The 56,342-nt window shown below is 69.9% G+C and carries 55 protein-coding genes; 31 read left to right on the top strand and 24 right to left on the bottom strand.

From position 1 onward, the window contains the following. Nucleotides 1–192: 192 nt before the first annotated feature. On the bottom strand, nt 193–1,167 hold the full coding sequence (locus ATM97_RS12575; RefSeq protein ID WP_218718177.1) for a YafY family protein: 975 nt from the start codon (nt 1,165–1,167) through the stop codon (nt 193–195). Between the two features lie 62 nt (nt 1,168–1,229). On the opposite strand from ATM97_RS12575, the gene ATM97_RS12570 reads away from it, so the two are divergent. Next, nucleotides 1,230–1,721 carry a pyridoxamine 5'-phosphate oxidase family protein gene (locus tag ATM97_RS12570; RefSeq protein WP_218718176.1) on the top strand — a complete coding sequence of 164 codons (492 nt, stop codon included), beginning with the start codon at nt 1,230–1,232 and terminating at the stop codon, nt 1,719–1,721. Nucleotides 1,722–1,726: 5 nt separating this feature from the next. Here ATM97_RS12570 and ATM97_RS34885 read toward each other — a convergent pair whose 3' ends face one another. Beyond that, nucleotides 1,727–3,508, bottom strand: coding sequence for an isocitrate lyase/phosphoenolpyruvate mutase family protein (locus ATM97_RS34885; RefSeq protein ID WP_308248459.1), 1,782 nt, complete (start codon nt 3,506–3,508; stop codon nt 1,727–1,729). Between the two features lie 65 nt (nt 3,509–3,573). Here ATM97_RS34885 and ATM97_RS12560 point away from each other — a divergent pair, with 65 nt between their 5' ends. Beyond that, entirely contained in the window at nt 3,574–4,281 is a 708-nt protein-coding gene (locus ATM97_RS12560) for a helix-turn-helix transcriptional regulator (RefSeq protein ID WP_255587637.1), read from the top strand. Between the two features lie 279 nt (nt 4,282–4,560). Here the strand turns inward: ATM97_RS12560 and ATM97_RS12555 are convergent, their stop codons facing one another. Both ATM97_RS12555 and ATM97_RS12550 read right to left on the bottom strand, forming a co-directional pair. Continuing rightward, nucleotides 4,561–5,760 (bottom strand): RNA polymerase sigma factor, encoded by a 1,200-nt coding sequence (locus ATM97_RS12555; RefSeq protein ID WP_218718174.1) that lies wholly within the window; start codon nt 5,758–5,760, stop codon nt 4,561–4,563. Next, entirely contained in the window at nt 5,761–6,099 is a 339-nt protein-coding gene (locus tag ATM97_RS12550) for a YciI family protein (RefSeq protein WP_218718173.1), read from the bottom strand. 142 nt (nt 6,100–6,241) lie between these two features. Here ATM97_RS12550 and ATM97_RS12545 point away from each other — a divergent pair, with 142 nt between their 5' ends. The 7 genes from ATM97_RS12545 to ATM97_RS12515 are packed head-to-tail and all read left to right on the top strand — an operon-like array spanning nt 6,242 to nt 13,321. Then, entirely contained in the window at nt 6,242–7,462 is a 1,221-nt protein-coding gene (locus ATM97_RS12545) for a cation:proton antiporter (RefSeq protein WP_218718172.1), read from the top strand. Nucleotides 7,463–7,489: 27 nt separating this feature from the next. Further along, nucleotides 7,490–8,548: an N-acetyl-gamma-glutamyl-phosphate reductase gene (gene argC / locus ATM97_RS12540; RefSeq protein ID WP_218718171.1), complete on the top strand. Its 1,059-nt coding sequence runs from the start codon at nt 7,490–7,492 to the stop codon at nt 8,546–8,548. Next, nucleotides 8,545–9,771, top strand: coding sequence for a bifunctional glutamate N-acetyltransferase/amino-acid acetyltransferase ArgJ (gene argJ, locus ATM97_RS12535; protein ID WP_308248458.1), 1,227 nt, complete (start codon nt 8,545–8,547; stop codon nt 9,769–9,771). The genes argC and argJ overlap by 4 nt, the downstream gene beginning before the upstream one ends. Beyond that, nucleotides 9,768–10,655, top strand: coding sequence for an acetylglutamate kinase (gene argB / locus ATM97_RS12530; RefSeq protein WP_218718170.1), 888 nt, complete (start codon nt 9,768–9,770; stop codon nt 10,653–10,655). Before argJ ends, argB begins: the two co-directional genes overlap by 4 nt. Continuing rightward, nucleotides 10,652–11,854, top strand: a complete 1,203-nt coding sequence (locus tag ATM97_RS12525) for an acetylornithine transaminase (protein ID WP_218718169.1) — start codon at nt 10,652–10,654, stop codon at nt 11,852–11,854. The genes argB and ATM97_RS12525 overlap by 4 nt, the downstream gene beginning before the upstream one ends. Continuing rightward, entirely contained in the window at nt 11,851–12,783 is a 933-nt protein-coding gene (gene argF / locus ATM97_RS12520; protein WP_218718168.1) for an ornithine carbamoyltransferase, read from the top strand. The genes ATM97_RS12525 and argF overlap by 4 nt, the downstream gene beginning before the upstream one ends. Before the next feature lie 34 nt (nt 12,784–12,817). After that, nucleotides 12,818–13,321, top strand: a complete 504-nt coding sequence (locus ATM97_RS12515; protein WP_218718167.1) for an arginine repressor — start codon at nt 12,818–12,820, stop codon at nt 13,319–13,321. 109 nt (nt 13,322–13,430) lie between these two features. Here the strand turns inward: ATM97_RS12515 and ATM97_RS12510 are convergent, their stop codons facing one another. Both ATM97_RS12510 and ATM97_RS12505 read right to left on the bottom strand, forming a co-directional pair. Beyond that, complete coding sequence (locus ATM97_RS12510) at nt 13,431–13,901, bottom strand: hypothetical protein (protein WP_218718166.1); 471 nt, start codon at nt 13,899–13,901, stop codon at nt 13,431–13,433. 4 nt (nt 13,902–13,905) lie between these two features. After that, entirely contained in the window at nt 13,906–14,481 is a 576-nt protein-coding gene (locus tag ATM97_RS12505; protein ID WP_308248457.1) for a helix-turn-helix domain-containing protein, read from the bottom strand. A 126-nt stretch (nt 14,482–14,607) separates the two neighbouring features. Here ATM97_RS12505 and ATM97_RS12500 point away from each other — a divergent pair, with 126 nt between their 5' ends. Beyond that, complete coding sequence (locus ATM97_RS12500) at nt 14,608–16,023, top strand: MFS transporter (protein ID WP_218718165.1); 1,416 nt, start codon at nt 14,608–14,610, stop codon at nt 16,021–16,023. Between the two features lie 200 nt (nt 16,024–16,223). Here ATM97_RS12500 and ATM97_RS12495 read toward each other — a convergent pair whose 3' ends face one another. Together ATM97_RS12495 and ATM97_RS12490 are read right to left on the bottom strand one after the other, a co-directional pair. Beyond that, nucleotides 16,224–17,018 (bottom strand): aldose 1-epimerase, encoded by a 795-nt coding sequence (locus tag ATM97_RS12495; protein ID WP_218718164.1) that lies wholly within the window; start codon nt 17,016–17,018, stop codon nt 16,224–16,226. Nucleotides 17,019–17,069: 51 nt separating this feature from the next. Next, entirely contained in the window at nt 17,070–17,225 is a 156-nt protein-coding gene (locus tag ATM97_RS12490; RefSeq protein WP_218718163.1) for a hypothetical protein, read from the bottom strand. Between the two features lie 82 nt (nt 17,226–17,307). On the opposite strand from ATM97_RS12490, the gene ATM97_RS12485 reads away from it, so the two are divergent. Next, a complete protein-coding gene (locus ATM97_RS12485) occupies nt 17,308–18,000 on the top strand; it encodes a GNAT family protein (RefSeq protein WP_308248456.1) in 693 nt (230 codons plus the stop codon). Between the two features lie 12 nt (nt 18,001–18,012). Here the strand turns inward: ATM97_RS12485 and ATM97_RS34345 are convergent, their stop codons facing one another. Further along, the gene (locus ATM97_RS34345) at nt 18,013–18,147 is read right to left on the bottom strand and encodes a hypothetical protein (protein ID WP_255587635.1); all 135 of its coding nucleotides are present in this window, start codon (nt 18,145–18,147) and stop codon (nt 18,013–18,015) included. Between the two features lie 29 nt (nt 18,148–18,176). After that, entirely contained in the window at nt 18,177–18,317 is a 141-nt protein-coding gene (locus tag ATM97_RS12480; protein WP_218718162.1) for a hypothetical protein, read from the bottom strand. A gap of 285 nt (nt 18,318–18,602) precedes the next feature. Here ATM97_RS12480 and ATM97_RS12475 point away from each other — a divergent pair, with 285 nt between their 5' ends. From ATM97_RS12475 to ATM97_RS12465, 3 genes are all read left to right on the top strand, one after another. Further along, on the top strand, nt 18,603–19,805 hold the full coding sequence (locus ATM97_RS12475; protein ID WP_218718161.1) for an argininosuccinate synthase: 1,203 nt from the start codon (nt 18,603–18,605) through the stop codon (nt 19,803–19,805). Nucleotides 19,806–19,904: 99 nt separating this feature from the next. After that, the gene (gene argH / locus ATM97_RS12470) at nt 19,905–21,323 is read left to right on the top strand and encodes an argininosuccinate lyase (protein WP_218718160.1); all 1,419 of its coding nucleotides are present in this window, start codon (nt 19,905–19,907) and stop codon (nt 21,321–21,323) included. Nucleotides 21,324–21,364: 41 nt separating this feature from the next. Further along, nucleotides 21,365–21,688 (top strand): multidrug efflux SMR transporter, encoded by a 324-nt coding sequence (locus tag ATM97_RS12465; RefSeq protein ID WP_218718159.1) that lies wholly within the window; start codon nt 21,365–21,367, stop codon nt 21,686–21,688. Between the two features lie 10 nt (nt 21,689–21,698). Here the strand turns inward: ATM97_RS12465 and ilvA are convergent, their stop codons facing one another. Then, a complete protein-coding gene (gene ilvA, locus ATM97_RS12460) occupies nt 21,699–22,916 on the bottom strand; it encodes a threonine ammonia-lyase (protein WP_218718158.1) in 1,218 nt (405 codons plus the stop codon). A 68-nt stretch (nt 22,917–22,984) separates the two neighbouring features. Next, nucleotides 22,985–24,154 (bottom strand): serine hydrolase domain-containing protein, encoded by a 1,170-nt coding sequence (locus ATM97_RS12455; RefSeq protein ID WP_218718157.1) that lies wholly within the window; start codon nt 24,152–24,154, stop codon nt 22,985–22,987. Nucleotides 24,155–24,260: 106 nt separating this feature from the next. Here ATM97_RS12455 and ATM97_RS12450 point away from each other — a divergent pair, with 106 nt between their 5' ends. From ATM97_RS12450 to ATM97_RS12440, 3 genes are all read left to right on the top strand, one after another. Beyond that, nucleotides 24,261–24,983, top strand: coding sequence for a GntR family transcriptional regulator (locus tag ATM97_RS12450; protein ID WP_218718156.1), 723 nt, complete (start codon nt 24,261–24,263; stop codon nt 24,981–24,983). An 83-nt stretch (nt 24,984–25,066) separates the two neighbouring features. Then, the gene (locus tag ATM97_RS12445; RefSeq protein ID WP_218718155.1) at nt 25,067–26,557 is read left to right on the top strand and encodes an NCS1 family nucleobase:cation symporter-1; all 1,491 of its coding nucleotides are present in this window, start codon (nt 25,067–25,069) and stop codon (nt 26,555–26,557) included. Next, nucleotides 26,557–27,285: an aspartate/glutamate racemase family protein gene (locus tag ATM97_RS12440; protein WP_218718154.1), complete on the top strand. Its 729-nt coding sequence runs from the start codon at nt 26,557–26,559 to the stop codon at nt 27,283–27,285. The genes ATM97_RS12445 and ATM97_RS12440 overlap by 1 nt, the downstream gene beginning before the upstream one ends. An 8-nt stretch (nt 27,286–27,293) precedes the next feature. Here the strand turns inward: ATM97_RS12440 and ATM97_RS12435 are convergent, their stop codons facing one another. The 5 genes from ATM97_RS12435 to ATM97_RS12415 all read right to left on the bottom strand — a co-directional run bounded on the left by ATM97_RS12435 (nt 27,294) and on the right by ATM97_RS12415 (nt 31,958). Then, on the bottom strand, nt 27,294–27,647 hold the full coding sequence (locus tag ATM97_RS12435) for a hypothetical protein (protein WP_218718153.1): 354 nt from the start codon (nt 27,645–27,647) through the stop codon (nt 27,294–27,296). A 191-nt stretch (nt 27,648–27,838) separates the two neighbouring features. Beyond that, entirely contained in the window at nt 27,839–28,408 is a 570-nt protein-coding gene (gene idi, locus ATM97_RS12430) for an isopentenyl-diphosphate Delta-isomerase (RefSeq protein ID WP_218718152.1), read from the bottom strand. Next, nucleotides 28,405–29,280 (bottom strand): geranyl diphosphate 2-C-methyltransferase, encoded by an 876-nt coding sequence (locus ATM97_RS12425; RefSeq protein ID WP_218718151.1) that lies wholly within the window; start codon nt 29,278–29,280, stop codon nt 28,405–28,407. Before ATM97_RS12425 ends, idi begins: the two co-directional genes overlap by 4 nt. Further along, a complete protein-coding gene (locus ATM97_RS12420) occupies nt 29,277–30,539 on the bottom strand; it encodes a family 2 encapsulin nanocompartment cargo protein terpene cyclase (RefSeq protein WP_218718150.1) in 1,263 nt (420 codons plus the stop codon). Before ATM97_RS12420 ends, ATM97_RS12425 begins: the two co-directional genes overlap by 4 nt. Before the next feature lie 12 nt (nt 30,540–30,551). Next, nucleotides 30,552–31,958: a family 2B encapsulin nanocompartment shell protein gene (locus ATM97_RS12415; RefSeq protein WP_218718149.1), complete on the bottom strand. Its 1,407-nt coding sequence runs from the start codon at nt 31,956–31,958 to the stop codon at nt 30,552–30,554. 338 nt (nt 31,959–32,296) lie between these two features. Between ATM97_RS12415 and ATM97_RS12410 the strand changes: the two genes are divergently transcribed. The 3 genes from ATM97_RS12410 (at nt 32,297) to ATM97_RS12400 (ending at nt 37,503) form a co-directional block, all read left to right on the top strand. After that, nucleotides 32,297–33,082 carry a DUF4239 domain-containing protein gene (locus tag ATM97_RS12410; protein ID WP_218718148.1) on the top strand — a complete coding sequence of 262 codons (786 nt, stop codon included), beginning with the start codon at nt 32,297–32,299 and terminating at the stop codon, nt 33,080–33,082. Nucleotides 33,083–33,224: 142 nt separating this feature from the next. Next, nucleotides 33,225–36,182 (top strand): AMP-binding protein, encoded by a 2,958-nt coding sequence (locus tag ATM97_RS12405; RefSeq protein WP_218718147.1) that lies wholly within the window; start codon nt 33,225–33,227, stop codon nt 36,180–36,182. Between the two features lie 97 nt (nt 36,183–36,279). After that, on the top strand, nt 36,280–37,503 hold the full coding sequence (locus tag ATM97_RS12400; protein WP_218718146.1) for a S9 family peptidase: 1,224 nt from the start codon (nt 36,280–36,282) through the stop codon (nt 37,501–37,503). 21 nt (nt 37,504–37,524) lie between these two features. On the opposite strand, the gene rffA is transcribed toward ATM97_RS12400, so the two are convergent. Further along, on the bottom strand, nt 37,525–38,661 hold the full coding sequence (rffA, locus tag ATM97_RS12395) for a dTDP-4-amino-4,6-dideoxygalactose transaminase (RefSeq protein ID WP_218718145.1): 1,137 nt from the start codon (nt 38,659–38,661) through the stop codon (nt 37,525–37,527). Further along, nucleotides 38,658–39,698: a glycosyltransferase gene (locus ATM97_RS12390; RefSeq protein WP_218718196.1), complete on the bottom strand. Its 1,041-nt coding sequence runs from the start codon at nt 39,696–39,698 to the stop codon at nt 38,658–38,660. Before ATM97_RS12390 ends, rffA begins: the two co-directional genes overlap by 4 nt. A gap of 294 nt (nt 39,699–39,992) precedes the next feature. On the opposite strand from ATM97_RS12390, the gene ATM97_RS12385 reads away from it, so the two are divergent. Genes ATM97_RS12385 through ATM97_RS12375 form a run of 3 tightly spaced genes read left to right on the top strand, consistent with a single transcriptional unit; the run spans nt 39,993 to nt 42,874 of the window. Beyond that, complete coding sequence (locus tag ATM97_RS12385) at nt 39,993–42,200, top strand: hypothetical protein (protein WP_218718144.1); 2,208 nt, start codon at nt 39,993–39,995, stop codon at nt 42,198–42,200. Beyond that, the gene (locus tag ATM97_RS12380) at nt 42,197–42,640 is read left to right on the top strand and encodes a GtrA family protein (protein WP_218718143.1); all 444 of its coding nucleotides are present in this window, start codon (nt 42,197–42,199) and stop codon (nt 42,638–42,640) included. The genes ATM97_RS12385 and ATM97_RS12380 overlap by 4 nt, the downstream gene beginning before the upstream one ends. Before the next feature lie 9 nt (nt 42,641–42,649). Then, nucleotides 42,650–42,874, top strand: coding sequence for a Trm112 family protein (locus ATM97_RS12375; protein ID WP_218718142.1), 225 nt, complete (start codon nt 42,650–42,652; stop codon nt 42,872–42,874). On the opposite strand, the gene ATM97_RS12370 is transcribed toward ATM97_RS12375, so the two are convergent. Further along, nucleotides 42,858–44,075 carry an MFS transporter gene (locus tag ATM97_RS12370; protein WP_218718141.1) on the bottom strand — a complete coding sequence of 406 codons (1,218 nt, stop codon included), beginning with the start codon at nt 44,073–44,075 and terminating at the stop codon, nt 42,858–42,860. The two genes, ATM97_RS12375 and ATM97_RS12370, sit on opposite strands and share 17 nt — an antisense overlap. Nucleotides 44,076–44,185: 110 nt before the next feature. Between ATM97_RS12370 and ATM97_RS12365 the strand changes: the two genes are divergently transcribed. Further along, nucleotides 44,186–45,136, top strand: coding sequence for a LysR family transcriptional regulator (locus ATM97_RS12365; RefSeq protein WP_218718140.1), 951 nt, complete (start codon nt 44,186–44,188; stop codon nt 45,134–45,136). On the opposite strand, the gene ATM97_RS12360 is transcribed toward ATM97_RS12365, so the two are convergent. The 4 genes from ATM97_RS12360 to ATM97_RS12345 all read right to left on the bottom strand — a co-directional run bounded on the left by ATM97_RS12360 (nt 45,112) and on the right by ATM97_RS12345 (nt 48,846). Further along, entirely contained in the window at nt 45,112–45,735 is a 624-nt protein-coding gene (locus ATM97_RS12360) for a TetR family transcriptional regulator (protein WP_218718139.1), read from the bottom strand. The two genes, ATM97_RS12365 and ATM97_RS12360, sit on opposite strands and share 25 nt — an antisense overlap. Nucleotides 45,736–45,756: 21 nt before the next feature. Further along, complete coding sequence (locus ATM97_RS12355; RefSeq protein WP_218718138.1) at nt 45,757–46,521, bottom strand: ABC transporter permease; 765 nt, start codon at nt 46,519–46,521, stop codon at nt 45,757–45,759. After that, a complete protein-coding gene (locus ATM97_RS12350; protein WP_218718137.1) occupies nt 46,518–47,252 on the bottom strand; it encodes an ABC transporter ATP-binding protein in 735 nt (244 codons plus the stop codon). The genes ATM97_RS12355 and ATM97_RS12350 overlap by 4 nt, the downstream gene beginning before the upstream one ends. A gap of 73 nt (nt 47,253–47,325) precedes the next feature. Beyond that, nucleotides 47,326–48,846: a multicopper oxidase family protein gene (locus ATM97_RS12345; protein ID WP_218718136.1), complete on the bottom strand. Its 1,521-nt coding sequence runs from the start codon at nt 48,844–48,846 to the stop codon at nt 47,326–47,328. A 212-nt stretch (nt 48,847–49,058) separates the two neighbouring features. Between ATM97_RS12345 and ATM97_RS12340 the strand changes: the two genes are divergently transcribed. From ATM97_RS12340 to tyrS, 7 genes are all read left to right on the top strand, one after another. Beyond that, nucleotides 49,059–50,237: an NAD(P)/FAD-dependent oxidoreductase gene (locus ATM97_RS12340; protein WP_218718135.1), complete on the top strand. Its 1,179-nt coding sequence runs from the start codon at nt 49,059–49,061 to the stop codon at nt 50,235–50,237. A 32-nt stretch (nt 50,238–50,269) separates the two neighbouring features. Further along, entirely contained in the window at nt 50,270–51,148 is an 879-nt protein-coding gene (locus tag ATM97_RS12335) for an RNA polymerase sigma-70 factor (protein ID WP_218718134.1), read from the top strand. Nucleotides 51,149–51,202: 54 nt separating this feature from the next. Further along, the gene (locus tag ATM97_RS12330; protein ID WP_218718133.1) at nt 51,203–52,351 is read left to right on the top strand and encodes a low temperature requirement protein A; all 1,149 of its coding nucleotides are present in this window, start codon (nt 51,203–51,205) and stop codon (nt 52,349–52,351) included. Nucleotides 52,352–52,385: 34 nt separating this feature from the next. After that, nucleotides 52,386–53,018: a DNA-3-methyladenine glycosylase gene (locus tag ATM97_RS12325; RefSeq protein ID WP_218718132.1), complete on the top strand. Its 633-nt coding sequence runs from the start codon at nt 52,386–52,388 to the stop codon at nt 53,016–53,018. 73 nt (nt 53,019–53,091) lie between these two features. After that, nucleotides 53,092–53,517, top strand: coding sequence for a DoxX family protein (locus ATM97_RS12320; protein WP_218718131.1), 426 nt, complete (start codon nt 53,092–53,094; stop codon nt 53,515–53,517). Nucleotides 53,518–53,676: 159 nt separating this feature from the next. Next, nucleotides 53,677–54,552, top strand: coding sequence for an alpha/beta fold hydrolase (locus ATM97_RS12315; protein ID WP_255587627.1), 876 nt, complete (start codon nt 53,677–53,679; stop codon nt 54,550–54,552). A gap of 70 nt (nt 54,553–54,622) precedes the next feature. Further along, on the top strand, nt 54,623–55,909 hold the full coding sequence (tyrS, locus tag ATM97_RS12310) for a tyrosine--tRNA ligase (protein WP_218718130.1): 1,287 nt from the start codon (nt 54,623–54,625) through the stop codon (nt 55,907–55,909). Nucleotides 55,910–56,342: the final 433 nt, after the last annotated feature.

The following is a 56,342-nucleotide window of genomic DNA, read 5'->3' as shown; positions in this document are numbered from 1 at the left end:
CGGCCCGACCACCCGTGATCGGCCGCACGGCCGTCGGCCGATCGAGTTCGGACGGCGCTACGTGGACAGCGGGGCGTCGACTGCGCTCGGTCTCGGCGGGCGGCGCGCCATGTCGTCGCGCGCACGCTCCTTCTTCGCTCGGGTGCTTCGCGTCAGCGCGATTCGGTGGCCGATGCGGGGGCGACGAGGGTCTCAGATCGATGCTTGGTAGCGCGCGTGCATGGCGGCCGCCGTGGTGGCCAGCGCGGTGCGGAGTTCGGGTGGGGCGAGGACTTCGAGGTGTTCGCCGAGGGGGAGGAGGGCGTGGGCGAGGATGTCGTAGGACTCGCCAGGGATAATGATGTCGACCCAGCCGGTGTCGTCCGGCGGGCTCGCCGACGCCAGTGCGTCGCGGACTGCGGCCGCGTCGTTCATCAAGCGCAGCAGGCTCAGATGGTCGGCCGAGACGCGGCACCGCGCATGAACGCGCAGGATGGAGCGGGCGAACTCGTCCGCCGCCGCCGCCCAGTGCGCGGTGAGATCGAAATCCGCAGGGCGGGTGAAGGATTCGCCGGTAGGCGTGGCCGAGACGATGCGGCTCGCGCGGTAGGAGCGGATGTCGGTGTCCTCGCGGGCGACCAGGTACCAGGTGCCCGCCTTCATGACCAGGCCGAGCGGATCGACCGTGCGCTCGACGATCTTGTCGCGGCGCCGGTAGCTGATCGCCAGGCGGCGGTCGTGCCACAGCGCGTCCGCGACGTCCGCCAGCGCGGGGGTGTCGTCCGGGCGGTGGAACCAGCCGGGCATGTCGATGTGGACGCGCTCGGCGATGCGGGTGGCGCGACCGCGCAGTTCGGGCGGCAGCGCGGCCAGCATCTTGAGCTGGGCGGTGGCCAGCACGGTGCCGAGACCGAGGTCGGCGGCGGCGCCGGGCAGTCCGGCCAGCAGGACGGCGTCGGCCTCGTCGGAGGTGAGGCCGGTGAGCCGGGTCCGGTATCCGTCGACCAGCCGCACTCCGCCGCCGCGGCCCGGCTCGCTGTACACCGGCACCCCGGCCGCCGAGAGCGCCTCGACATCGCGGTACACGGTGCGCACCGACACCTCCAGCTCCCGCGCCAGCTCGGTCGCGGTCGCCCCGCCCTTGGCCTGCAACAGGAGCAGTAGCTGCACCAACCTGCTCGCTCGCATGTTCTCGACACTAGCCGCAAACCTTGACACAGGATGTCAAGGTTGCGTCGTACTGTTCGACTATGACCACATGGAGCCAGTTCACCGAGGAAGCACCGCGAATCTCCGCCCTGTTCCTGCGCAGGCACCAGGCGACCGGCAATCTGTGCATGCTCGGCACCGTGCGCGCCGACGGGTCGCCCCGGATCAGCCCGATCGAGCCGACCATCTTCGAGGGCATGCTGGTGCTGGCCGGCATGCCCCACACCAGGAAGTTCGACGACCTCGCCCGCGACCCGCGCTTCTGTCTGCACACCGCCACCGTCGACACCAAGGTCACCGACGGTGACGCCAAACTGTTCGGCACGGTCACCGACATCACCGACGAATCCGTGCACGCCCGCTTCGCCCAGAAACTGTTCGACGACAGCGGTTTCGACATCCGCGGCGAGAAGTTCGACCACTTCTTCGTCGCCGACCTCACCGGAGCCTCCACCGTCGAGGTCGACGACGACCACCTCGACATCACCGTGTGGAAGCCCGGCGCGGGCGAACAGGTGGTCCGCAAACACTGACCGCGCTAGTCGGTGTTCGCCGCCGCGAGCAGGGCCTGGATGCGTCGGTAGTCGGGTGGGGCCGACGGTTCACTGAGGTCGCCCCTGACCGTGCGGGCCAGCCCGACCGCTGCGCCGAGGGCGGCCCGGTACAGGGCCGACCCGGTGCTGATCCGGCGGACACCCAGTGCCCCGAGGGTATCGATATCGGGGCCGGTCGGTGCGTACAACGTGTTCAGCGGGAGCGTCGTCGCGGCGACGAGCGTGCGCAGCGTGGTCGGGTCGGTGACACCCGGAACGAACAATCCGTCGGCGCCCGCCGCCGCATACAGCCGTGCCCGATGGACCGTCGAGTCCTCGTCGATGCCGAACCAGTACGTGTCGACCCGGGCGTTGACGAACAGGTGTGGTGTCCGGTCCTTGATGATGGTGATGAGGTCGGCGTGCTGGTGCGGCGCGGCCAGCCGGGTGTTGTCGCGCCCGTCCTCGATATTGATTCCGGCGACACCGAGGTCGGCCAGCCGGGCGACATAGTCGGCCACCTCCGCGGGATCCTCGGCGAACCCGGCTTCGATATCGACACTCACCAGGACCGGCAACCGCGTCAATCGTGCGGCGAGGGCGAAGGTTTCGTCCGCCGACGCGGCCTTTCCATCGGGCAGGCCCGCGGCCGCGGCTACCCCGAGACTGGTGGTGGCGATCGCCGGGAATCCCGCATCCACGAGCAGAGCACCGGAGGTGAAGTCCCAGGCATTGGGGAGAACGAGGGGGCGCCCATCGCGGTGGAGGGCATGGAAGGCATTCGAAGACACCGTGTTTCGGCCTCGCGATCGGTGTTTCGTCGCCCCGCCGTTTCCTGTGGCGACCGAGGTGTTGCCCGGGCTTGCATTGAGCGAATCGTGTGTGTCGGCGGGATGGTGTGGCTCGGCGGAGTGACGCGGGTCGGCCGGGTGGCGTGCGGTTTCGGATGCGAGGATCCCGCCGGCGAGGGCGACCGCGAGTTCGCTCCCGGGGCACCGGTGCGGTCCCGCGCCGAAGCCCAGGCCTGGGTGCCGCAGATCTAGTTCGGTCACCACGCCGTCGACGAGACGCCGGGTGGCGCGCAGCGGCGGTGTGGTGGCCATGATCAGCGCGGGCCGGTCCGCCGGGGCGCCGAGGTGTGACGCGCGGGCGGCCGCGATCAATTCGCCGGTGGCCGCGCACGCCTGGACCAGGATGCAGATCCGTGCCGCGATTCGCTCGTCCTCGGTCGGGGGCTCGCTCCCGGACTCTTCGTCATCGCCCGGGCCTCGGTCCGCGTGCACCGGACTCGCTGTCCGGTCCGGAAAGGCCATGTCGTCGACCACCGCTGCGCGGGCGGCGACGTGTGCGCGGACCGGCTGATGCAGCGCTCCGGCCGGCGATGTGCCGGTGTGTGGGGAGGCATTCGTCGGCTCCGCGCACAACGCCACGAGTTCCCCCACCGCCGCATCCGCCGCCGGGGTGATCGGTTGGTGGGGTTGATAGGCGTCGGCGACGGCGCACACCGCCGTGACCGCACTCTCCGGGATCCCCATCGCGGCGAGCAGCACTCGGACATGGGCCAGTGGCTGCCCGGCCCTGGCCGCGGCCTCGGCGCGGAGGACTAGGGGATCGAGTCGATCCAGCTCGCGTTGCAGCGCTGCCCGGCGGCGCCGATGGACGGGGCCGTCGCAGAACCGGGGCACGTGCGCCCGCAGCCACGCGATGCCCGGTCCGGGCGCAACGGGCACCGGCGGCATCGGCGCGGTGGACAGAAGTTCGCGGACGAGCTCGGGATCGCTGATCACGCCGTCGACGGTAGGTCCGCGACCTTTCGATGGCCGCCGAACAATCGCGGTCGCATGATGGGGAGATGCCTGCCCGCGCCGCCGTCCTCGCCGACTGGGCCGCCGTCCTCGCCGACCGGACCAGAGCCCACATGTGCCTGGCCCTGCTCGACGGCCGCGCCTGGACCGCGGGCGAACTGGCCCGCCTGACCGGCGTCGCGCCCTCTACCGCCACGGCCCACCTGGACCGCCTGAGTACCGCGGGTTTGATCACCGAACGCAAACAGGGCAGGCACCGCTATGTCGAACTGGCGAGCCCCGCGATCGCCCAACTCCTGGAAACCCTGCTGGCGGAACTCGATCCGACCCCCACCCCGCCGAAGAACCTGCGCGCCGCGACCGCCGACGCGGCGCTGGCCCGCGGCCGAACCTGCTACAACCACCTGGCCGGTCGCCTCGGCGTCACCATCACCGACGCCATGACCCACCGAGGCCTCCTCGACCCGGACAGCGCCCACACCCTGACCCCCGAGGGCATCACCTGGCTGACCGAAACCCTCGGCATCGACGAGCCCACCCTCACCCGCGCCCGCCGTCCCCTCACCCGCCCCTGCCTGGACTGGACCGAACGCCGCACCCACCTGAGCGGCCCCGCCGCGGTCCTCCTGCGCCGCCGCCTCCTGACCCTCGGCTGGATCGCCCCGTCCGGCACCGGCCGCGCCGTCCGCGTCACCCCCGCCGGAGAAGCCGGCCTGACCGAAACCCTCGGCCTGGACCTCGCCGACCTACGCTGACGCCCCGGACCCGGCTTCTCAGTCGAACACCTGCTGATCGCGGCACGCGGAGACTCGCTCGGCCGCCTCCGCCGGTACCTGAACTCCGCGACACCGAAGAATCAGCGGCACATCCTTGGCCCGAGCAGCACCAAACCTTCGTCCCGGCCTACTTCTCGCAGGGTCTGAGCAAGGGGTCCGTGGAAGCTAGACGAGTTCGATGAACCCGCACCGTACTCGCGATCGAGCGGCTGATCACCGGTGATCACCGAATTCCGGCGAGCCGGGCCGACGACGCGCTCAGGCATCGCGCAGGGAATCTCGTCGGTGGCGGAGGTAGTCGCGTTCGATGTCGTTGGGGGTGAGGGCCAGCGCGGTGTCGTAGGCGGTGATGGCTTCGGCGAAGCGGCCTGCGCGACGGAGGAGGTCGGCGCGGAGAGCGTGGTAGAGGTGGTGGTCGGGGAGGTCGATGGTGGTGAGTTCGGCCAGGGCTGCGGTGGGGCCGTGGACTTCGGCGAGAGCGACGGTGCGGTGCAGGGCGACGACGGGGGTGGGGGTGAGGGTGTACAGGTGGTCGTAGAGGGTGAGGATCTGGGGCCAGTCGGTGGTGGCCGCGGTGGGGGCGTCGGTGTGGACGGCGTTGATGGCGGCTTGGAGCTGGTAGGGGCCTGGGGCATTGCGGCGCAGGCATTCTCGGAGCAGGGCCCGTGCCTCGGCGATGAGGTCGCCGTCCCAGCGGGTGCGGTCCTGGTCGGGCAGCGGGATCAGGCGCCCACCGTCGGTGCGCGCGGCCCGGCGGGCTTCGGTGAACAGCAGGAGCGCGAGCAAGCCCATGATCTCCGGCTCGCCGGGCAGGAGATCGGTGAGCAGTCGAGCGAGCCGGATCGCTTCGGCGCACAGGTCGGCGCGGATCAGATCGGGGCCCGCGGTCGCCGAATAGCCTTCGGTGAACACGAGATACACCACGGCGAGCACAGCGGGGAGCCGCGCGGGCAGTTCGGCGTCGGCGGGCACCCGGTAGGGGATGCGGGCGTCGCGGATCTTGCCCTTGGCGCGGACGAGCCGTTGCGCCATCGTCGATTCCGAGACCAGGAACACGCGCGCGACCTCGGCGGTGGTGAGTCCGCCGAGCAGCCGCAACGTCAACGCGACCCGGGCGGTGGGAGCCAGCGCCGGATGACAGCAGGTGAAGATCAGGCGTAGCCGGTCGTCGGGGAATCCGTCGGTGGGTCCGGCCGGGTCCGCGTGCAGCAGAGCGGCTTCGGCGTGCCGGTCGGCCCGGGTCGCCTCGCGGCGGAGCCGGTCGATCGCGCGGTTGCGGGCCGTGGTGATGATCCAGCCCGCCGGGCTCGGCGGCACACCGTCGACGGGCCAGCGCACCACCGCGGCGGCGAACGCTTCCTGCACCGCGTCCTCGGCGACGCCGATGTCGCCGAAGACGCGGATCAGCGACGCGACCGCGCGCCCGTAGTGCTCGGCGAAAACCGCCTCGATGTCCATCTAGCCGCTCGCCACCGGCCGCACCTCGATCGGCAGAGTGAGCACCGCGGCCAGCCGGCCCGCCCAGTCCAGGGCCTCGTCCAGGTCGGCGGCCTGGATGACGGTGAAGCCGCCGATATGTTCGGTGCCCTCGGCGAAGGGGCCGTCGGTGATCAGTACCTCGCCCTCCTTCGCTCGTACGACGGTCGCGGTGCTCGCCTCGTGCAGGCCGACCGCGAACACCCAGGCGCCTGCCGCCCGCATCTCCTCGTTCAGCGCGGACAGTTCGTCGAGGATGGCGTCGATGTTCGCGGGCGCCGGTCCGTCGGGCTGGTAGACGCACAGCAGGTATTGCTTCATGATCGTCCTTTCGCGTGGTGGGGCTTCATCTCCTAGACGAACGGGACGACGCCGTTTCGACAGGCGCGGGTGATCCGATTCTCGTCCGGACCTCCAGCGAGGTGTCCCGGTTCGCCCGACTCGCCGTGCCACGATGAGGCGCATGGAGCTGCTCGCCGCCGCCGACGGCCCGTCGCCGATCGTCTCGCTGTTCTGGATCGCGCTCGTCGCGGTGCTGGCGCCGCTGCTGTCGCGGGCGCTGCGCGGGTTCGTGCCGGATGTGGTGATCCTGCTGGTGGCGGGCACGGTCCTCGGGCCGTTCGCGCTCGGCTGGGCCACCGCGGACGGCGGGGTCGACCTGATCAAGGAACTCGGGCTGGGCATGCTGTTCCTGCTCGCGGGCTACGAGCTGGATCCCCGGTTGCTCGGCGGCAAGTCCGGGCGGGTCGCCTGGCTGGTGTGGCTGGCCGGTCTCGTCTTCGCGTTCGGACTGGTCACCGTGCTGGCCGACAGTGAGTCGACGACCGAGCACATCGCGGTCGCCATCGCGATGACCTCCACCGCGCTGGGCACCCTGCTGCCGATCATCAAGCAGGCCGGGCTGCTCGACACCGCGCTGGGCCGGGCGGTGCTCGCGCACGGCGCCGTCGGTGAGCTCGGCCCGATCGTGGCCATGTCGGTGCTGCTGAGCAGCCACGATATCGGCGCCGCGCTGGTGGTGCTCGCCCTGTTCGTGCTGGCGGCGCTGCTGGTCGGGGTGATCCCGGTGCGGCTGTTCGGGCGCATCCCCGACCTCGGGGCGGCACTGGCCAGGATGGACGGCGGCACCTCCCAGCTGCCGGTACGCGGGTCGATCCTGTTGCTGCTGGTGCTCATGGTGGTGGCCGAACGCTTCGACCTCGATGTGGTGCTCGGTGCGTTCGCCGCGGGCATGGTGCTGCGCAGGCTCATCGCCGCGGGCCACCCGCGGGTCGACGAGCAGCTCGAGACCATCGGCTTCGGGCTGCTGATCCCGGTGTTCTTCGTGGTCTCGGGCATGGCGATCGATCTGTCCGCCGTCGCGGACCGGCCGCTGCTGTGGGTGTCGTTCGTGGCGGCCATCGCGGTGGCTCGCGGGTTGCCGGTGTGGTTGAGCGAGCGGTTCGTCCCGCACGGGCGCAATCTGGCATCGCCGCACGAGCGCGCCCAGCTCGCCCTGTTCGCCGCCACCGGCCTGCCGATCATCGTCGCCGTCACCCAGGTGGCGGTGTCGACGGAGCTGATGAGCGCGGATACCGCGTCGGTCCTGGTCGCCGCCGGCGCGACGACAGTGCTGCTGTTTCCCCTGGTCGCGCGGCTGATCGGGGGGAAGGCGCCGCTCGCGACCGCACCTGCCCATGAATGAGCTTGCATAGTCGTGCATAATCATCACATGGTTGATTCGTCGGGAGGACCCGCACTGCGGGTGGCGGTTGCCGGTGCGAGTGGATACGCCGGTGGCGAAGTGTTGCGTCTGCTGCTGGCCCACCCCGAATACCGAACCGGGCGCCTCGAGATCGGGGCGCTGACCGCCGGATCCAACGCGGGCACCGCCCTGGGCGCGCTCCAGCCGCATCTGCTGCCGCTGGCCGACCGCGTCCTGCAGGAAACCACCCCCGACGTCCTGGCCGGGCACGACATCGTGTTCCTCGGCCTGCCGCACGGCCAGTCCGGCGCCATCGCGCAGGCACTGCCCGAGTCCACGGTCGTCATCGATTGCGGCGCCGACTTCCGGCTCACCGATGCCGCCGCCTGGGAGAAGTACTACGGCAGCGCCCACGCGGGCAGCTGGCCCTACGGCCTGCCCGAGCTGCCCGGTGGCCGCGCGCGGCTCACCGGCGCCCGGCGCATCGCCGTGCCCGGCTGCTACCCGACCGTGTCCAGCGTCGCGCTGGCGCCGGCCATCGCCGCGGGCATCATCGAGCCTGCCGTCAACGTCGTCGCCGTCAGCGGCACCTCGGGCGCGGGCCGCAAGCTCGATATCGGCCTGCTCGGTTCCGAGGTGATGGGCAGCGTCCGTGCCTACGGCATCGCCGGCGCGCACCGGCACACCCCCGAGATCGCGCAGAACCTGAAAGCCGCGGGCGGCGTGGATGTCTCGGTGTCGTTCACCCCGGTGCTCGCCCCGATGCCGCGCGGCATCCTGGCCACCTGCACCGCCCCGGTGAAGGTCGACGCCGCGCAAGCGCGGGCCGTCTACGAGAAGGCCTACGCCGACGAACCCTTCGTGCACCTGCTGCCCGAAGGCGTCCTGCCGCAGACCGGTGCGGTCCTGGGCTCCAACGCCATCACCCTGCAGGTCGCCGTCGACACCGACGCGGGCCTGCTCGTGGTGATCGGCGCGATCGACAACTTGACCAAGGGCACCGCGGGCGCCGCGGTGCAATCGATGAATCTGGCCGTCGGATTCGACGAGACCGCAGGACTTTCCACCGTAGGAGTGGCACCGTGACGACCCCTGATCCGCACACGACGGACCACGGCAATTTGATCCACACCCAGGGCGTCACCGCCCCGCTCGGCTTCCGCGCCGCCGGTATCGCGGCGGGCATCAAGGCCAGCGGCAAGCCCGACCTCGCGCTGGTGCTCAACGAGGGCCCCGAGTACGCGGCGGCCGGCGTGTTCACCAGCAATCAGGTCAAGGCCGCGCCGGTGCTGTGGTCGCAGCAGGTGCTGAAGTCGGGTCGCGTGCGCGCGGTCATCCTGAACTCGGGTGGCGCGAACGCGTGCACCGGCCCCGGCGGTTTCCAGGACACCCACCGCACCGCCGAGGAACTCGCCGCGGCACTGAGCAATTGGGGCACCGAGACCGGCGCGGGCGAGATCGCGGTCTGCTCGACCGGCCTGATCGGTGACCGGCTGCCGATGGACAAGCTGATCCCCGCCGTCACCGAGATCGTGCACGAGATGGGCGGCGGCATGTCCGGCGGCTCCGACGCCGCGCACGCCATCATGACCACCGACACCGTGCCGAAGGAATCGGCGTTCCATCACGAGGACAAGTGGAACGTCGGCGGCATGGCCAAGGGCGCGGGCATGCTCGCCCCGTCACTGGCCACCATGCTCGTCGTACTCACCACCGATGCGGCGGCCACTCCCGAGCAGCTCGACCAGGCGCTGCGTAAGGCCACCAAGTACACCTTCGACCGGCTCGACGTCGACGGCTCCTGCTCCACCAACGACACCGTGCTGCTGCTGGCCAACGGTGCCAGCGGCGTCGCCCCGTCCCAGGAGGACCTCGAGGCCGCCGTCTTCACCGTGTGCGACGACCTGGCCGCCCAGCTGATGGCCGACGCCGAGGGCGTCACCAAGCGGGTACGGGTCACCGTCAGCGGCGCGGCCTCCGAGGACGAGGCCCTCACCGTCGCCAGGGCGGTCGCGCGCGACAGCCTGGTCAAGACCGCGCTGTTCGGCTCGGACCCGAACTGGGGCCGGGTGCTCGCGGCCGTCGGCATCGCCCCGGTGACGCTGGACCCGAACCGGATCGCGGTGTCGTTCAACGGCAATCCGGTGTGTGTCGACAGCGTCGGCGCGCCCGGCGCGCGCGAGGTCGACCTGTCCGGCGAGGACATCGACGTGCTGATCGAGCTCAATGTCGGCGAGGGCACCGCGATGGTGCGCACCACCGACCTCTCGCACGCCTACGTCGAAGAGAACTCGGCGTACAGCTCATGAGCAGCGGTGTGGTGCAATCCCTGTCGGCGCTGGACAAGGCGCATGTGCTCGCCGACGCGCTGCCGTGGCTGCAGAAGTTCCGGGACAAGGTCGTCGTCGTGAAGTACGGCGGCAACGCCATGGTCGACGACGAACTCAAGGCCGCCTTCGCCGCCGACATGGCGTTCCTGCGCACCGTCGGCGTGCACCCGGTGGTGGTGCACGGCGGCGGCCCGCAGATCAACGCGATGCTGAAGAAGCTCGGCATGGCGGGGGAGTTCCGCGGCGGCTTCCGCGTCACCACCCCCGAGGTGATGGACGTGGTGCGGATGGTGCTGTTCGGCCAGGTCGGGCGCGAGCTCGTCGGGCTGATCAACGCGCACGGCCCGTACGCGGTCGGCATCTCCGGTGAGGATGCGCACCTGTTCACCGCGACCCGGCGCACCGTGACCGTGGAGGGCGTCGCCACCGACATCGGCCTGGTCGGCGACGTCACCGAGGTCAACCCCGGTGCCGTGCTCGACCTGATCGATGCCGGGCGCATCCCGGTGGTGTCCACCATCGCGCCCGACGCCGACGGCGTGGTGCACAACATCAACGCCGACACCGCCGCCGCCGCGCTGGCGGAGGGGATCGGCGCGGAGAAGCTCGTCGTCCTGACCGATGTCGAGGGCCTCTACACCGACTGGCCCGACCGCTCCTCGCTGACCAGCGAGATCGACGCGACGGCGCTGGCGGAGTTGCTGCCGCGCCTGGATGCGGGCATGGTGCCGAAGATGGAGGCGTGCCTGCGCGCCGTTCAGGGTGGGGTGCCCAGCGCCCATGTGATCGACGGCAGGGTGCCGCATTCGGTACTACTGGAGTTGTTCACCGGAGAAGGAATCGGAACGATGGTGACCGCATGAGTGAAGTAGAGAAGCTGCAGCAGCGGTGGTCGGCCGCGATGATGAACAACTACGGCACCCCGAAGGTCGCGCTGGTCCGCGGCGCGGGCGCGGTGGTCTACGACGCCGACGGCAAGCGCTACGTCGACTTCCTCGGTGGCATCGCGGTGAACAGCCTCGGCCACGCCCATCCCGCCATCCTGGAAGCGGTCACCCAGCAGCTGGGCACGCTCGGCCACGTGTCGAACATCTATGCCAGCGAACCGGTGATCGAGCTGGCCGAGAAGCTGCTCGCGCACTTCGGTGACGGTGAGGGCAAGGCGTTCTTCTGCAACTCCGGCACCGAGGCCAACGAGGCCGCGTTCAAGATCGCCCGGCTGACCGGCCGGTCCAAGATCGTCGCCGCCGAGGAGGCCTTCCACGGCCGGACCATGGGCGCGCTCGCACTCACCGGGCAGCCGTCCAAGCGCGAGCCGTTCGCGCCCATGCCGCCCGGTGTGGTGCACGTGCCCTACGGTGACGCCGCCGCGCTCGAGGCCGTCGTCGACAGCGACACCGCCGCGGTGTTCCTGGAGCCCATGATGGGCGAATCCGGGGTGGTCGTCCCGCCGTTCGACTATCTGGCCCGGGCTCGCGAGATCACCTCGCGGGCGGGCGCGCTGCTGATCCTCGACGAGGTGCAGACCGGAATCGGCCGTACGGGAACGTTTTTCGCGCACCAGGCGGCGGGCATCGTGCCCGACGCGATCACCCTGGCCAAGGGGCTCGGCGGCGGTCTGCCGATCGGTGCCGTGCTGGCGCAGGGCCGGGCCGCCGAGCTGCTCACCCCGGGCATGCACGGCACCACCTTCGGCGGCAACCCGGTGTGCGCCGCGGCGGCGCTGGCCGTGCTGCGCACGATCGATGCCGAAGACCTGCTCTCCCATGTGGAATGGGTCGGCAAGAAGCTCAGCGACGGGATCGCGCTGCTCGAGCATCCCGAGATCGATCACGTCCGTGGCGCGGGTCTGCTGATCGGCATCGTGCTGCGCGACGACATCTCCGCCTTTGTGGACGAGCGGGCGCGGGAGGCGGGCTACCTGATCAACCCCGCCAAGCCGAACGTGATCCGGTTGGCACCGCCCCTGGTGCTCACCGAAACCCAGGCCGACAACTTCGTCGCCGACCTGCCCGAGATCCTCGACAAGGCCGCCGCCGATGCGAAGGGAGCCAGCAAGTGACCCTGCGCCACTTCCTGCGCGACGACGATTTGACCCAGGCCGAACAGGCCGAAATCCTCGCCATCGCCGCGGATCTGAAGAAGAACCCGTTCGCGCACCGGCCGCTCGACGGTCCGCGCGGGGTCGGGGTGATCTTCGAGAAGAACTCCACCCGCACCCGGTTCTCGTTCGAGCTGGGCATCGCCCAGCTCGGCGGGCACGCGGTCGTCGTCGACGGCCGCGACACCCAGCTGGGCCGGGAGGAGACCCTCGGCGACACCGGCAGCGTGCTCTCGCGCTATGTCGAGGCCATCGTCTGGCGGACCTTCGAACAGTCGCGCCTCGACGAGATGTCGTCCACCGCGACGGTTCCCGTGGTGAACGCGCTGTCCAACGAGTTCCATCCCTGCCAGGTGCTCGCCGATCTGCAGACGATCAGCGAGCGCAAGGGAGCCCTCGCCGGGCTTCGTCTCACCTACTTCGGCGACGGTGCCAACAATATGGCGCACTCGCTGCTGCTGGGCGGGGTCACCGCGGGCATGCACGTGACCGTCGCCGCGCCCGCCGGTTTCGAGCCGTTGCCGTGGATCCTCGAGGCCGCCGCCAAGCGGGCCGCGGAGACCGGCGCGACGGTGAGCGTCACCGACGATCCGGTGGCGGGCGCGACCGGCGCGGACGTGCTCGTCACCGACACCTGGACCTCGATGGGCCAGGAGAACGACGGCCTCGACCGGGTCGGCCCGTTCCGTCCGTTCCAGGTCAACGACGCCTTGCTCGCCGCCGCCGATCCGGAAGCCATTGTGATGCACTGCCTTCCGGCGCACCGCGGTGAGGAGATCACCGACGAGGTGCTCGACGGCCCGCACAGCGTGGTCTGGGACGAGGCCGAGAACCGGCTGCACGCGCAGAAGGCGCTGCTGGTCTGGCTGCTCGCGAAAGCCGCCGCATGAGACCGCGAACCGGGGCCGGCGTGGGGGTCGGTCGATGAGCGCGCCCGAGAAGGGGTCGCCCGCCATCGCCCGCACCCGCGCCGGCCGCCAATCGCGCATCGTGGAGCTGCTGTCCGCGCATTCGGTCCGCAGCCAGACCGAACTGGCGACGCTGCTGGCCGCCGAGGGCATCGAGACCACCCAGGCGACCCTGTCGCGTGACCTCGACGAACTCGGCGCGGTCAAGCTGCGTGCCGCCGACGGTGGCGCGGGTGTCTACGTCGTGCCCGAGGACGGCAGCCCCGTCCGCGGCGTCACCGGCGGCACCGGCCGCCTCTCCAAGCTCCTCGGCGACCTGCTGGTCTCCACCGACGCCAGCGGCAATCTCGCCGTCCTGCGCACCCCACCCGGCGCCGCCCACTTCCTGGCCAGCGCCCTCGACCGCGCCGCCCTGCCCTTCATCGTCGGCACCATCGCCGGCGACGACACCATCGCCGTCATCGCCCGCGAGCCCCTCACCGGCGCCGAACTCGCCGCCCGCATAGAAGAATTGGCCTGATCCTTCTCGCCCCCGCGCGATCGACTGCTCGCGCACGCGCTGGCCGTCGGCCTGGCCCGTTGCCCAGGCAGTCCGCGCAGATGCCGAACCGGTTGCCCGGATAAGCCGGCTATTGCCTGGATGCGCCGTCCGGCCAGACGACGTCCACCGGGATGCCGTGGGCGCGGGCGGAGGCGACGACGGTGGCGGTGCCGCCGCGTTCGCCATCGTCGCCGTCCCAGACTGCGAGGAGGCGATCGCAGTCGGCGACGAGGATCTGGTTGGCGGCTTCGTAGGCGCTCCTGCCCGCCGTCTCGAAGTCCATCACCCGCACCGTGCTCGCACGGTCGATCAGGGCGTCGAACTGGGACGCGTGGTCGGGCTTCACCTCGGCCGAGCGGTAGTCGCGCGAGGGCAGGACGACTTCCAGGCGGCCGCCGGCCGCCAGCACGGCCTCGGCGAAGATCGAGTCCGCGCCGCGGGCCAGGCAGGTGATCCCGATCAGGTCGGGGCAGTCGGTGAGCAGGGCCGAGATCGCTTCGCGCACCAGGGTTTCGGTGGTGGGCGTGAGGTTCATGTGGCCGGTGACGCTGATCCGCATCAGGTCATCCTGCCGGCGCAGCCGGGGCGCGCAGGCCGGCCAGGGCGATCTCGGTGAGCAGGGGAGCCGACTCGGGGGCGGCCTGGCAACCGGCGCCGATGCCGTGGCCGAGCCGCAGGATGTCGCGCGGGCCGACGTCACGGCGCACGAGCCCGGCCTCCTGGACGGGGACCAGGACGGATTCGGCGGACTCGGCCAGCAGGGTCGAGCAGGCGGTGAAGACGTCGGAGGTGCGGTCGATCGCGGCCTTGAGGGTGGCCGCCAGGCCGTGCCGGTGCAGGATGTAGGAGACCAGCTCGCCGAACCACTCGGTGAAAGCGTCCGGGGGAGTGCGGGTTTCGCGCAATTCGGCGGCGCGGGCGGCCAGCGCCTCGATATTGGCGCGGTAGACCGCCTCCATCAGCGCCGTGCGACTCGGGAAGTGGCGGTACAGCGTGCCGGGGCCGACGCGGGCGCGACGGGCGATGTCGTCGAGGGGCGCCTCGATGCCGTGCTCGGCGAAGGCGTCGCGCGCGCATTCGACGATGCGTTCGTAGTTGCGGCGCGCGTCGGCGCGCATCGGCCGCGACGGTGCGTCCACTCGATCCTCCACTGGAAACGGATGAAGTCTCCGTTTAGGCTTGCGGAAGCGGAGACTTTCTCCCTATGCTAGCTCTGTCATAAACGGAGACTCTCTCCGTTTAGCTTCCCCTTCGATGGAGCTCACTTGACCACCACCACACTTGCGGCGAACGCCCAGGTCGCGCGTGCCCGGCCGGGCATCGTCCTGGCCACCCTGCTGACCTGCCAGCTCATGATCATTCTCGACGTCACCGTGATGAACGTGGCCCTGCCGCGCATCCGCACCGACCTGGAGTTCAGCGCCACCGGCCTGTCCTGGGTGATGAACTCCTACACCCTCGTCTTCGGCGGTCTGCTGCTGCTCGGCGGCCGCGCGGGCGACCTGTTCGGCAGGCGCAGGCTGTTCATCGTGGGCACGACGCTGTTCACCCTCGCCTCGCTGGCGGGTGGGCTCGCACCCTCGGCGGGCTGGCTGCTCGCGGCCCGGGTCCTGCAGGGCATCGGCGGCGCGATGGCCGCGCCCAATACCCTTGCGCTGCTGACGACTACGTTCACCGAGCCCAAAGCACGCATCCGCGTCCTCGCGTTGTTCTCCGGCATGTCCAGCGCCGGATTCGCCATCGGGCTCATCGTCGGCGGGCTGCTCACCGAATGGGTCGGCTGGCGCTCGGTGCTGTTCATCAATGTGCCGTTCGGACTGCTCATCGTGCTGCTCGCGCTGCGCTATCTGCCCGACGCGCCGCGGCGAGCCGCCCAGCTCGACCTGCCCGGCGCGGTGACCGCGACGGCCGGTGTCGCCGCGCTGGTCTACGGGTTCATCAGCGCGGCCGCGGAGGGCTGGGGCGCGCCGGGCACCGACATCTCCCTGGCGGTCGGCGCGGCACTGCTGGCGGCGTTCGTGGCGATCGAACTCCGTGCGCCGCAGCCCTTGCTGCCGCTGCACCTGTTCGCCGACCGCAACCGGGCCGCCGCCTATCTCAACATGTTCCTCGGGCCGATGGCGGGCATGTCGATGTTCTTCTTCCTGACCCAGTATCTGCAGGATGTGCGCGGGATGAGCGCGCTGGCAACGGGATTCGCCTTCCTGCCGACGGCGGGACTGATGTTCGCGATGATCCGGCTGATTCCCCGGTTACTGGCCCGCTTCGGCCCGAAACCGGTGACCGTGACGGGCACCATCGCGATGACGACCGGGCTCGTACTGCTGACCCGGCTGTCGGCCGACAGCGGCTACTTCCCGCTGCTGTTCGTTGCGATGCTCGCCATGGGCTGCGGTATCGGGCTGGCCTTCTCGCCGCTGAACGTGATCATCATGTCCACGGTGTCACCGGAAGAGGCGGGCGCGGCAGGCGGTGCGTTGCAGACCATGCAGCAGACCGGCGGCGCGCTGGGTCTGGCCGTCCTGGTGACGGTCTTCGGCACCGCGGCCCGCGAGGCGGGCGGTTCACCGACGCACGCCCTCGTCGGCGGGATGACCGCCGCGTTCGGCGCCGCCGCCGTGATCGCGGCCCTGACCTTCGTGGTCGCCCTCACCTTCCGCAGTATCCGATCATCGCAGTAGACCGAAAGCCTTGATCCACCTCGACGAGCGGGACGCGCGACAGGTGACCAGTGCTCGACCACGAAACCGGCTGTCTGCGTGCGGGAGTCCTAGTCGAGGTGGGTGAGCGCGCCGAGGAAGAGGGCGACGAGCGGGCCCCGCGGCCGACGCGCCCTACCGGGTGGTGGCCCGCCCGTCGTCGAGGTCGCGCGCCGGGAGTGTCAGAGCCGTCGCCAGGTCCAGGCCACGTGGACATCCAGCGGCGTGTCCGGCGTGACCATCCGGGGATCGGTATTCAGGCCGTTGGGCGGACCCGACTGGGCCTCCACCGACAGCGACTCCGTCGGCAGGGTCCACACGACGACATCGGTGACGGGCGCGGCGATCGTGAATTCCAGGAAGCCGGGCCAGGTGAGGCGCGCGAGGACACCGTCGGGCATCCCGAAGCAGTCGTCCCACGGCGGGGGAGACGGCGGGAGGCGGCGGCCCGTGGGCAGATAGTCCGGCCCACGCTCGTATTGCCACCCCGGCTGGAACTCGAGGACCAGCGGCCCGGACGCCGCGGCGACCTCGCGCAGGAACCACGGATGCCAACCGCCCTGGGCGGGAAAGGGATCGGCGTCGGTGGTGATGCGCAACTCGAGGGTGAGGCCGGTGTCGGTGAGGGCGAACCGCTGGGTGACGGTACCCGCGAACGGCCACGGATCGGTCAGCCGGTGCCGCAGCGTCGCCTCGGTCGCCGAGGCGGACACGACATCCCACGCGCCCTCGCGCGCGGTGCCGTGAATGCTGTGTGGCGGATTGTTGATCGGCATCCGATAGGTCCGGTCGCCGACGGTGAAGGTCCCGTAGCCGAGCCTGCCCGCCCAGGGCGCCATGACGAAACACCCGGTCCCGGGGTCCTGGCGGAGCAGCTCGGTCCCGTCGACGGTGAGGCTGTGCAGCGCGCCGCCGTCTCCCGGAGCGATGGTCAGTCCAGCGGTGCCCGCGTGGAGACGCACGTCGTCGGCGGCCATGCCGGGGAGGTTAGCGGCGCGCTCCGCTCAGCGGCGGGAGCCCACGCCGGATCAGTTGAACGGATACTGCCCGCCGCCCGCGCCGCCGCCCGGAGAGTCCGGAGTGGCGACGTCGATGATGTCCTGGACCAGGGCGACGAGGGCACGGCCGACATCGAGCACACCGTTGCCGAGAGTGGAGAATTCCTGTGCGACGTAATGGAGCATCTTGTTCGTCCTCACGTTGGCGAGCCGAATAGTGCTCTCCCAGAGTGCCACACACCGCCGGCAGGGGCACTACATTGCACACGTGCCCGAGAGTTCCGCGACCGTCCGATTCCAGCCCGTGCCCGATCCCCGGCCCGACGACAAGCCCTGGCCGGACATGGTGTGGCCGGTGCCCGACGGCGCCCGGTTGCGCGGCGAGACGGTGCGGCTGACCACGGTCGATCCGTCGGCGGACGCCGGTGAGCTCTTCGCCGCCCTCGACGCGGACGCGGTCTGGGCGCACCTGCCCTGGCGCCCACGCGCGGCGAGCGAATTCGCCGATCATCTCCGGGAATTGAACGCCCACCCCGACTGGCATGTCTGGATCGTCCGCGCGCGCACCGAGATCGGCGATCGAGCGGCGGGCGCGGTGCTCGGCGTCACGTCCTACCTGGATGTCCGCCCGCGGGACGCGGCGCTGGAAATCGGGTTCACCGCCTACACGCCGTCGGTCTGGGGCGGTCCGGTCAACCCGGAAGCCAAACTGCTGCTGCTGGAATACGCGTTCGACGAGCTCCACGTGGGTCGGGTGCAGCTGAAGACCGATGTGCGCAACCACCGTTCGCAGCAGGCGATCGCGCGGCTCGGGGCGCAGTACGAGGGCACGCTGCGGCGTCAGTTCCGGCGCGAGGACGGGACCGTGCGCGACAGCGTGCTGTTCTCGATCACCGCCGAGGACTGGCCGCGGGTGCGGGCCGGGCTCACCGAGCGCCTGCGCGCGACCGGGCGCTGCTGACCGCGCGGCGGCTCAGGAGGCGAGGAAGTTCAGGATGGCGAGCGCCAGCGGGGCGCTCAGGTCGAACAGCACGCGGCCGACGTGCAGGCCCGCGGTGGCACCCGCTTCGTAGTTGTCGGACAGGAACTGCAGGATGGTGTCGACCATGGATGCTCCCGGGGTGGTGAGGGCGGGGATCAGGCGAAGAAGCCCTGGAGGATCGGCGTTCCGAGGTCGATCACCGTCTTGGCGACCGTCAACCCCAGATTGCCCAACCCGATGACGACGGCCCCGATGAGGTCGTAGTTCGCCTGGGCGAAATCACGTAGCTGCTGCATGTCCACTCCTCGACCCCGACCGATGGGTAGTTGGTGTGACCAGCGTCTCACAGTTGATGCTTGCTGCCAAGTTGCTGACGCGATGTCACCGCAGGTAGCAGGCGATTTCGTGGGAATCGGACGAGGTCGGGCGCGACGTCACTACCCCCGGGTATGAATGAGATTGCATCATCGTGCATAATCATTTGCAGCAGCGGCGCGAGCCGACCGGCGGCCGGAGCATTCATACTGCTCCAGGCAGCCCGTGCAGCGGAACGACCACACACTTCGAGGAGCACAACAGACATGTCCGATCGCGTCGTACTCGCCTACTCCGGTGGGCTTGACACCTCCGTCGCCATCAGCTGGATCGCGAAGGAGACCGGTGCCGAGGTGGTGGCCGTGGCCATCGACCTGGGCCAGGGCGGCGAGGACATGAACGTGGTGCGCCAGCGCGCCCTGGACTGCGGCGCCGTCGAGGCCATCGTGGTCGACGCGCGCGACGAGTTCGCCGACGAGTACTGCCTGCCCACCATCCAGGCCAACGCGATGTACATGGGCCAGTACCCGCTCGTGTCGGCCATCAGCCGCCCGCTGATCGTCAAGCACCTGGTCGAGGCCGCGAAGTTCCACAACGCGACCACCGTCTCGCACGGCTGCACCGGCAAGGGCAACGACCAGGTCCGCTTCGAGGTCGGCATCGGCGCGCTCGCGCCCGATCTGGAAGTCATCGCCCCGGTCCGCGACTACGCCTGGACCCGCGAGAAGGCCATCGCCTTCGCCGAGCAGAACAACCTGCCGATCAACGTCACCAAGAAGTCGCCGTTCTCCATCGACCAGAACGTGTGGGGCCGCGCGGTCGAGACCGGCTTCCTCGAGGACCTGTGGAACGCGCCGACCAAGGACGTCTACGACTACACCGCCGATCCGACGGTGAACTTCGAGGCGCCCGACGAGGTCATCATCACCTTCGACAAGGGTGTGCCGGTCGCCATCGACGGCCGCCCCGTCACCGTGCTGCAGGCCATCGAGGAGATGAACACCCGCGCCGGACGCCAGGGTGTCGGCCGCCTCGACATGGTCGAGGACCGGCTCGTCGGCATCAAGAGCCGCGAGATCTACGAGGCCCCGGGCGCCATCGCGCTGATCACCGCGCACCAGGCCCTGGAGAACGTCACCATCGAGCGCGAGCTGGGCCGCTACAAGCGCCAGGTCGAGCAGCGCTGGGGCGAGCTGGCCTACGACGGCCTGTGGTTCTCCCCGCTCAAGCGCGCGCTGGACGCCTTCGTGCAGGACAGCCAGCAGCACGTCACCGGCGACATCCGGATGGTGCTGCACGGTGGTTCGGCCGTGGTCAACGGCCGCCGCTCCGAGCAGTCGCTCTACGACTTCAACCTGGCCACCTACGACGAGGGCGACACCTTCGACCAGTCGCTGGCCAAGGGCTTCGTGCAGATCCACGGCCTGTCCTCGAAGGTCGCCGCCCGCCGCGACCTCAACCAGAAGTAGTACGAGAGCACGTCGTAGTCTCGACACCGGCCGGTCCACGCGGACCGGCCGGTGCCGTGCCCAGCCATGCCCGCCAGCCGACCGGAGGAAACCGCGACCATGACCCACAGTGGAACCAACGAGGGTGCGCTCTGGGGTGGGCGATTCGCGTCCGGCCCGGCCGAGGCGATGGCGGCGCTGAGCAAGTCGACCCATTTCGACTGGGCGCTGGCTCCCTATGACATCCGCGCCTCCAAGGCGCACGCCCGCGTCCTGCACAAGGCCGGGCTGCTCTCCGACGACGACCTGACCGGCATGCTGGCCGGCCTGGACGCCCTCGCCGCCGACGTCGCCTCGGGCGCCTTCGGGCCGGCCGAGTCCGACGAGGACGTGCACGGCGCGCTCGAGCGCGGCCTGATCGAGCGGGTCGGCACCGAACTCGGTGGCCGGTTGCGCGCGGGCCGCTCGCGCAACGACCAGGTCGCGACCCTGTTCCGGATGTGGCTGCGTGACGGTGTGCGCCGCGTCGCCGTCGGCGTGCTCGATGTGGTCGATGCCCTGGTCGCCCAGGCCGCCGCGCACCCGGACGCCGTGATGCCCGGCAAGACCCACCTGCAGGCCGCGCAGCCGGTGCTGCTCGCCCACCATCTGCTCGCGCACGCCCATCCGCTGCTGCGTGATCTGGAGCGCCTGCGCGACTTCGACAAGCGCGCCGCGATCTCCCCGTACGGTTCGGGCGCGCTGGCGGGTTCCTCGCTGGGTCTCGACCCCGAGCAGATCGCCGCTGAACTCGATTTCACCGCCTCGGCCGCCAACTCGATCGATGCGACCTCTTCCCGGGACTTCGCGGCCGAGGCCGCGTTCGTGCTGGCCATGATCGGCGTCGACCTGAGTCGGATGGCCGAAGAGATCATCATCTGGAGCACACCGGAATTCGGGTACGTCACCCTCGCCGACGCGTGGTCGACCGGCTCGTCGATCATGCCGCAGAAGAAGAACCCGGACGTCTCCGAGCTGACCCGCGGCAAGGCGGGCCGCCTGATCGGCAACCTGACCGGTCTGCTGGCCACCCTGAAGGCCCAGCCGCTGGCTTACAACCGCGACCTGCAGGAGGACAAGGAACCCCTGTTCGACTCGGTCGCCCAGCTCGAACTGCTGCTGCCCGCCATCGCGGGCCTGGTCGCCACCCTCACCTTCCACACCGACCGGATGGCCGAGCTCGCCCCCGCCGGCTTCACCCTCGCCACCGACATCGCGGAATGGATGGTGCGCCGAGGTGTTCCGTTCCGGGTCGCGCACGAGGCCGCGGGCGCCTGCGTGCGGGCCGCCGAGGCGCGCGGCGTCGGTCTCGACGAACTGACCGACGAGGAATTCGCCGCCGTCGACGCGTCGCTGACCGCGGGGGTGCGCGACGTGCTCACCGTCCAGGGCTCGATCGCCTCCCGCAACGCCCGCGGCGGCACCGCCGGTGTCCGCGTCGCCGAACAGCTCGACGAGGTCCGCAAGAACGCCGAAGACGCCCGCGCCTGGCTGAACTGACCGCGGGCGTGTCACCGCCGCGCGGCGGTTACCCTGCGGCCATGACCCTGGTCCTGCTGGCACTGGCCATCGCCTCCGAAGTCACCGCGACGGTGTCGCTGAAGCTCTCGGAAGGTTTCACCAAGCTCGTTCCCTCCATCGTCGTGGTCATCGGCTACGCCACCGCGTTCTACTTCCTGTCCCAGGCGCTGAAGCGGGGCATGGCGATCGGGGTGGCGTACGGGATCTGGTCGGCGGTGGGTGTCGCGGCGATCGCGCTGATCGGGGTGCTGTTGCTGGGGGAGCGGCTGACCCTGGTGCAGGTCGGCGGGATCGGGCTGGTGATTCTCGGTGTGCTCGCGCTGGAACTCGGTGGCGCGCACTGACGTCGGTGCGCTACAGCTCCGCGCGGACCCGGAATCCCGCGTCGCGCAACGCCTCCAGGACGTCGTCGCGGTGGGCGGGGCCGCGCGTCTCGACGGTGAGCGAGACCTCCACCTCGTCGACCTCGAGCCACATCCCGGTGCGTGAGTGGACGATGTCGACCACGCTCGCCCCGGCGCGCCCGACCACCCCGAGCAATGCCGACAGCGCGCCCGGCCGATCGGCGATGGTCACTCGCATCGCCAGGTAGCGGCCCGCCGCGCTGAGGCCGTGCCCGATCACCCGGGTGAGCAGCAGCGGATCGATATTGCCGCCGGACAGGATGGTCACCACCGGGCCGGGCAGCGCGCGGTCGCGCAGCGGGGACAGCAGCGCGGCCACACCCGCCGCGCCCGCCGGTTCGACGATGAGCTTGGCCCGTTCCAGGCACAGCAGCAGCGCCTTCGACAGCGCGTCCTCGTCGACGGTCACGATTTCGCCAACCAGCTCCGCGACGTGCGCGAACGGCACCGCGCCGGGCAAGCCGACCGCGATGCCGTCGGCCATCGTCGCCATGCGCGGCACCCGGACCGGCTTGCCCGCCGCCAGGGAATCGGGCCAGGCCGCGGCCTCTGCCGCCTGCACCCCGATCACCGTGACCCGCGGCGCGAGCGCGTGCAGCGCCACCACCACACCGGCGAGCAGGCCGCCACCGCCGGTCGGTACGACGACGGTGCCGACGTCGGGCACCTGCTCGAGGATCTCCAGCGCCACCGTCGCCTGACCGGCCACGATATCGGGATGATCGAACGGGTGGATCAGCGTCGCACCCGTCCGCTCGGCGAATTCCTGTGCGGCGAGCAGGGATTCGTCGATGGTGTCGCCCACCTGATGCACCTCGGCGCCGTAGGCGCGGGTCGCCACCAGTTTGGGCAGTGACGCGCCGATCGGCATGAACACCGTCGAGGTGATGCCGAGCTCGGCGGCCGACCACGCGACACCCTGCGCGTGATTGCCCGCGCTGGCCGCCACCACCCCGCGCGCCCGCTCGGCCGCCGGGAGATTCGCGATCCGGTTGTAGGCGCCACGCGGCTTGAACGAGCCGGTGCGCTGCAGGTTCTCGCATTTGAGCAGCACCTGCGCACCGACCCGTTCCGACAGCACCCGCGACCCCACGGTCGGCGTGCGCCGGATCACCGGCGCCAACAGCCGCGCGGCCGCCTCGATCCGCTCGAGTCCGACGGTCTCCATGGCCACATCGTGCCAGCCGGGCGTGGGGACCGGTGATCACCACGCGCCGGTGGCGATGGCGATGACGGCTAGGCGGCCTTGGCGATGTTGTGGGCCATGGTGCCGAGGCGGGTGAGCCGGGCGTCGCCGAGGGGCGTGAGTTTGCCGCCGAGCCGGTTGGTGACGAAGGCCAGCGACATCCCGGTCTCGGGGTCGGCGAAGGCGCCGGAGCCGCCGAGGCCGAAGTGGCCGAAGGCCGAGATCGGTTCGGCCTTGGACGGTTTCATCGGGACTCCGTGGAATCCGAGGGCCCACGGAATGCGGAAGGCCAGCACGTAATCGGGAGTGAAGACCTGGCGGGTGGCGAAGCGGCGGATCGACCCCGGTTCCAGGATGCGGGTGCCGTCGAGTTCGCCGTCGTGCGCCAGCGCCGCGTAGACCCGGGCCAGCGCGCGCGCCGAGAACACACCGTTGACCCCGGGCATGACCGAGTCGTGCACGCGCGGATCGACGATGAGGTCGGCGAACCCGCGCGGGGTGGTCTCCGCGGCCGCCGCGTATCTGGTGCGGGTGAGCAGATCCGAACCCCGGTCCCAGTCCATGCCCGCGGCCCGCAAGCGCGGAAAGGTGGTGGCGATGCGGTGACGCTGCTCCGTCGGTACCCGGAACCAGAGCTCCTCGGCGCCGAGGGGTTCGGCGAGTTCGGTCCGGACCACGTCGACGAATTCGCGTCCGGTCACCCGGCGCACCAGTTCGGCGGCCAGATGTCCGTAGCTGATCCCGTGATAGCCGCTGGTGACCCGGTGCCGGGGATCGGGAGTGGCCGCGGCCAGCGCGGCGGTGACGGCCTCGTCGTCGAGGAAGCGTTCCACGGGCCCGGGCAGCAGGCCGCGCAGCCGATGCAGGCCGGCGCGGTGGGTGAGCACGTCGCGCACCGTGATGTGTTCCTTGCCCGCCGCCGCGAACTCGGGCCAGTACTCGGCCACCGCGGTGTCGTAGCCGAGGTGGCCGCGCTCGGCGAGCTGATGGATCACGGTGGAGGCGACGCCTTTTCCGGTGGAGAAGGCCAGCGCGACCGTGTCCGACGCCCACGGCACCCCGGGACTCGCGTACCCCGCCCAGACGTCGACGACCGGCTCGCCGTGCAGGTACACGCACAGCGCGCCGCCGCCGTGCGACGGTTTGCGGAAGAGGCGGTCGAACATCGCGACCAGGCTGACGAAACGGCGATCCACCGACTGCGTTGTCGAAACTCCCATCGTTCGAGCATGCCACCCCGCACACAGGACCGGTCGGTACGGTGATCGTTTCCTGACCGTCACATAGCGGACAGCGCTCGCAATACATCGTCCATAGCATGTGGGTATGCCCCCGAGAAGACGATCGGCGCTGCTCGCGAGGCTCGTGGTGGACGAGCCCGGCCGCCCCCAGGTGATCCTCGGCGAACTGCGCCGGGTGATCCTCGACGGCGCCGTGCCACCGACCACCGTGATTCCGCTGCGTGAGGTGGCCGTGCTGTTCGGCGTGAGCCACATCCCCGTGCGCGAGGCGCTCAAGACGCTGATCGGGGAGGGGCTGGTCACCCATCGCCCGCAGCGCGGCTACCAAGTGGCCCAGCTCACGCCCCGGGAATTGCGTGAGATGTACATCGTGCGCGACACCTTGGAAACCGCCTCGCTCGCGGCCGCGGCGACCAACGCCGGCGAGGCCGAACGCGCGCATCTGCTCGCGGTGAACGAACTCCTCGAGCGCGCGATCCTCGACGACGACCCGGAGACCTATCAGCGCCAGTCGCGCAGCTTTCATGTCGCGCTGACCCGCCCGTCGCGGATGTTCCGGCTGCTGCACATGCTCGAAGCCGCCTGGAACGTCACCGAACCCGTGCAATCCATGGTCCACATCGATCGGTGTGACCGGGAGCGATTGCACTCCGACCACATCGCGATGCTCGACGCGTTCCTGGCCCGCGATGTCGAGCGGCTGCTCGCGGTCGCCGACGAACACCATCGGCGCCTGGAATCGGTGATCGCGACTCTGCCCACCGATACCGGATTGCTCGCGCCCGAAGATATATCTTCCGTGCAATAGCCGGGAAATTGTCGGGAAACCGAAGGGCAACTGCTGATACTTACCGTCAGCGAAGCAGATTCACCCTTCGGATGGGAACGACCATGACCGATACCATCACCTCCTCGGCGGGCGTACCCGCCGGCGATCCACCCGCCTACGATCCCCGGCTGACCAACGAGGATCTGGCGCCGCTGCGCACGCAGAGCTGGGGCACCTACAACATCTTCGCGTTCTGGATGTCGGATGTGCACAGCGTCGGCGGATATGTCACGGCCGGTAGCCTTTTCGCACTCGGCCTGGCCAGCTGGCAGGTGCTGGCGGCCTTGCTCATCGGTATCACCATCGTCTATTTCTTCTGCAATCTGGTGGCCAAGCCGAGTCAGGTGACCGGCGTGCCCTATCCGGTGATCTGCCGCAGCGCTTTCGGGGTGCTCGGCGCGAATATCCCGGCGATCATCCGCGGGTTGATCGCGGTCGCCTGGTACGGGATCCAGACCTTCCTCGCTTCGGCGGCGCTGGATGTCGTACTGGTGAAACTGTTTCCGGGATTGGCGCCGTACGCCGTCACCGCCGACTACGGGTTCCTGGGCTTGTCGCTGCTCGGCTGGGGTAGCTACCTGCTGCTCTGGGTGGTGCAGGCGTGCGTGTTCTGGCGCGGCATGGATGCGATCCGCAAGTTCATCGACTTCTGTGGTCCTGCTGTGTATGTCGTGATGTTCGTGCTGTGCGGATATCTCATCGCGAAAGCCGGCTGGGGCGCGATCGACCTGAACCTGGGCGAGGTGACCTACACGGGCTGGGCATCGGTGCCGGTGATGCTCGGCGCGATCGCGCTGGTGGTGTCCTACTTCTCCGGGCCGATGCTGAATTTCGGTGACTTCTCCCGCTACGGCAAGAGTTTCCAGGCCGTGAAGACCGGCAATCTGCTCGGCCTGCCGGTGAATTTCCTGGTGTTCTCGTTGCTGGTCGTGATCACCGCGTCGCTGACGGTGCCGGTCTACGGTGAATTGATCACCGATCCCGTCGCCACCGTCGCCAAGATCGACTCCACCTTCGCGATCGTGCTCGGTGCGCTCACCTTCACCATCGCCACCATCGGCATCAATATCGTCGCGAACTTCATCTCGCCCGCGTTCGATTTCTCGAATGTGAGCCCGCAGCGGATCAGCTGGCGCGCGGGCGGCATGATCGCCGCGGTCGGTTCGGTGCTCATCACGCCGTGGAATCTGTACAACAATCCCGATGTCATCCATTACACGCTCGAAGTGCTCGGCGCTTTCATCGGCCCGCTGTTCGGCGTGCTGATCTGCGACTACTACCTGGTGCGCAAGCAGAAGGTGATCGTCGACGATCTGTTCACCATGTCCGAGCAGGGGACCTACTGGTATCACAAGGGCTATCACCCGGCCGCGGTCGTCGCGACCGCCGTCGGCGCCCTCGTCGCGGTGTTCCCGGTGCTGGCCAACAGCCTGCCCGGCATGCACACCGCCGCCCAGTACAGCTGGTTCATCGGCTGCGGTCTCGGCTTCCTCACCTACTACGCGCTGACCGCGGGCAAGCGCGCGGCGGCCGCCCAGGAGGTCGGTGCCTGATGCGGATCCGGGTCGTCAACCCGAACACCACGCGAGCGATGACCGAGACGATCGAGCAGTGCGCCCTGGCCGTCGTGGGCCCGGGCACGCTGCTCGACGCGGTCACCTCCGAGACCGGTCCGGCCTCCATCGAGAGTCACTACGACGAGGCGATGAGCGTGCCCGGGCTCCTCGCGGCGATCCGGCGCGGCGAAGCCGACGGCGTGGACGGCTACGTCATCGCCTGCTTCGGTGATCCGGGGCTGGACGCGGCCAGGGAACTGGCGGCGGGCCCCGTGATCGGGATCGCGGAGGCGGCGATGCACACCGCGAGCCACCTCGGCCGCGGGTTCAGTGTGGTGACGACCCTCGGCCGCACCCTCGGCCGGGCCGCGGATCTGGCCGAACGCTATGGCATGCAGCGGTTCTGCCTCGGCATCCACGCCTGCGAGCTCCCCGTGCTCGCGCTCGACACCGACCCGGACGCCCGCAAGATCGTGACCGAGGCGTGCCGGACCGCCGTGTCCGCCGACGGATCCGACGCGGTCGTGCTCGGTTGCGCGGGGATGGCCGACCTGTGCGCGCACATCAGCGCCGAGATCGGCGTCCCGGTGATCGACGGCGTGGCGGCGGCGACCCTGACCGTGCAGTCACTGGTCACGCTCGGCCTGCGCAAGTCGGGCAGGGGAGAGTTCGCCACGCCGCCGCCGAAGACCTACACCGGGCTGCTGGAGTCGTTCGGCTCCTGAGCGCCGGGTCAGACCCCGATGGCTTCGGGGGTGAGCTCCGCCAGCACGGCATCGAGATCGTCGACGTCGACGACCAGGCGGGTGAAGTCGGGTCCGTCCAGGTCGATGCGGACGGCGCTGCCGCCGAAAGTGGTGTCCCAGAACTCTTTTCGGCCCTTGCCGCGATAGACGCCGGCCGCGATCACCCCGGGGATGAAGGTGCCGGGGGCGCGGACCCACGGCGGGCGCAGGTCGACCTCGGCGGGGCGGATGCCGGTGATGGCGGCGCGGTCGATTACGACCTGCTGGCGCAGGGCGAGCAGGCGATGCCCGCCGAGTACATGGACCGTCACCGTGTCGTCGTTGATCTCGACCTCGACCATCGCTACCTCACTCGCCGTCGGTGGAACCGTTCCCTGTTCAGAGTCCCCGTCCGGCCTGGTCGGCGACTGTGGCGAGCCTGTGATTTCACCAAGAACATAAAACATTGGCAGATATAGATATGCGCATCTAACTTTCTCCTCGGAGTAGGCGGACAGCGTCCTGGCCGGACAAACGGCAAGGAGGGGAGGGGTTAGGCCTGGCCGGCGGCGTGCGCCCGGTCGGCGATCTCGAGCACCTCGGCCAGCCACGGCGTGTACCGGCTCGGATGTTCGGCGAGGTCGGCCCGCAGGCTGCCCGGGGCGATCCACGCCCAGGTGGCGACCTCGGCCGGGTCGGGCTGCGGCGGCACCTCACCGGCCACACCGATCAGGACGTGGTCGTACTCGTGCTCGACCCGGCCGGTGGTCTCGTCGCCGGCGCGATAGCGGAAGGCGCCGACCTCGGTGAGTTCGGCGGCCATGCCGAATTCCTCGCGCAACCGGATGGCGGCGGCTTCGAGCACCGGCTGACCGGGCGCGGGGTGCCCGCAGCAGGTGTTGGCCCACTGCAGCGGGAAGCGAGTCTTGACCGCGGCGCGCTGCTGGATCAGCACGTTGCCGTGGCGATCGAACAGCAGCACCGAGAAGGCGCGGTGGAGCGTGCCCGGTGGCCGATGAGCATCGGCCACCGAGCACGCTCCGATCGCCACACCCGCGTCGTCGACCAGCTCCACGGGCAGGGCTTCGCGGTCGGTCGACGGTTCGGCGAGCTGTTCGGTCACCTGGCCACCTTATCGGCGACGATCATCAGGTACTGGAAGCTCCCCTCGCGGTAGGCGGTGAGGAAGGGCTGCTCGACGCCGGTGGCGAGCTCGGAATGAGTGCGCAGCTCCCAGTAGGGGATGGTGTCGGGCGTGAGGTCGACCACGGTGGTGGGGACCAGACCGTTGTCGGACAGGGCGCGGAAATACTCGCTGCGCGGATGGATCATGCAGCCGTAGTGCGCGTCGATCCAGCTGACCGAGGCCGAGCGGCCCCCGGTCACGTCGTTGGAGCAGCCGGTGATGCACACGTACCGGCCGCCGGGTTCCAGCAGCCGGCTGAACTCGTCGTACAGATCGAACAGGTCGACGTACATGGTGGTCTCGTTGGTCCAGATGCCGCGCACCGATTCGTCGGCGAAGCCGGTGTCGAGCATGTTGCGGAAGTGGAACCGGACCCGGTCGCCGACGCCGCGGGACGCCGCCTGGTCGTTGGCGAAGCCCACCTGGTACTCGGAGATGGAGACCCCGTCGACCTGGCAGCCGAAGCGATCCGCCGCCATGAAACTGGTGCCGCCGCGGCCCGAGCCGCCGTCGACGAGGCGGTCCGCGGTCTGGATCGGACCGAGATGGTCGAGCAGGTAGTCGGCCTGGGCGGTCTCGAGCCGGTGCAGTTCCCGCACGATGCGGTCCTGCCTGGTCGATTCCGGTCCCTCGATGACCGACCAGTCGGGGGCGCCGATGCCGTAGTGGTGGTGGTAGAGACCGTCGACCTCGCCCAGTTTGGTGTTGACCCGGTCGTCGTTGGGATTGTTGTTCCAATACGCCGCGACGGAGCGCTGGTAGGTGGTGCGCAGGACAGTGCTGTCGGTGCGGGGGTTCGCGATGGTCATCGGTCGTCCTCTCCTGGTGCGATGTCGTGGTATCGGCGGCTGCCGGCGTGCCAGGCGCGGTTGCCACCCATCCAGGCCCACAGGCCGGCCAGAAAGCGGCGCAGCTGGGGTGAGCCCGCGGCGGCGAGCGGGGCCGCTTCCCGTTCGAAGCGGTGCATGAGCTCGTCGTGGATCTGTGCGGTCCGCAGGACCGCCTCGGCGCGGCTACAGCCCTCCTCGGCGGCCAGGACCGTCGGCAGATTGAACTCCCTGCCGCCCGAAAGGTCCTCGCGCGCCATCGAATACAGGTCGTTCACCATCTGGGCGGCCAGCGCCGCGGTGGTGGTGACCCGTCGGACGGCCGGATCGGTGTACTCGGGGGCACCGAGCTCGTAACCCCCGACGACGTCGATCGGCGCCATACACGGCAGGAAGCTGTGCGGCTGCCGGTTGGTCAGGTACTCCCAGACCGGGGGCATCCGGTCCGCGGCGCGCCAGCCGGCCTCGGCGCCGAGCGCGATGAACCAACCCGCGATCTCGGTGCGTAACCTGGCCAGCTGCGCCGGGCTCGCGTACCCCGCCAGGCACGCGAAGGAGGTGCGGAAGGCGCGCAGGATCGGGTCGGCCTGCATGGCCTGTTCGAGCCGGGGCGCGTACCGCGCGGGCAGGTGCGCCGGGTCCATCGCGGCCGCGGCGAGCTCGAGCCGGGGGCCGAGTTCGGCGGCGGCGCTGGACGGGGTGCCGTCGGGTGCGGTGTCGCCAGGGGCGTCCTCCTCGCAGTAGTAGTCGTCGACCGACCATTCCGCGACCGCGCAGCGGGCGGCCCCGAGGAGCAGATCGGGGTCGTCGCAATCGGGATGGGCGAGCATGATCAGCCGGCCGAAGTCGGCCTTGCCGAGTTCGTCGAGTCGTCCTTCGTAGAGGCCGATCTCGGCGGCCCAGGCGAGCAGGCCGACATTGACGGCCTCGGCCAGGGCGGGGTCGTCACGTTCGGGTGGTGGACAGTAGAGAGCCGGAATCTGCTGTGGTGCGGTGGGTGTCGTCTCGACGGCGGCACTGCGCCAGAGACTGGTGGTGCCGATTCCGGTCGGGCCGGGTAGCCGGCGCGGACCTGCCGATGGACGCACCGTCGGTGGAACACGCTGCGGGAGAACGGCGGCCGAGGTGCCGAGCCGGGCGAACAGGACCGCGGGTGCGGTCGCGTCGTGGAGCAGGGCGGCCACCGTGCCCGTGAGCTCGGTACTCGCGTGGGGCGCCGCCGCCCTGGTGAGGATCGACACGGCGCGCGCCGCTCAGTCGGCCCGGCGCGCGACGAGGACGTCGTCGAGAACGCCGAGCGCGTCGGGGACCAGCACAGCGGCCGAGTAGTAGCAGCTCACCAGGTACGACATGATCGACTGGTCGTCGATCTGCTTGAACCGGACGTTCAGGCTCGGCTCGTACTCGTCGGGGATACCGGTCTGGTGCAGCCCGACCACACCCTGGTCCTTCTCCCCGATGCGCATCGCCATGATGGAGGTGGTCTGGGTGCCGCTGACGGGGATCTTGCCGCAGGGCAGGATCGGCACGCCGCGCCAGCCGGGTACGCGATGGCCCTGGAACTCCACCGGGTCGGGATACAGTCCGCGGCGCGAACATTCGCGACCGAAGGCCGCGATCGCCTTCGGGTGCGCGAGGAAGAACTTGGTGCCGCGGCGCATGCTCAGCAGCTCGTCCATGTCGTCGGGGGTCGGCGGTCCGGACTCGGTCGTGATGCGCTGCTTGAGATCGCAATTGTTCAGCAGGCCGAACTCCGGGTTGTTCACCAAGTCGTGCTCGCGGCGTTCGTAGAGCGCTTCGACAGTCAGCCGCAGCTGCTGGTCGACCTGGTTCATCGGGTCGTTGAACAGATCCGCGACGCGGGTGTGGATGCGCAGCACGCTCTGCGCCAGGCTGAGCTCGTACTCCCGGGGACTGGCGTCGTAGTCGACGAAGGTGCCCTCGAGCAGGGGCTCCCCGGAATGGCCCGAGGAGATCTCGATATCGGCCTCGCCCTTGGAATTCTGTGTCCGCTGCGGCGTCCGCGCGGCATCGGTGCGAATGCGGGCGAGGTCGGGATTCGTTTCCAGGAATTGTTCGAACGATTGTCTGGGCAGACACAGAATCGTCGTTCTGGTCACCGTTTTCACGGTGTCGGGCCAGATCGCCGACGGGTCGGTGAGCATGTCCTCGCCGTAGTAGTCGCCGCCCGACAGCATGCCGAGCTTGGTGGCCTCGCCGTATTCGCCGGAGCCGATCCTGGCGAGTTTTCCGTGGACGACCAGAATCACCTGATCCATCGGATTGCCGAATTCGGCCACCACGGCGCCGGGATCGAGATCGTATTGGACGAAATTGTCGGCCAGCGGGCGCAGCAATTGATCGTCGTCGACATCGCGCAGCGGGGGCAGTTCGCGCAATTCCTGGGGGATCACTCTGGCGCGCGCACCGTCGACGATGAACTCGACCTCGCCGTTGCCGACGGTATGGGTGAGCCGGCGATTGACGCGGTAGATACCGCCCGCGACCTGCACCCACGGCAGGGCGCGGGACAACCACCGGGAGCTGATGCCCTGCATCTGCGGCTCGGATTTGGTGGTGTGCGCCAGCTGATGCGCCGCGGTGGTGCTGAGGCTCTTACGGACGGAATTGTCTGTGGGCAGCGGCATTTCGATGGTCATGGAGATCCTCACCTCGGGACGGAAATCGGCACGGCCGATCGGCCTGTGCGGCGCGACGGTGCGCGACAGGCTGGGGGTGGGCAACGATGCGAATCGAATGGTCCTGCGCGGATGAAACCGGGCTTGTGAAACGGTGTTACACGAAATGAGAAGCGTGTCAGTGCGTTCCGGACGAGATCGATGGTAGGTGGTCGGTGGCGCGGTTCGCGAGTTATTCGCGAAAACATGGCTGTGACCGGGAGATCCGTTGCGGGGGAGGCGATTGCGGCGCACCAGATGTCCTGGGATGAATCGCGGATCGATGCCGGGATCGGATTCGGAGTAGTTATCGTCGGACCATGTTCACCTGGATATACGAGCTACCGATCTGGCTGGACTTCCTGCTCATCACCGGCACGGCCGTGGGGCTCACCGTGACCGCGATTCTGCTCAGCAGACAGGCGGTGCGGCGCGCGTTCGGGCCCGAGACCGGCTGGAACGAGACCGTCACCATGGTGCTCACCGTCGGTGGGGTGTTCTACGGGTTGCTGCTCGGGCTCATCGCGGCGGCGACCTACGAGTCCTACGACGTGGCGCAGAGCCGCGTCGCCGACGAGGCCGCCGCGGTCGGCACCCTGTATCGGGAGGTGAGTGCCTACCCGGAGCCGTATCGGGAGTTGCTGCGCGACGATCTCGCCGACTACACCCGCGACGTGCTCGACGTCGTCTGGCCCGCGCTGCGGGAGGGCGAGGAGCCGATGGGCGGCACCGCGCTGGTGACCAGGTTCCAAGGTCACCTGCTCGAGTTCCGGCCGGCGAGCAGTGCCGAGGAAATCCTGCACGCCGCCACCATCGACCAGTTCGCTCGCTTCGATTCCGACCGCAGGCACCGGATCAATGCCACCAAAGGCGGCATTCCGGACGTGCTCTGGTGGACGATCCTGGTCGGCGGCGCGGTGAACCTGGTGCTGCTGTGCCTGTTCTGCCTGGGGAAACACGCCCATCTGGTGCTCGGTGGACTGTTCGCGTTCTTCCTCGGTGCGATGATCTTTCTGATCGCCGCGCTGGATTATCCGTTCCGCGGTGATCTCAGTGTGAGCAGCGAGCCGTTCGACAGCGTCTACGTGAACGTGATGGGCCGCTGAACCGCCACGGTGTGACCCGAATCGCCGCAACATGCGGCCTGTCACAGCCGACACATAATGGAGGTCCGGTGTGGTTAGCTCATATGAGCACATCGGGGTGTGTGAGGTGTGTCACTTTCAGCAGGTAGGCCAGGTGGGAACGGTGGATATCAGTCCAAAAGGTGTGGTCGGTTCTATGCAGCGGTTGCTGGCTACCGCGCAGAACGGGCTGGAGGTGATCCGCTTCGGCGGATTGGCACACGACGTCGAGTCCTCGCCCTTCGAGGTCGTCGAGCGCCGACGTATGTACCGGTTGCGCCATTACTTCCCCGACGACATGACGCCCGGCCGTCCGGTGGCGCTGCTGGTGCCGCCGTTGATGGTGAACGCCGACATCTGGGACGTCAACGCCGCGGGCGGCGCGGTCGGCATTCTGCACGCCAGCGGAATCGACTGCTGGGTCATCGATTTCGGCTCGCCGGCCACCGAGGAGGGTGGCTGGGAGCGTGACCTGGCCGACCATGTGCTCGCGGTGGACTCGGCCATCGACACCGTGTGCGAGGCCACCGGCGCGCAGCTGCACCTGATGGGCTACTCGCAGGGCGGCATGTTCGCCTACCAGACCGCCGCCTACCGGTACGGCAAGGGCGTGGCCTCCATCGTCACCTTCGGCAGCCCGGTCGACATCGTCGCGGGCATGCCGTTCGGGCTGCCCTACGGCGTGGTCTCCGAGGTCGCCGACTTCCTGGCCGACCACGTGATGCACCGGCTGCCGATCACCGAGTCGATGGTGCGCATCGGCTTCCAGATGCTCGACCCGGTCAAGACCGCCAAGTCGCGGATCGACTTCCTGCTGCAACTGCACGACCGGGAAGCGTTGCTGCCCAAGGAACGTCAGCGCCGCTTCCTCAACAGCGATGGCTGGGTGGGGTATTCGGGCCCCGCGGTCGCCGATCTGCTCAAGCAGTTCGTCGCGCACAATCGGATGATGCTGGGCGGCTTCGTGATCCGCGATCACCCGATCTCGCTGGCCGAGCTGCGCTGCCCGATCCTGGCCTTCGTCGGCGAGGTCGACGACATCGGCCAGCCGGGTGCCGTGCGTGGCATCGTGCGGGCCGCGCCCAACGCCGAGGTCTACGAAGCCAGTTTGGTGGCAGGGCATTTCGGTCTCGTCGCCGGTTCGACGGCGACCAATCACACCTGGCCGATGGTGCGTGACTGGATCGCCTGGATGGACGGCAACGGCTCGCTGCCCGAGCAGATCGTGCCCATGCGCGAGCACGTCGCGAGCAACGCCCCGCGCACCGCCGCGACCCGGGTGGTGCACACCGCGGCGTCGCTGGCCGAGGCGGGCGCCGGCGTCGGCAAGGCACTGGAAGGCATCGCCGGCAACACCATTCGTGGTTCGCTCGAGATGGCGGGCGAGGCCGCGCGGGCGCTGCCACGCCTGACCCGGCTCGGCATGATCCAGCCGCACACCCGCATCTCGCTGGGCAAGCTGCTGCACGAGCACGCCAAGCGGGCGCCGCAGAAGGACCTGTTCCTCTTCGACGACCGGGTGCACACCAATGCCGCGGTCGAGGTGCGCATCGACAATGTGGTGCGCGGTTTGATCTCGGTCGGTATCCGGCCCGCCACCCGGGTCGGCGTCGTCATGGAGACCAGGCCGAGCGCGCTGGCCGCCGTCGCCGCGCTCTCGCGCCTCGGCGCCGTCGCGGTCCTGCTGGCCCCCGGCGCCGAGCTGGACCGGGCCATGGAGCTGACCGGCGTGCAGACGCTGATCACCGACCCGGAGAACCTGCGCACCACCGCCGCGACCGGGGCCAGGGTGCTGGTGCTCGGCGGTGGTGACGCCCGGCGGCTCGCGCTGCCGACCACCGACCGGGTGATCGATCTCGAGCAGGTCGACCCGTCCACGGTGCGGGTGCCCGCGTGGTACCGCCCCAACCCGGGCCTGGCGCGCGAGCTCGCGTTCATCCTCGTCATCGGCACCGGTGACCGGCTGGAGGCGAAATACATCACCAACCATCGCTGGGCGCTGTCGGCGTTCGGCACCGCGAGCGCGGCCGACCTCGACCGCCGCGACACCGTGTACTGCCTCGCGCCGCTGCATCACTCGTCGGGGCTGCTGGTGAGCCTCGGCGGCGCGATCGCGGGCGGTAGCCGGATCGCGCTGGCCAGGCCGATGGACCTGGAGCCGGGCCGTTTCGCCGAGGAAGTGCATCGCTACGGCGTCACCGTCGTCACCTACACCTGGACGATGCTGCGCGACCTGCTCGACGCGCAGGTCTTCCCGGCCGGGCACAACCACCCGATCCGGCTGTTCATCGGCTCCGGTATGCCCGCTGGGCTGTGGCGGCGCACCGTGGAGCAGTTCGCCCCGGCCCGGGTGCTGGAGTTCTACGCCTCCATCGACGGCGACGTGGTGCTGGCCAATGTGCCGGGCGCCAAGATCGGCTCCAAGGGCAGGCCGGTGCCGGGCACCGCGCATGTCGAGCTGGTCGCCTACGACCCGGTCACCGAGCAGATTCTCGTCGGCGACGACGGTTTCGCGCGGCGCTGCGCCGACAACGAGCCGGGTCTGCTGCTCGGCAAGTCGGTCGACGGCGGTGACCTGTCCGACGGTGGGTTGCGTGGGGTGTTCCGCGCCGGGGACGCCTGGTGGCCGACGGAGAACCTGTTCCGGCGCGACAGCGACGGTGACTACTGGTTGGTCGACCGCCGCGACACGGTGATCCGCACCCCGCGCGGACCGGTGTTCACCCAGCCGATCGTGGACGTGCTCAACGACATCACCCCGGTCGACATGGAGGTCGCCTACGGGCTGCCGACGCCGTCGGGCGTCCTGGCCGCGGCCGCGCTGAGCGTGCGCAAGGGCTTCCGGATCGAACCGGGTGACGTCACCGAGGCGATGCGTGCGCTGGCCCCCGATCAGCGACCCGATCTGGTCTACGTCGTCGACGAGATCCCGCGCAGCACCAGCTTCCGGCCCTCGGCCACGGCGGTGCAGGCCGCGGGTCTGCCGAAGGCGGGGCCGAACACCTGGATCTACCACCGGGAGACCGACACCTACGAGGTGCTCACCGACGCGGCGGCCGCCACCCTGTTCGGCGGCCACTGACTCGGGTATCCGGGCCGATCGGTCGACTCGGGTAGATTGCCCGCGGCACTGATCGGCATCCCCGCGTTCCGGCGTGGGCGGACTCGGAGGTTCGGTAGTGATCGGTTCACGGACGCTCTCGGCACGACTGGCGGCCCCGGTGGCCGTGCTCGCCGCCATGTTCGCGGTCGGTGCGCCGGTCGCGGTCGCCCAGGACGGGCAGGCCGGGCCCGAGTTCTTCACGCCCGCGGCGGATCTGGTGCCGGGCGAGCACGGCTCGGTGATCCGGTCGCGTCCGCTCACCGGCGATCCCGGGGTGCCGGGTGCGCGCAACCACCTGGTGCTGTACCGCTCGGTGGACATGCGGGGCAACCCCGTCGCGGTCTCGGGCACCCTCGCGGTGCCCCAGGGCGAACCGCCCGCAGGCGGCTGGCCGCTGATTTCGTGGGCGCACGGCACCACCGGCACCGCCGACGTGTGCGCACCGTCCCGTGAAACCGGCGCGACATTCCCCGCGCACGACTACACCGCCCTGGCCCGCGAGGTCCAGGCGCGGTGGGTGGCCGCCGGTTACGCGGTGGCCCAGACCGACTACCAGGGGCTCGGCACGCCGGGCCCGCACGGCTATCTGATCGGGGAGGCCGAGCAGCGCGCCGTCGCTGATATGGCCACGGCGGCACGGGTGATCGCGCACGAGATCGGCAGCGGGTGGGTGGCGATGGGGCACTCGCAGGGCGGACAGGCCGCGGTGTTCGCGAACGCGCGGTCCCAGGAGTGGGCGCCGGGGATGCGGCTGCTCGGTGCGGTGGCGATGGCGCCCGCGTCGCACCTGGGGCCGGTGGTGCGTGGGCTGGGGCTGATCGGACGGGACGGTGCCGCGGCGGAGGTGGTCCCTGCCGGGTCGGTGGCGTTCCTGCCGCTGTTCCTCCGTGGCGCCGAGACCGTCGCCGCGATCGATCCGGCGACTTTCCTTGCGCCGCAGGCCTTGTCGATGCTCGGACAAGCCGACGACCGCTGCATCGGGCAACTGCGGGCGGCCGATTCCTGGGGCGGACTCGACCCGGGCACGGTGTTCACCGAGGATCCGCGGGTCGACGCGCTCGCCAGGGTACTCGACGCCAACGACCCCAGCTCGCTGCCGCTGACCACCCCGCTGCTGGTGCAGCAGGGTTCCGGCGACACCGTGGTGCTGCCGCTCGCGACCGATGCCATGGTCGCCCGGCAGCGGGCGGCCGGTCACGCGGTGGACTATCACACCTACCCCGGCGTCGATCATCGCGGCCTGCTCGCCGCGGGCTACGGCGCCGCGCTGGCCTGGGTGAACGCGCGCTTCGGCCGCTGAGAACCGGCTGGTGCCGGGCGACTACACCTGGAACTCGGTGACCGCGTCGATGACGCGAGCCTGCTGCGCCTGCGACAGCAGCGGCCACAGCGGTAGCCGCACGATCGTCGCCGAGAAGTTCGCCGATCGGGTGCACGGCACCGGCGTGCGGCCGTACTTGAGCCCGGCCGGGCTGGAATCCAGCGGAATGTAGTGGAACGGCGCGACGATGCCGCGCTCGGCGAGGTGGCCGATGATGCGGTCGCGGCTCTCCTCGGTCGGCATCCGCAGGTAGAACAGGTGCGCGGTGTGGCCGCGGTCGGCGGGCACCGTCATGGGGCGCACATCGTTGCGGGCCGCCCACTCCGGCAGCGCCGCCGCGTAGGTGTCCCACACCCGGTGCCGCTGCCGCTGGATGGTGTCGAACTCGGCCAACTGGGCGTCGAGGACCGCCGCGTTGAGCTCGCTGGGCAGGTAGCTGGAGCCGATGTCCTGCCAGGAGTACTTGTCGACCTGACCACGCAGGAAGCGGGCGCGGTCGGTGCCCTTCTCGCGCATGATCTCGGCGCGACCCATCAGGATCTCGTCCGAGAGCAGCAGCGCGCCACCCTCGCCGCAGTGCACGTTCTTGGTGTCGTGGAAGCTCTGTGTACCCAGCGTGCCGATGGTGCCGAGCTGCCTGCCGCGCCAGGTGCCGCCGAGACCGTGCGCGTTGTCCTCGATGATCGCCAAGCCGTGCTGGGCGGCCAGCGCGAGCAGCGGCTCCATGTCGGCGGCCACCCCGCCGTAGTGCATGACGACGATCGCCTTGGTGCGGTCGGTGATCGCGGCCGCCGCGGCCGCCGGATCGATGTTGCCGGTCGAATCGTCGATGTCGACGAACACACATGTCGACCCGCGCAGCGCCATCGCCGTGGCCGCCGAGGTGAACGCGAAACTCGGGACGATCACCTCGTCCTCGGGGCCCAGTTCCAGCAGCAGCGCGCCGAGTTCGAGAGCGTGCGTGCACGAGGTGGTGAGCAGCGCGTGCCCGGCGCCGGTGATGGCCTTGATCTTCGCCGTCGCCGACTTGGTGAACGTGCCGTCACCGTGACTGTGATCGGAGTCGAGCACGGCCAGCAGATTGGCGCGCTCGGCGGCGGCGCGGAACGGCCTGCTGAAGATGATGCGCTCGTTCACTCGTGGTGACCCTTCTCCGCCGCGGCTGCCGGCGCCACGGCGTCGACTCGATGAGGCACAGCCGGCGCATGCATCGTATCCGGGCGCGGAGTCGGGGTCTCGACGGTCAGGTACAGCGGCTTGCCGACCAGGATGTGCAGCGCCACACCGAGATACTCGGCGATCAGGCCCAGCGAGAACAGGGTCGCACCCGAGCACAACAGCAGCACGACGATGATCGACGCCCAACCCTCGGGATCGTGGTTGTCCTGGGTCAGCGCCTGCACGATGACCACGGCGGCCATGATCACCCCGGCCAGCGCCAGGGTCACCCCGAGCATGCTGACCAGGCGCAGACCGCGGGTGCCGCTGCACAGCACCATCTTCCAGAACAGCGAGAACAGGCGGCGGTAGTTGTAGCCGGACTCCTCGCGGCCTTCGGCACGCAACACCACCGGCACCTGCACGGCGTTGCCGACCACCCAGGTCAGCGCCACGTCCAGGTACACACCGTTGGCGGCGACCTCGGCCAGCTGACGGCCGATGTCACCGCGGATCAGCCGGAAGCTCTCGAAGCGCGTCGAATCCGGGAACGCGAACACCGTCGCGAGCACGATCTTGGCTCCGCGCGAGGTGAGGTTGCGCAGGAAACCGTGCGGGCGGGTGTTGGTCGGCTTGGAGTAGACCAGGTCCGCGCGCGAGGCCAGCGCCGCGTCGAGGAAATCGGCGATGAACGCCGGGTCGTGCTGACCGTCCTCGTCCATGGTGACGATCCAGTCGCCGCGCGCGGCCGCCATCCCCGCGATCGTGGCGGCGTCCTGGCCGAAGTTGCGGCTCAACCAGACCGGGCGCACCTGCGGGTAGGTGCGGGCCAGCTCCTGCAGCACCACGTCCGACCGGTCGGGGCCGTTGTCGTGCACGAGGATGATCTCCTCGACCGCGAACCGGGCGCCGGCGGCGGACGTCGACGGACCGGTCAGCCGATCCAGCTCGGCGACCAGGGCAGCGATCGTCTCCTCGCCGCGATACACCGGCACGACCACCGACACCGAATGCACCGGGCGCGATCCGTCGCGGTCGGGCGCACCGGCACGCAGGACGGCGCCGGGGCGGGACGAGGGTGCGGGAGGAAGCGGCATCGTCGACTTTCGTGTGTTTTTGGCGGCGGGCGCCGAGGACAGCAGAGACTCCTGCGGTGGTGCGCACTTTAACACCGGAATGCGACACCTCGTGGTGTGGCCAGGGGCGATCGGGGACACCCGGTCCAAGCCCCGTGCGACGGTGCCGATGTGGTCGCTTGCCTGTAGGGTCTGGTCCTCGTGGTGGAAAGTAGAACCCCTCCCCGTCGTGCCGTGTACCTGTGGGGCTTGATCACCTCCCTCGGAGTGATCGCGGGCTTCGGCGCGGTTCTGCTGGCCAACGCCAGACACTTCTACACCGACGACACCGAATCCCAGTACGTGCCGCTGTGGGTGATGCTCGGCAGGCGGCTGCGCGACGGCGATCTGCCGGTGATGGTGCCCGAGCACTGGATGGCCGGAAACTACGCGATCGAGGAAGCGGGACTGCTGAATCCGCCGCAGTTGCTGATCGATCTGATCGCGCCCTCGGTGGACAATCTCGTGCTGTACGCGACCGTGGTGAAGCTGATCTTCGCGATCATCCTCGGCCTCGGCGTCTACCGGATCTGCCTGGCCTACGGCGCGAAGGTGCAGTGGGCCGCGCTGGCCGGCGTCTCGATCCCGTTCACCGGGTGGCTGCTGTTCTTCGACGAGGCCAGCTGGATGACCGCGTTCACCGGCACCGCCTGGATGGTGCACGCGTGGGCCTCGGGCGTGCGCTACGCGCGGGGCCGGGGCGGGCCGATCCCGGTGTTCGTCTACCTGTACCTGGCGATCTCGGTGCAGTACATCTTCCCCGCGGTCGAGGCCGGTCTGATGATCGGCGCTGTCGCGGTGGGCGAGCTGATCTACCAGAAGGCCTGGCGGCCCCCGCTGAAGCTGCTGATGGTCTCCGGACTGGCCGCGCTCGCCGGGCTGGCGACGTATCTGCCGTCCATGCTGTCGGCGAAGGTGACCTGGCGCGGTACCGCCCAGATCAACAACGACCAGTTCCTCACCGTGCCGTGGTCGGAATCGCTGAACGCGAGCCTGCCTTCGACGCTGCCCGCCTTCACCTCGTGGTGGGGCTATGTGCAGCCGCTGCCGGTGGTCTACATCGCCTGGTTCCTGATCCCGGCGCTGGCGTTCATCGACTGGGGCCGGGCGCGGGCCGCCTGGCGCGAGCTCAGCGGTATCGCGCTGTTCGCGATCGCGGCGCTGATGTGGACCGCCGGCCCCGGCACGATCGGCCCGCTGCGCTGGCCGGCGCGCGTGCTGCCGATGGTGGCGCTGGGTCTGCTGCTGCTGGTCTGCGTGCTGCTCGGACGGTTCGCCACCTTCAAGGACTGGCGTTCGCGCGGCATCGCCGCGGCGGTGCTGATCGGGCTGCTGTGGGTGCGCTCGTTCTCGGCCGACCCGCACAACTGGCTGGTCCACATCGGCGCCGCGCTGGTGCTGGCCGCGCTCGGCGCGGGCGTGGTGTGGCTGGCGGTGAACAGGGGCACCTCGGCGGCGGTCGCGCTGGCGATCGTCGCGGTCTTCCCGATCGCCTACTTCCAGGTCGACCGGGCGCAACCGACGCCGATGAGCTGGAACCTGCCCAGCGACCGCGCCGCGGCCATGGCGGCGTTCCCCGACTTCGCGGGCACCACCCTGCAGTTGGGTGATCGCGCGCTGATCCAGCCGGGGGAACGCACGCTCGACGGCGCCTACGGCTCGCTGGTGTTCGGCAACTACGCCAAGGATCTCGAGCTCACCTACGTCAGCGGCTACACCCCCAACGGGCACTACTGGTTCGGCGACATGCTCTGCATGCGCTGGGACACCAGCGTCTGCCCCGACGCGTACCGGCGTGCGTTCGCGGTCGAGCCGTCGACCGGCAAGACCATCGTCGACCTGATGAACGTCGACCGTGTCGTCCTGCAGCGCGCGCTCTACCCGGACGCGCGCGCCCAGGAAGCTCCCACGGGCTGGAAGTGGGTCGACTACCCGGGCCACGAGAAGTACATCGCGGTGCTCGAACGCGAGAACGGTCTGATCTCCACCCGCAACGGCCGCGTCTCCGCGGTCGAGGGCGGTACCGCGGTCTCGGTGTCGGAGACCGACACCACCAGCCGGGTCCGGGTCAGTTCCGACAACGGCGGCCGGGTGGTGTTCGCCCGGCTGGGCTGGCCGGGCTACCGGGTGAGCATCGACGGCAAGGACGTGCCGTTCAAGGTCGTCGCCAAGAGCTTCGTCGCGGTCGACATCCCGGCAGGCACCCGCAACGGCGACCTCGAGCTGACCTGGCGTCCGCCGGGCTGGAAGATCGGCGGCGCCGCCATCGCGCTCGGGTTGCTCGGCCTCGGGCTGTTCCAGTGGCTCTACGTGCGCGGACGCAAGCCCGAGGACGAACCGGACGCGCCCACGGCCGAGTCGATCCCGACCGAGGACGCCGAGCTCGCGGACGCGGTGCGATGACCACCGAGGCGGCGTCGGCCGGCGGCGTGCTCGAGACGCCGGGCCCGCTGCTGCGGATCGTCAAGCGTCAGGAGCTGGCGTTCGCGATCGTCGGCGGGTTCAACACCCTGCTCGGCATGGCGCTGGCCGTGTTCTGGCTGGGCGTGCTCGGCGACGGCAGGCCCGGTCTGGCGGTCGTCGCCGCGTACGCGGTGAGCACGGTCGTCGCCTTCGTGCTGCACCGGACGCTGGTGTTCCGGGTGCGCGGGCACCTGCTGCGTGACTTCGTCGCCTTCTGCGGGGTGAACGCGGGCGGATTGGTCCTCAACGTGATCCTGGTCGAGGTGGCCGTGACGGCCTTGGGGTTCCCGGCCGCGCCCGCCTCGGTGATCGTGATGGGTCTGGTCGCGGTGCTCAGCTTCTTCGGGCACCGCTACATCTCGTTCCGGCGGGCGCGGTAGGTTAGGGACATGGCGCACGAATCCACCCTCGACGCAACCCTGCTCGGCCTGCTGGCCTGCCCCCAGGACAAGGGCCCGCTGCAGCTGGTGCGCACCGAAGCGGACGCGAGCGTGCTCTACAACCCGCGCCTGCGCCGCGCCTACCCGATCGACAACGGCATCCCGGTACTGCTGATCGACGAGGCGCGCGACGTGAGCGACGCCGAACACGAGTTCTTCACCGCTCAGTCCTGAGCGGAACGGCGAACAGCGCCGCGGCCCCGGCGATCAGCGCGATCCCGGTCAGCAGCAGCGCCGCTCGTCCACCCCACACCTGCGCGAGTACCCCGATCGCCACCGTCGACAGGGCGACGACCGCGCTGTTGGTGACGGTCCAGGCGGTCAGCACGCGGGTGGTGACCCCCGGTGCGATCCGTTCCAGCCGGTAGGTCGCGAACACCGGGGTGAACACCGCCATCGCCGCCACGATCCAGGTCTGGATCACCAGCACGACGACCATCCCCGCCACGCCGGGCGGTGTCCACGCCAGAAAGATCGACGCGCCGACCCGCGCGATCCCCGCACCGCGCAGGACCGCGGCCGCGCCGACCCGGCGCACCAGCGGCCCGGTCAGCCGGGTCGCCGCGAGACCGCCGAGACACGGCAGCCCCAAGACGATGCCGTACTGCCAGGTCGCGAAGCCGAGATCGCGGATGAGCAGCACCGTCAGCACGGGCGCGCTGCCCATGATCAACCCGCTGACCAGGCAGGTGTGCACGCACAGCCGGCGCAGCGCCGGATCCGCGCGGATGATCCGCAGGCCCGCCCCGGTCCCGCCGACGACCGCCGACCCGGCCGCGACCGACTCGCGGGCCCGGATCCCGGCCAGCGCCCAGGCCGACCCGAGATAGCTGACCGCGTCGATCACCACCGCGATCACCGGCCCGAAGATTCCGAACAGCACCCCGCCGACGGGCGGCCCGGTCGCGGTGACCGCCCACTGTGTCGCCTCGAGCCTGCTGTTGGCCGACAGCAGCAGCTCCGGCGGCGCCACCGCGCGCAGCAGCGCACCACGCGCGGCGGTGAACACGATCGTCGCCGCGGCGGTGACAGCCGCGACCACCACCAGCAGCCCGTACCCGAGCATCCCCAGCCACCACGCCACGGCCACGCTCGCCAGCACCGCGCACCGCACCAGATCGGCGCCGATCAGCACCGCGCGCTTGGGCGCGCGTTCGGCCCAGCCACCCAGCGGCGCCGCCAGCACCGCGCCCGCCGCGGGCCCGATCGCGGCCAGCGCGGCCACCGCGAAAGCCCCGGCCCGCAGCTGCGTCACCGCGAGCAGGGCGAACGAATCCATCGCGATCCGGCTGCCGAGGGCACTGACCCCGAACGAGGTCCACAGCCGGGTGAAATCGCGGCCGAGTCGAGGCGCCCAGACGGCGGTGCTACGCATGCCCGACACCGAATCACCGCGCACCCCAGCCGATCAAACAACCGCAGCGCGCGATGCGCACAACCCGCGGTTGTCCGCCGAAGTCCGCGCGCCTGTCTAGGGTGGGTGCCGTGGATTTCCGAGCCGTCGCCACCTTCGTCGCCGTCGTCGACACCGGGCAGTTCCAGGAGGCCGCGGCCGATCTCGGCATCAGTCAGCAGGCGGTGTCCAAGCGCATCGCGGGCCTCGAGGCCGAGTACGGCACCCAGCTGTTCCGCCGCACTCCGCACGGCGCCGAGCTGACCGCGACCGGCCGGATGCTGCTGCCGCACGCCCGCGAAATCCTGCTGGCCTGCCGCCGCGCGGAGGCAGCGCTGCGGCCGCCGACGCGACCGCTGCGCGTCGACGTCATCGCCACCCGGGTCGGTTCGGCCGCCCTGTTGCGGCGTTTTCATCACGCCCATCCCGCCGTGCAACTCGACGTGCTGACCCTGCGCGGGGACGCCGCCCTGCGGGCGGTCGCGGACGGCGAGATCGACGCGGCGCTGCTGGCGGTCGCGACGCCGCTACCGGAGTCCGTCCTCGCCCGCCGGGTCTACGACGAACCGCTGCAGCTGCTCGTCGGCTCGGAACATCCTCTGGCCGAACGGCATTCGATCCGGCTGGCCGAACTGCGCGAGGTGCGCCTGTGGATGCCGGGTTTGGCGCCCGGCACCGAATGGGACGCCTACTACCGCGACCTGACCGCCGACTTCGCCCTCGACATCGACTGCGCCGGACCAAATTTCGGGATGGAGCACCTCCTCGACACGATCGGCGACGACCCACGGACCGCGACTCTGATCGGCGTCGACACCCGCATCGACGCCGGATCGCGCCGCACCCTGCGCCGCATCGAGCTGACCGACCCGACCCCCTGCTACCCCTGGTCGGTCTGCGTGCGCGCCGACGACCAGCATCCGGCCGTGTCCACCCTGCTCGACCATCTCGCCCGCGACCGCCCCGCCGAACCGGCCGACCGCTGGCTACCGCCGTGGGCGCCCGCCGAAAGCCTGCCTCACCGGATCTCGCCGGTCAGGTAGCGCTGCACCGTGGGACCGACCGCGGCGACGACCTCGTCGATCGGCATCGAGGCCAGCGGCTCGATGTCGACGATCTTGCGGGCGGTGAGCAATCCGACCATCTGCGACGCCGCCAGCGCCACCCGCGCGCGGCCGTCGTCGGTGGGGGTGGCGATCCGCACGCGCACCCGCTCGAGCACCACCTGGAGCAGGAACGTTCGGGCCAGATTCGTCTCGCCGCCGCCGAAGATGCTGCGCACCATGGCCACGATGCCCGGCCCGGCGGGGGAGTCCCACACCCCGACCACCGCGCGCACGATCGTCGGCCCGAGCTCGTCCAGCGGCGCGCGATCGACCGCGGCCAACGTCGCCTCCGGGTCGGCAGGGAACGCCACGACGGCGGCGAACAACTGCTGCTTGGTGCCGAAATAGTGGTGCACCAGGGCGGGATCGACATCGGCGTCGCCGGCGATCGCCCGGATCGAGGTCTTGTCGAAACCGGTGTCGGCGAACCGGATCCGGGCCGCGTCGAGAATCGCCGCGCGGGTATCGGTATTGCCGGGCCTGCGCCCGGTCCGACCGGAGCGCGCTGGGCCCGTACCGGATTCGCCGTCACTCATGGATCCGTGTCTCCTCGTCCGTCAGGGGGTCCGTCGACGCAGGGTAGCCGCGCCCAGGCACAGGGCGACCACCGCGAACCCGGCGACGATCGCGATGTCCACCCACATGGTCGCGGTCGGCTCCGGATGCAGCGATACCTGCTGCAGCGCGTCCACCGCATAGCTCAACGGCATCACATTGCTGATCGCCTCCAGCCAGTCGGGCAGCCGATCGCGCGGAACGAGCAAGCCGCACAGGAAGATCTGCGGGGCCACGACCACCGGCATGAACTGCACGGCCTGGAACTCGGTGCGCGCGAATGCGCTGGCCAGCAGGCCCAGCGCCACCCCGCAGACCGCGTCGACCATGGCGATGAGCATGACCCAGCCGGGATTGCCCGCCGCGTTCATCCCGAGCAGCCAGAACGCGACCAGGCAGGCGACGGCGGCCTGCGCGGCGGCGGCCAGCGAGAAGGCACTGCCGTAGCCCGCCAGCAGGTCGAGCTTGCGCAACGGGGTGGTGAGCAGACGCTCGAGCGTGCCCGAGGTGCGTTCGCGCTGCATCGCGATGGCGGTGATCAGGAACATGACGATGAACGGCAGGATGCCGAGCATGGTGATGCCGACCCGGTCGAAGATCGTCAGCGGGGCGTGCGGCGGGCCCGGGGCGTCCTGATAGATGAAGTACAGCAACGTCATCAGCAGCGCCGGGACCACCAGGATCATCGCCACGGTGCGGTGATCGTTGCGCAGCTGCCGCAGGATCCGGCCGGTGGTGGCGGTATAGGGGCGCAGGGTGGTACTCATGCGCGCTCTCCCATCGTGATCAGGGTGAGGAAGGCGGTCTCGAGGTTCTGTTCCTCGGTGCGTTCACGCAGTTCGTCGGGGCTGAGCTGGGCGAGCAGGTGGCCGTCGCGCATCAGCAGTAGCCGATCGCAGTGGTCGGCCTCGTCCATCACGTGACTCGAGACGAGCAGGGTCGTTCCCGCCGCGGCCAATTCGCGGAACTGCTTCCACAGCTCCACCCGCAGCACCGGGTCGAGCCCGACGGTCGGTTCGTCCAGGACCAGCAGCTCCGGTCTGCCGACCAGCGCGCAGGCCAGCGACGCCCTGGTCTGCTGCCCGCCCGAGAGCTGGTCGCCGAGCTGATCGGCGTACTCGCCCAAACCGACTGCGGTGAGCGCGGATTCGACGTCGTCGCGGTCGCGGCCGTAGAGCGCGGCGTAATAGCCGACGTTCTCGCGGACGCTGATGTCGGCGTAGATGCTCGGCGCCTGGGTGACGTAGCCGACCCGGCGCCGCAGCCCGGCGCTGCCCGCCGGTTCGCCGAGCACGGTGACGCTGCCCGATTCGATGATCTGTGTGCCGACGACGCTGCGCATCAGGGTGGTCTTGCCGCAGCCGGACGGGCCGAGCAGGCCGGTGATCGAGCCGCGCGGGATGTCGAGGGTGAGCCCGTGCAGGACGGTGCGTTTTCCGCGAGTGACGGTGAGTCCGTCGACCCGGATCGCGGTCGGTGGCGGAGCGGGGTGCGACATGGTCGCCTCAATTCATCGAGTGTTGAATTCACTACGTGATGAATTTAGCGCGACCCTGTCGGCGGGACAAGGGTCAGTGCGCGTGTCGAGGGGGTGTCCCGGCCTGTTGACCAGGCTCGACGACCACGAACTGGCCCATCATGCCCAGGTCCTCGTGCCAGAGCAGATGGCAGTGATACATGTACGGCGTGTCTGGGTCGGCGGGTCCGTCGAAGCGCAGCGCCAGCGTCGCGGTGGTGTTCGGCGGGAGGAAGATCGTGTCCTTGGCGCCGGTCAGCTCGGGCGGCGGCGGGGCGCCCGCGTAGTCGAGCACCCGGAACTGCACGTCGTGGACGTGGAAGTTGTGCGGCATCCCGTCGGCATTGCGGACCACCCATTTCTCGGTCGTGCCGCGGGTGACGGTCGCGTCGACGCGGTCCATCGCCATCGGCGCGCCGTTGATGCCGGCGAGGGTGAGATCGAAGTGGCGCTCCACCGCGGTGTCGGAGCCGTCCGGCGTCGACGGCGGGACGAGGGTGTCGGGCAGCGCGGGGGAGGGGCGCAGCGCGTCGGCGGCTCTGAGCTCGAGGACGTCGAACCGGTCGTCGCCCCCGGAGAACCGGTTGGTCCAGAAGTCCAGGCCGACGTCGAGTTGCTCGCTGCGCAGCACCGCGCGCTCACCCGGGTGCATCCGCACCACGATCTCGGCGCGCTCGCCCGGCGAAAGGCGCACGGCCGTCATCGTTTCCGGACGTTCGAGGAGGCCGCCGTCGGAGGCGATCAGCGAGAACCGCTTGCTGTCGCGGAAGGCGAAGTTGTAGATCCGCGCGGTCGAAGCGTTGAGCAGGCGCAGCCGGACCAGCTCGTCGCCGACCTCCTGGTACGGCGCGAGGGTGCCGTTGACCAGCAGTCGATCACCGAGGAAGCCGACATCGCGGAAGGTCGCGTGGCTGCCGTCGAAGCGGTCGCCGCGCAGGCGGATATCCTGCACGATCACCGGGATGTCGTCGACGCCGTAGGCGTCCGGCAGCGGCAGGGCGGTCGCCGCGTCGTCGTCGACGAGGAACAGGCCCGCCAGGCCGCGGCGGACGTGATCCTCGGTCGCGCCGTGCGGGTGCGGGTGGTACCACAGCGTCGAAGCCGGTTGCGCGACAGTCCATTCCGGTGTCCACGTCTGGCCCGCGTCGACCATCTGGTGCGGTCCGCCGTCCATCTTCGCCGGTAGGTGCATGCCGTGCCAGTGCACCGTCGACGCCTCGGGCAGCTGGTTGCGCACGCGGACCCGCACCTGCTCGCCGCGCGCCGCGCGCAGGGTCGGGCCGAGGTAGCTGCCGTTGAATCCCCAGGTCTCGGTCGACCGGCCGGGCTCGAATTCGGTGGTGCCGGAACGCATGTCGAGGGCGAACACCCGGGCGCCGTCCGGGTCGACGGTCGAGGGTGCCAGCGGGGGGATCGCCAGCGGCCGCGCGAATTCCGTGGTGCCGACGGTGGAGACGTCGGCACGGGCCCAGGTCCAGGTCACCAGCCCGGCGATCGCGAGCACCAGGGTGAGGGCGAGCGCGCCCGCGCCGAGCAGTATCCGGCGCACGCGGCCGGGGCGAGAAGGGGAAGCCATGTCCCGACGGTAGGGACGGTGCCGGGGCGCGCACATCGGGATGATTCCCCCACCCGACCCTGGCTCGCACCCTGATCGGATCGACATCCGGGCTGGTCACCGTGGATTTCCGGGTCCCCGGCAGGTTGTGTGATGTGAGTCACAAAGACGAGGTGTCACGTTCCTGCGAGGTCGTTTGTCCTATCGACATCCCACCGACAAGGAGCACCGCAATGAACACAACCACGCACCGCATCGTCGTCCTCGGCGCCGGCTACACCGGCATGCTGGCCGCGATCCGCCTTGCCCGGCGGACCCGCAAGCTCGACGTCGCGATCACCCTGGTCAACCCGTCGGCGCGGTTCACCGAGCGGCTGCGGATGCACCAGATCGCCGCCGGTCAGGAACTGGCGAACCACCACATCCCGGATCTGCTCGCCGGCACCGGGATCGATTTCGTGCAGGGCCGGGCGATCGCCGTCGACCCGGACGCGCGCCGTGTACACGTCGAGGGCATCGGCGAGCTCGCCTACGACGAACTGGTCTACGCCCTGGGCAGCACCACCGACACCACCACCGTCCCCGGTGTCGCCGAGCACGCCTGGACCCTGAACGATCCTCGCCTGGCGCACGAATTCGCCGGCGAACTCACCGCGCTCGCCGCGACCGGCGGTGCGGTGACGGTGTGCGGCGGCGGCCTGACCGGCATCGAGGCGGCCACCGAGATCGCCGAGAGCCACCCGGGCCTGCGTGTGACCCTGATCAGCTCGTCCGAGCCGGGCGCCATGATGGGGCAGCAGGCGCGTGCCCACCTGAACAGGGTGATGGACCGGCTCGGCATCGTGCGCGCGACCGGCCTGCGCGTCACCAAGGTGCTGCCCGACGCGGTCGAGCTCGCCGACGGCACCAGGGTCGAGGCCGATCTCACCCTGTGGACAAGTGGCGTGCGGGTCTCGCCGCTGGCCGCCGAGGCGGGCATCGCGACCGACGAGCGCGGCCTGATCGTCGTCGACCCCACCCTGAAGTCGCTGTCGCACCCCACGGTTCACGCGATCGGTGACGCCGCCGCGATCCACCAGGCCTGGGGACAGATCCACGGCACCTGCCAGAGCGGCCTGCCCACCGCCGCCTACACGGCCGACGCGATCGCCGCCGAGCTGCGCGGCAAGAAGGTGCGGCCGTTCCGGTTCGGCTACTTCCACCAGCCGGTGAGCCTGGGCCGCCGCGACGCGGTCATCCAGTTCACCAACGCCGACGACACCCCGCGCCGGTTCTACCTGACCGGCTGGGCCGCCCGGACCTACAAGCAGATGGTCAGCAGCAGCCCCGTCCCGACGTTCAAGGCCAGCCGGAAGATGATCATGAACGTCCAGCTGTCCAAGGGCGGCAAGGCGACTCGCGCCACCGCGTGAGCGAACCGAGCGAGCATGCCATGGTTGACCCCATGCCAGACCAGGATCCCTTCCTCGAGCACCGCAGGCTGCTGTTCTCGACCGCCTACCGCATGCTCGGCACCGTCACCGATGCCGAGGACATCCTGCAGGACGCGTGGATCAAGTGGAACGCCACCGATCGCGCCGCCGTCGAGCACCCGAAGGCGTACCTGGTCCGCACGGTCACCAACCTGTCGCTGAACCGGCTCACCTCCGCCAGGGTGACCCGCGAGACCTACGTCGGCCCCTGGTTGCCCGAGCCGGTGCTGACCTCACCCGACATCGCCGAGGACACCGCTTTGGCCGACACCGTCTCCACCGCGATGCTGGTGGTCCTGGAAACCCTGACCCCCGTCGAACGCGCGGTCTTCCTGCTGCGCGAGGTCTTCGGCTACTCGCACGCCGAGATCGCCGAGGCCCTGGACCGTTCCGAGGCGAGCGTGCGCCAGATCGCGCACCGCGCCAAGAACCACGTGCAGTCGCGGCGTCCGCGCTTCGATACCGACAAGGCCGCGCGCGCCCACATCACCGAGAGGTTCATGGCCGCCTGCGCGGGCGGCGACCTGAACGCGCTGATGGACCTGCTGGCCCCCGACGTGACCTGCTGGTCCGACGGTGGTGGCGTGGTCACCGCGGCGCGCAGGCCGCTCTACGGCCCGGACCACGTCGCCCGCTGGATTCTCGGCGTGCTGGCCAAACCGTCCTCGGCGGGTGCCGAACTCAGCGCCGCCGAGATCAACGGCGAACTCGGCACGCTCGCCTCCTTCGGCGGCAACCCCGGCGCCGCCTTCACCTTCGACCTCGTCGACGGACGCATCCAGAATCTGCGCTTCCAGGTCAACCCGGGCAAGCTGGCCGGGCTCTACCGCGGCACCGAGCTGCTCGGCTGAACCGACCGGTCGCCATGCCGCGCGGCGCTCCCGCCGCCGACCTACTATTCGCCGGTGACAGATACATCTCCGGCGCCCAGCCTCGACGGCGGGCAGGTGCGGGTCTCCACCCTCGAACTGTTCTTCGATCTCGTCTTCGTCTTCACCATCACCCAGCTGACCCATGTCTTCGTGCACCACCCGAACTGGGAGGCGCTGCTGCAGGTGGCGTTGATGTTCGGGGTGATCTGGTGGATGTACGGCGGGTACGTGTGGTTGACCAACGAGGTCGCGCCGAGCAGTTCCTCGCGCCGCACCTGGTTGCTGGTCGGCATGTCGGCGTTCTTCGTGCTCGTGCTCGCCGTGCCGGATGCCTTCCACGGCACGGGGATCGCGTTCGGCGTGGGGTACGCGCTGGTGACCGCGATCCACACGGCGATGTTCGCCTCCGCGGGAGGCGCGTCGGCGAGCCTGGCGATCCGGCGGATCGGGCCGCTGAACGCGCTGTCGGCCGCGCTCGTCCTCGGCGGCGGATTCACCCATCCGCCGGTGCAGTACCTGCTGTGGGCGGCGGCGTTCGCGGTGCAGATCCTCAGCCCGTACCTGGTCGACGCCGGCGGATTCGTGGTGCGCGCCTCGCACTTCTGCGAACGGCACGGACTGGTGATCATCGTCGCGCTCGGTGAGTCGATCGTCGCGCTCGGTGTCGGCTTGGCCGAGGAGCCGATCACGGTCGGGCTGATGGCGATGGTCGCCCTCGGTCTGGCGCTCGCGTACGTGCTGTGGTGGGCCTACTTCGGCTTCGACGACGAACGCGGCGAACACGCCCTGGCCGCACGCCCGGAGACCGAACGGGTTCGCCCGGCCCTGGTCGCCTACGACTACGCCTACTACCCGCTGCTGATCGGCGTCATCCTGACCTCGGCGGGCATCGCGCTGAGCATCGCGCACGGCGACGAGCCGGTGGGCTGGGGTGCGGCGGGCGCGCTGTCCGGCGGTGTCGCGCTCTACTTCGCCGGCCAGGCCTGGTTCCGCGCGACGCTCGGCCTGGCCGGTGCCCGCGCCAGGCTGATCGGGGCCGTCGTGGTCGCCGCGACCGCGCCGATCGGGGTGTACACGGTCGCGTGGGTGCAGCTCGCCGCGCTGGTCACCCTCGCCTACGCGGTCGTCATCCTCGACGACCGGCGCATTCTGCGCGCGGGTCAGCACAGCGCCTACGCCTGACCCGCCCGCGCCGGGATGGGTGACAATGGCGGTCGTGTCCGCTCAGGAACTGGCCGTCGATCCACCCACCGCCGCGCGCAGGCTGCTCGGCGCGACCCTGTCGTCCGGGCCGGTGTCGCTGCGCATCGTCGAGGTCGAGGCCTACGGCAGCGATCCGGCAGGCCCGTGGCCCGATCCGGCCGCCCATTCCTGGCCGGGGCCGACCGCCCGCAACGCGGTGATGTTCGGCCCCGCCGGGCGGCTCTACGTGTACCGCTCCTACGGAATCCACCTGTGCGTCAACGTGACCACCGGCTTCGACGGAATCGCCGGCGCGGTGCTGGTCCGGGCGGGGGAGGTGGTCGCCGGCGGGGAGATCGCTCGCCAACGGCGACCCGCGGCCCGCAGCGACGCCGATCTGGCGCGCGGACCGGGCAATGTCGGCAGCGCGCTCGGAATCAGCCTGGCCGACTACGGAACCGAGCTGTTCGATCCCTTCGCCGAGATCCGGCTGCACCTGGCCGAACCGGTCGCGGCGGCGCGGATCGAGGCGGGTCCGCGCGTCGGGGTGAGTGTCGCCGCCGAGGTGCCGTGGCGGTTCTGGTTGCCGTCGGCGGCGGTGTCGGTCTACCGCCGCAGTCCACGCGCTCCCGAACTCGCGCCGAAAAATTCTTCCCGGGGGCGATGAATTCCGCGGAACCGGTCCGTCCTATCTGGTGAACGCGCTACCCACCGAGCGCGACCGACCCGGAGGACACGAAATGACCACCACCGCCACCGCTTCCGCGACCTTCTCCAGCACCGCCTACCGCCCCGGCAAGATCCGCAACCGCGTCCTGTGGACCCTGCAGGTCGTGCTCGGCCTGTTCTTCATCATCGCCTCGGGCGGGCCGAAGCTGGTCATCCCGCACCTGTTGATGGACAACGCCCCCGCCAACCTGACCATCCCGATGGGGCTGCTCATCTTCATCGGCGTCGCCGAAGTGGCCGGCGGCATCGGCCTGATGGTGCCGCGGCTGGCCACCCTGGCCGCCGCGGGACTGTCGGTGCTCACCGTGCTCGCCGCCGCGACTCAGGCCTTCATCGCCGACGCGCCCTCGATGGCGATCTTCCCGCTGGCGCTGGCCGCGATCTTCGCCTGGATCGCCTACGAGCGCCGCGGCAGCCTCACCTCGCTGGTGCGGTGAGTCGCCGACCGCGCTGAGTATCGCCGGACCGTCTGGTCCGGCGATTTTCGGCGTCCGCGGACAACGGTGGGTTGTCCGCGGGCACAAGGTCTCGGCGCGGAACTCGTTGGCGAATCCTATGGGACGCAGGTCACTTCCGATGCGACGATCGAGGCCTACATGCCCGCCCCTTTCGCAGGAGACTTCGTGTTCACCTTCACCAGCAGCGACGGCATCACCATCCACGTCCGGAGCTGGTCGCCCACCGCTGCCGAACCGGTGGGCGTCGTGCAGATCGCGCACGGGATGGGCGAGCATTCCGACCGGTACAGCCACCTCGCCGCCACGCTCGCCGGCCTCGGCTACGCGGTCTACGCCGCCGACCATCGTGGTCACGGATACAGCATGTTCTCCGAACCCGGGCAGCTCGGCCCCGACGGCTGGAACCTGCTGGTCGCCGACCAGGTGACGCTGACCGGTCTGCTGCGCGAGCGTCATCCCGGTCTGCCGCTCACCCTGTTCGGGCACAGCCTCGGCTCCTTCGCGGTGCAGCAGTACCTGCTCGATCACTCCGACCTGGTCGACGAGGCCGTGCTGTGCGGTTCGACGGCGGTGGACGGGCTGTTCGACGCGATCGTGGCCGCGGGCGGCGACCTGACCACGTTCTTCAACGCGCGCTTCCAGCCGACCCGCACCGACGCCGACTGGATCAGCAGCGACGAGGCTCAGGTCGACGCCTACATCGCCGACCCGTGGTGCGGCTTCGCGGTCGACGACGCCAATATGGCGCTGCTGGCCACCACCGCCTACCAGCGCCTGACCGATCCGAGCACCGTGCGCTCCGACCTGCCGGTGTACGTCATGGTCGGCGACCAGGACCCGCTCAACGACGGCACCCGGCTGTCGGACCTGCTCGTCCAGCGCTACCGCGACGCCGGGCTCACCGACATCACCTACCGGATCTACCAGGGCGCCCGGCACGAGGTGCTCAACGAGGTCGACCGCGACCAGGTCGAGGCCGACCTCACCGCCTGGGTCACCCGGGCTCGGGTCTGAGCGCCCCGCTCGGCGAACACCGCCCGACCTGCGCGCGGGCGGCGGAACGAGTACGGAAAGATGGAACACCGTGACCGGCGACATCTTCGACGAACTGACCTGGCGCGGCCTGATCGCGCAGTCCACCGACCTGGACGAACTGCGAGCCGCGGCCGCCGCCGCGCCGCTGACCCTGTATGCCGGCTTCGACCCCACCGCGGCGAGCCTGCACGCGGGTCACCTCGTCCCGCTGCTCGCCCTGAAGCGTTTCCAGCGCGCGGGTCACCGGCCGATCGTCCTCGCCGGTGGTGCCACGGGCCTGATCGGCGACCCGCGCGACGTCGGCGAACGCACCATGAACTCCACCGACACCGTCGCCGAATGGGCGGGCCGCATCCGCTCCCAGCTCGAGCGCTTCGTCGACCTCGACGATTCGCCGACCGGCGCGATCATCGCCAACAACATGGACTGGACCGGTCCGCTGTCGACCGTCGACTTCTTGCGCGACATCGGCAAGCACTTCTCGGTGAATGTCATGCTGGCCCGCGACACCGTCAAGCGGCGGCTGGAAGGTGAGGGTATCTCCTACACCGAGTTCAGCTACATGCTGCTGCAGGCCAACGACTACCTGCAGCTGCGCCGCGAGTACGGCTGCACGCTGCAGGTCGGCGGCTCCGACCAGTGGGGCAACATCATCGCCGGCGTCGAGCTGAACCGGCGCGTCGACGGCGCGCACGTGCACGCGCTCACCGTGCCGCTGGTGACCTCGGCCGACGGCAAGAAGTTCGGCAAGTCCACCGGCGGCGGCAGCCTCTGGCTCGACCCCGAGCTGACCAGCCCCTACGCCTGGTACCAGTACTTCGTGAACACCGCCGACGCCGACGTCGTGCGCTACCTGCGCTGGTTCACCTTCCTGAGCCGCGAGGAACTCGACGCGCTCGAGCAGGCCACCGCCGAACGTCCGTTCGCGCGCGAGGCCCAGAAGCGCCTGGCCGCCGAGATGACGACGCTGGTGCACGGCGAAGCCGAGACCGCGGCGGTGGAACTGGCCAGCCAGGCCCTGTTCGGTCGCGGCGAACTGCGTGACCTGCCGGTGTCCACCCTGGGGGCCGCGCTGCGCGAGACCGCGATCGACGGCAAGGTCGCCGAAGTGGTGCCCGGCGAACCGAACACGATCGTCGACCTGCTCGTCGCCTCCGGCCTGGCCGAGAGCAGGGGAGCGGCCCGGCGGGTGGTGACCGAGGGCGGTGCGTCGGTGAACAACGAGCGCATCGGCGACATCGACTGGACCCCGTCCGACGCCGACTACCTGCACGGCGAGTGGCTGGTGCTGCGCCGGGGCAAGAAGAACATGGCCGGCGTGCGTCGCATAGCCTGATCTCGCGGTGGAGGCCTGAGTCACACCCGTGTGATTCAGGCCTGCGCGTGGGCCGGACACACGGCGCTGACCAGCGCAGTTGCCCTGCTGTCCAGGCGATTTGACGCAGCGTTTTCCGGCGCGTAACTTATTGGAAGTCAGAGCGACACGGACACCAACCCGGAGCCGAGACGCTGATCCAGAGGGTCGGCGGGCAAGGGACAACGAGGTAGGACGGGGAGCGCCTGGCGTTGCCTCGACTGCGTGAACAGCGTTACGATTGACATCGCCTGGAAGCACAGTTAGGCTGGAACAGTTGCCCTGCAGAAGATCCGGACGAGAGCCGGTGGTTCTGCTTGTGCGTGTGTTCTTTGAGAACTCAATAGTGTGTCGATGAATGTCAGTGCCAATATTATTATTGGTTCCGGCCTCTCATACCCCCCGGTTGACGAGG

The organism is Nocardia sp. MH4 (assembly GCF_019266065.1).
Classification (GTDB): Bacteria; Actinomycetota; Actinomycetes; order Mycobacteriales; family Mycobacteriaceae; genus Nocardia; species Nocardia canadensis.
This window is presented reverse-complemented; position numbering and strand designations above follow the sequence as displayed.

Bases quoted from the DNA above. Each gene is read 5' to 3' on its own strand.
- ATM97_RS12440 (WP_218718154.1), top strand. From the start codon at position 26,557: ATGCGGATCCGGGTCGTCAACCCGAACACCACGCGAGCGATGACCGAG.
- ATM97_RS12450 (WP_218718156.1), top strand. From the start codon at position 24,261: ATGCCCCCGAGAAGACGATCGGCGCTGCTCGCGAGGCTCGTGGTGGAC.
- ATM97_RS12350 (WP_218718137.1), bottom strand. From the start codon at position 47,252: ATGTCGCACCCCGCTCCGCCACCGACCGCGATCCGGGTCGACGGACTC.
- ATM97_RS12435 (WP_218718153.1), bottom strand. From the start codon at position 27,647: ATGGTCGAGGTCGAGATCAACGACGACACGGTGACGGTCCATGTACTC.
- ATM97_RS12410 (WP_218718148.1), top strand. From the start codon at position 32,297: ATGTTCACCTGGATATACGAGCTACCGATCTGGCTGGACTTCCTGCTC.
- argB (WP_218718170.1), top strand. From the start codon at position 9,768: ATGAGCAGCGGTGTGGTGCAATCCCTGTCGGCGCTGGACAAGGCGCAT.
- ATM97_RS12360 (WP_218718139.1), bottom strand. From the start codon at position 45,735: ATGAGTGACGGCGAATCCGGTACGGGCCCAGCGCGCTCCGGTCGGACC.
- ATM97_RS12475 (WP_218718161.1), top strand. From the start codon at position 18,603: ATGTCCGATCGCGTCGTACTCGCCTACTCCGGTGGGCTTGACACCTCC.
- ATM97_RS12465 (WP_218718159.1), top strand. From the start codon at position 21,365: ATGACCCTGGTCCTGCTGGCACTGGCCATCGCCTCCGAAGTCACCGCG.
- ATM97_RS12550 (WP_218718173.1), bottom strand. From the start codon at position 6,099: ATGAAGCAATACCTGCTGTGCGTCTACCAGCCCGACGGACCGGCGCCC.
- ATM97_RS12380 (WP_218718143.1), top strand. From the start codon at position 42,197: ATGACCACCGAGGCGGCGTCGGCCGGCGGCGTGCTCGAGACGCCGGGC.
- ATM97_RS12555 (WP_218718174.1), bottom strand. From the start codon at position 5,760: ATGGACATCGAGGCGGTTTTCGCCGAGCACTACGGGCGCGCGGTCGCG.
- ATM97_RS12425 (WP_218718151.1), bottom strand. From the start codon at position 29,280: ATGACCATCGCGAACCCCCGCACCGACAGCACTGTCCTGCGCACCACC.
- ATM97_RS12560 (WP_255587637.1), top strand. From the start codon at position 3,574: ATGCCTGCCCGCGCCGCCGTCCTCGCCGACTGGGCCGCCGTCCTCGCC.
- ATM97_RS12340 (WP_218718135.1), top strand. From the start codon at position 49,059: ATGAACACAACCACGCACCGCATCGTCGTCCTCGGCGCCGGCTACACC.
- ATM97_RS12375 (WP_218718142.1), top strand. From the start codon at position 42,650: ATGGCGCACGAATCCACCCTCGACGCAACCCTGCTCGGCCTGCTGGCC.
- ilvA (WP_218718158.1), bottom strand. From the start codon at position 22,916: ATGGAGACCGTCGGACTCGAGCGGATCGAGGCGGCCGCGCGGCTGTTG.
- ATM97_RS12320 (WP_218718131.1), top strand. From the start codon at position 53,092: ATGACCACCACCGCCACCGCTTCCGCGACCTTCTCCAGCACCGCCTAC.
- ATM97_RS12515 (WP_218718167.1), top strand. From the start codon at position 12,818: ATGAGCGCGCCCGAGAAGGGGTCGCCCGCCATCGCCCGCACCCGCGCC.
- ATM97_RS34345 (WP_255587635.1), bottom strand. From the start codon at position 18,147: ATGGTCGACACCATCCTGCAGTTCCTGTCCGACAACTACGAAGCGGGT.
- ATM97_RS12370 (WP_218718141.1), bottom strand. From the start codon at position 44,075: ATGCGTAGCACCGCCGTCTGGGCGCCTCGACTCGGCCGCGATTTCACC.
- ATM97_RS12455 (WP_218718157.1), bottom strand. From the start codon at position 24,154: ATGGGAGTTTCGACAACGCAGTCGGTGGATCGCCGTTTCGTCAGCCTG.
- argC (WP_218718171.1), top strand. From the start codon at position 7,490: ATGGTTGATTCGTCGGGAGGACCCGCACTGCGGGTGGCGGTTGCCGGT.
- ATM97_RS12545 (WP_218718172.1), top strand. From the start codon at position 6,242: ATGGAGCTGCTCGCCGCCGCCGACGGCCCGTCGCCGATCGTCTCGCTG.
- ATM97_RS12495 (WP_218718164.1), bottom strand. From the start codon at position 17,018: ATGGCCGCCGACGACGTGCGTCTCCACGCGGGCACCGCTGGACTGACC.
- ATM97_RS12510 (WP_218718166.1), bottom strand. From the start codon at position 13,901: ATGCGGATCAGCGTCACCGGCCACATGAACCTCACGCCCACCACCGAA.
- ATM97_RS12575 (WP_218718177.1), bottom strand. From the start codon at position 1,167: ATGCGAGCGAGCAGGTTGGTGCAGCTACTGCTCCTGTTGCAGGCCAAG.
- ATM97_RS12525 (WP_218718169.1), top strand. From the start codon at position 10,652: ATGAGTGAAGTAGAGAAGCTGCAGCAGCGGTGGTCGGCCGCGATGATG.
- ATM97_RS12445 (WP_218718155.1), top strand. From the start codon at position 25,067: ATGACCGATACCATCACCTCCTCGGCGGGCGTACCCGCCGGCGATCCA.
- ATM97_RS12415 (WP_218718149.1), bottom strand. From the start codon at position 31,958: ATGACCATCGAAATGCCGCTGCCCACAGACAATTCCGTCCGTAAGAGC.
- ATM97_RS12355 (WP_218718138.1), bottom strand. From the start codon at position 46,521: ATGAGTACCACCCTGCGCCCCTATACCGCCACCACCGGCCGGATCCTG.
- ATM97_RS12480 (WP_218718162.1), bottom strand. From the start codon at position 18,317: ATGCAGCAGCTACGTGATTTCGCCCAGGCGAACTACGACCTCATCGGG.
- ATM97_RS12335 (WP_218718134.1), top strand. From the start codon at position 50,270: ATGCCAGACCAGGATCCCTTCCTCGAGCACCGCAGGCTGCTGTTCTCG.
- argH (WP_218718160.1), top strand. From the start codon at position 19,905: ATGACCCACAGTGGAACCAACGAGGGTGCGCTCTGGGGTGGGCGATTC.
- ATM97_RS12490 (WP_218718163.1), bottom strand. From the start codon at position 17,225: ATGCTCCATTACGTCGCACAGGAATTCTCCACTCTCGGCAACGGTGTG.
- ATM97_RS12570 (WP_218718176.1), top strand. From the start codon at position 1,230: ATGACCACATGGAGCCAGTTCACCGAGGAAGCACCGCGAATCTCCGCC.
- ATM97_RS12315 (WP_255587627.1), top strand. From the start codon at position 53,677: ATGCCCGCCCCTTTCGCAGGAGACTTCGTGTTCACCTTCACCAGCAGC.
- ATM97_RS12345 (WP_218718136.1), bottom strand. From the start codon at position 48,846: ATGGCTTCCCCTTCTCGCCCCGGCCGCGTGCGCCGGATACTGCTCGGC.